The organism is Peptoniphilus indolicus, assembly GCF_900454665.1.
Classification (GTDB): Bacteria; Bacillota; Clostridia; order Tissierellales; family Peptoniphilaceae; genus Peptoniphilus; species Peptoniphilus indolicus.
Window position 1 is genome coordinate 862,427 of the sequence record NZ_UGTH01000001.1, and the last position, 57,671, is coordinate 920,097.

Here is a 57,671-nt window from a genome sequence, read left to right on the forward strand (position 1 = left end):
CTACTATAAGCGAAAAAAATACAGGAATTTTGACAAGACAAAGTCCTGCTAGTACTATTACGGATAGCACAACCGGGTTTAATAAAATCATCTTCTTTCTTTTCCCCTTTTTCTATATTTCGATTTACCAAGATAAATTATTAATATGATATATCTTATATTAATTATATTTATATAATACCCTTCACTTTTTAATATGACGCTAATATTATGTTTGTTTTTTATATAATTGTTCTTTTACTGTTCTAATGTTTATATGGTATTATATTCCAAGGTGATTTTTTGAAAACTATAATTTACTTATTAACTGAAAAAATGCCTAAAGAATTAGCCGTATTCCTTATATCAATGCTACCCTTTATTGAAGTCAGAGGTTCTATACCGATAGGAGTTGGACTTGGAATTCATCCTATTGAAGTCCTTATAATTACTTTTTGTGGCTCAATAATACCCATACCTTTTTTGATAAAATTTATACGTCCTATTTTTACATGGTTGAAAAGAAAAAATTTATTTTTAAATTATATAGATAGATTAGAAAAAAGAGCTGATTATAAATGGGGCAAAATAAAAAGATATGAATTATTTGCTCTGTTTATATTTACAGCTATTCCATTGCCTGGGACAGGTGTATGGTCTGCAAGTTTAATTGCATCTTTAATGGACTTGCGTCTTAAAACTGCAATTCCTACTATTATTTTAGGAAATAGTCTAGCAACAGTTTTTATTGCAATTTTAAGTCATCTTATTATAAATTGATGTAAAAAAAATCATAACTATCACTTATACAGTGTGTTATGACTTTTTATATTATTATTTAATTTTTATTTATTAAAATTAGCTTTGCATTCTTTTAGATTCTCTATGAACTGCTTCAGATAACTTTCTTTCATCAATTCCTAAGATTTCGCCCTTATCTACTACCAATTTTCCATTTATTACAGTATAGTCTGCAGCCCCTTTTAGTCCAACTGTTCCCAGCATATTTTTAACATCGAAAGTTGCTCCTGCCAATTCTATTCGATTTTTATCTATTGCAAAGAAATCTGCTGCCATTCCAGTTTCTAAATATCCTATATCTTCTCTACCAAGTAGTTGAGCGCTTCCTTTAGTCGCCATTTTTAAAATGTCATATCCAGTAGGCGCTTTTTCATGATAAGTCAATCTGTGCAATAGATAAGCCACTCTCATCTCTTCCAACATACTTGACCCATCGTTACTCGAACTTCCATCAACTGCCAATCCAACTGGAACTCCAAGCTTTAACATTTCAGGAATTCGTGCTACTCCTGAAGATAATTTCATATTAGAACAAGGACAATGTGCTACTCCCGTTTTAGTCTTAGCTAAAATTTCAAGCTCTTCATCATTAAAATGAATTCCGTGAGCAAACCACACGTCATCTCCTATCCAACCAAGTTGGTCCATATACTCTAAAGGTCTAACCCCTTTTTTCTGTAATGTAAATCTTTCCTCATCTTTTGTTTCTGCAAGATGAGTATGTAGTCTAACGCCTAATTGCCTTGCTAACTTTGCCGACTCTATCATCAAATCAGCTGTTACACTAAATGGAGAACATGGAGCTAAAACAACTTGTCTCATAGAATACTTATTCTTATCATTAAACTTATTTACTATTCTCTCAGAGTCTTTAAGTATTGAATCTATATCCTGAACGACCGAATCAGGTGGTAGTCCGCCATCTTTCTTACTAAGGTCCATACTACCTCTCGAAACTACCATACGAACCCCTAATTTTTCTGCCGCTTCAAATTGTCTTTCTATAAAATCAAAACTATTTTCAGGAAATACATAATGATGGTCAAAAACTGTCGTACATCCATATTTTGCAAGTTCTGCCAATCCTGTAAGCGAGCTGTAATATATCGAATCTCCTGTTAAATTCTTCCATATTTCATAAAGAACTTTCAGCCAATCAAACAGCTCTAAACTTTGTACCTGTGGTAGATTTCTAGTCAATATTTGGTATAGATGATGGTGGGTATTTATTAACCCAGGATAAATTATCAAATCACTTGCATCTATAGTTTCATCTGCTTTCAACTCACTGTTTTTCTCGATAGCTTTAATAACTTCATCTGCTACAACAATATCAAAATTTTCTAAGACCTCATCTCTATCATTACACGTAACTATTTTATTTACATTTTTAAATAACAAAGACTTTCCCATAAATAACTCCTCCTATCTTCTATATATTTAATATTATATCTTTTTTACTTAAATACAACAAAAAAAGGATACAACACTAAGTATTGTATCCTTTGGTGCCCAGAGCCGGAATCGAACCAGCGACACGAGGATTTTCAGTCCTCTGCTCTACCGACTGAGCTATCTGGGCAAATGGTTTGGGTTATTATATTTAAAAAATATAATGGTGGGCCTTCGGGGACTCGAACCCAGGACCTACCGGTTATGAGCCGGGCGCTCTAACCAACTGAGCTAAAGGCCCAAACCATTGGCGGAGAAGGAGGGATTTGAACCCTCGCGGCCCTTTCGAACCCTACTCCCTTAGCAGGGGAGCCTCTTCAGCCACTTGAGTACTTCTCCAATCCATCTTAACGACGAATTACTTTAACTATTATAATAAACACTTATCATCTTGTCAACACTTTTTGAAAATTTTTTAAAATTAATCTTTTATCCTAAATTGCAATATCAAATTGAACTATTTCTCCCAAAATATCAACTAACCCTAATTTATTAAGTTCTTCTACAAAAACTTCTATAGGCGTTCGGTAATTTAGGATTTTTCTTGGTAAATTATTCATCCAGTTCATTATTTTTAAATAGTGGTCTTCATCGTAGTTTAATAAGGATTTTCCTTTTGGAAGGAATCTTCTTATTAGGCTATTATGTTTTTCGTTACTTCCTCTTTCTTGTAGGTTATTTTGATGGCAATAGTATATATCTCTAACTAAGCTATTTTCTAGTTTTGTTAAGTTAGCAAATTCTAATCCATTATCACTTGTTATGCTTTTGAATATTGCTGTGGAGTTTTCTAGTTTTGATAGTAATTTTTCTAATTTTTCATTAACTGATGATGAATTTTTTGTTGCAATTTTTAGTATTATTTCCATCCTTGTTTTTCTTTCTGTTATAGTAATTAAAGCCAGTTCTTCTTTATTTTTCTTTGAAACAATTGTATCTATTTCCCAATTGCCAAAGCTTGACCTTTCTTCTATTTCTAAAGGTCTTTCTTCTATTCTTTTTCCGAGGTTTCTTTTACTTTTTATAGTTCTTTTTCTTTATCATTTTTAATTTGGCGGACTTTTCCTCGTTTTAATTCATTTCTGATTGTATTTGAAGATCTATTGAGTTCTTTAGCTATCTTGTACGCAGAATAGCCTTTATTGTGTAAAAGCTGAATTTGTCTTCTTTCTAAATCATTTTAATGTTTATTTTTTCTTGAATTTGTTATAGTATTATTATATTCCATAGTCATCACCTTTTGGTTTTTTGTTTTTGGTGAATCAATTATACCAAATGTGATTTACTATGGATTTTTTTAGTTCAATTTCATTTTACAATTAACCAATTAATCTTTTATTATTGTACCTTCCCCATCAGGGTTATTTGTATTTAAAATTCTTATAGTTATATTCTTATTCTTTACAGGTTCTATAGCATCTCTTTGATACACTTGAGCTCCTGAGTCAATTATATCTGTAAGTTCTTTATAATTCATACTTTTAATTACCTTAGCATCTGCATTCACCCTTGGGTCGTCAGTCATTATACCATTCACATCAGTCCAATTTTCATATATTTCTGAATCTAATGCACTAGCTATGATGGAGCCAGTATAATCCGAGCCACCTCTTTTAAATGTCCTTATATTTCCCAGCTCATCACTTCCATAAAACCCTGGTACAACAACTTTAGATTTAGAGTTAATTATATTTGATATTCTTTCATAACTCTTTTCAAAATTTACATTATATTTTTCATCAAATATAATAATATCTTTTGCATCTATAAACTCATAATTCAAATAATTAGCCATTATTTTTGCATTTAAGTATTCTCCTCTACTTACTATAAAATCTTTTGATGTAGAGCCTTCTATGGCTTTAAATACAACATCAATTTCAGGAGTACATTTCTCTTCTATGCCTAAGTCTTTTGAAATTTCATAAAAACGAGTTTTCAACTCAGATAAGTTTTCATTTAAATCATCATTCTTTTTTAATAACTCAATTTCCAATTTCTTAATTAGCTTTTCAATATCCTTTGTTTCTGTATTTAACTCAGCAACATTTATTAATCTATCAGTAACTTTTACATCTTCGTTATATCTTTTGCCTGGCGCTGAAACCACAACAACATCGCTTTCACTTTTTGATGTAATTATGTTTTTAACTTTTGAAAATTGTTTTGCATTACTTAATGATGAACCACCAAATTTAGCAACTTTTTTATTTTTAATTTCTTCAATATTGTAAGGAGTTTCTTGGTATACACAATAATTTAACCAATTTGAAAAAAATAAATTTCCAGCCGACCTCCAAGTTACTTTTATTCCCTTTGATATATCATTTTCTTTATAATAATTTACAGGCATATCAATTTTTATATTTTTATCTAAATCTCTTCTATATTCATTATTTAAAGTATCTTTGTCATATTCCCAATGTCCAAAATTGAATACAAACCTATAATCTTCGCTCGTTATAAGTCCTACTCCAGTATCTTCTCTTTCAGCTAAAATATTCAGCTCATCTATATCTTTTAATTGCTCAGATTTTACATAAGTATATCTTGAAGTTGGAACGCTAAATTCATCATCAAATCCTTTTAATATCTTATCGTCTTTTTTCTTTTCAAACTCAAACACTCCAAAAATCTTATTTTCTGACAAATTGTGTTCCACGTTGTAATAATGGTATAGCGCAGCTTGTGCTGACCAACATATAAACATAGTTGAAAATACATTTTCTTTGGCGTAGTCTAAAATTTCTTTTAATTCATCCCAATATATAATCTTTTCATATTCTAACTTTTCAACAGGTGCTCCTGTTATAATCATTGCGTCGTATTTTTCATGTTTTATTTCATTAAATGTCTTATAAAACTTATTCAAATGCTCAGCTTCTATATTTTTAGGCTCATAAGACCCCATTCTTATTAAATTTATATTGATTTGTAAAGATGTGTTAGAAAGCATTTTTATGAGTTGTAACTCAGTTTCTTTTTTCTTAGGCATAAGATTTACAATCGCCACTTTCAACGGTCTTATGTCTTGACTGGACGCTCTTTGTTCGTCCATTGTAAATATTCTTTCTCTTTTTAACGTTTCTTCTCCAATTAAATCTTTAGGTATTATTAATGGCATCTTATCCTCCAAAACTTATCATCTATAGTCTATTTTATTTTTTATTATCTTTTAAATTTAAAACAATAAAAAAGAGCCTTCACATAAGGACGAAAGCTCGTGTTACCACCTTAATTTTTCATTAGCTTGCACTAATAAACTCAATAGGTATCTATCAATACCCTCTGCTGTAACGGGCAATCCCGTACTCACCTAACAATAAGCTTAGCAAGTCCATAAAAAGGCCATGTTCCCAATTTCAAAATCTACTTCTTTCACCACAACGAAGCTCTCTGTAATCTTTTTAGAAAGGTACTCTTCTTTTTGTACGTTTATTTAAAAATCATTTTAATGTATGTTAGCATTTTATTTTTTTTGAGTCAATGCTTTGAACAATGGTTTTTATGTGTTGCCAGTCATAGCTAAAATGAATATATTTAACCACTAATAATAGATCATAAAATAAAAAAGATTTGAAGTATTTATACTTCAAATCTCTAATGGCGGAGAAGGTGGGATTCGAACCCACGTGGGCTTGCACCCTAACGGTTTTCAAGACCGCCCCGTTATGACCACTTCGGTACCTCTCCAAATTGGTGACCCATGCGCGATTCGAACGCGCGACACCTTGATTAAAAGTCAAGTGCTCTACCGGCTGAGCTAATGGGTCATAATATTTAGTTTTAAATTGGCTGGGGCGGCAGGACTCGAACCTACGCATGTCAGAGTCAAAGTCTGATGCCTTACCGACTTGGCTACGCCCCAATAAAATTGTGGTGCACCCAGGAGGATTCGAACCCCCGGCACACGGATTAGAAGTCCGTTGCTCTATCCAACTGAGCTATGGGTGCCAATAATGGAGCGGGTGAAGGGAATCGAACCCTCGCAACCAGCTTGGAAGGCTGGGGCTCTACCACTGAGCTACACCCGCGAATCAATTGTTCTTTTTGTCTGTTGGAGCTGGTGAGAGGACTTGAACCCCCAACCTACTGATTACAAGTCAGTTGCTCTACCAATTGAGCTACACCAGCAAGATATTAAATTGGTGGAGGAGAGTGGATTTGAACCACTGAAAGCGAAGCTAACGGATTTACAGTCCGTCCCCTTTGGCCACTCGGGAACTCCTCCATAATATTGGCGACCTGGATCGGGCTCGAACCGACGACCTCCAGCGTGACAGGCTGGCATTCTAACCAACTGAACTACCAGGCCAATTTATTTAGCCTTTTTAATATGGTGGGCACAATAGGGCTCGAACCTATGACCCCCTGCTTGTAAGGCAGATGCTCTCCCAACTGAGCTATGCGCCCATATCTTTGGTGACCCTGCCGGGAATCGAACCCGGGATACCACCGTGAAAGGGTGGTGTCTTAACCGCTTGACCACAGGGCCTTATTAATTTTTTTTGGTAGCGGCGAACAGATTTGAACTGCTGACACTGCGGGTATGAACCACATGCTCTAGCCAACTGAGCTACGCCGCCATAATTATTGTTTTGAGTTTATGGTAGCGGGAGCAGGATTTGAACCTACGACCTTCGGGTTATGAGCCCGACGAGCTACCGGACTGCTCCATCCCGCGTCATTTTTTTTGGTGCCGAGGACCGGAATCGAACCGGTACGGTGTTTTACCACCGCAGGATTTTAAGTCCTGTGCGTCTGCCAGTTCCGCCACCCCGGCATTTCTGGCTCTCAGGGTGGGACTCGAACCCACAACCTACCGGTTAACAGCCGGTTGCTCCACCTTTGAGCTACCTAAGATTATTTATTTCTAAATCCGGCAAAACCTACTCTCCCAGGCCGTCTCCAGCCAAGTACCATCGGCGTATTAAAGCTTAACTTCTGTGTTCGGTATGGGTACAGGTGTGTCCTTCATACTATTGATACCGGATAAACTAACAATCATATCTTCTTTGATCAAGTCTTCGACCTATTAGTACTCATTAGCTTAAAGTATTACTACTCTTACACCTTGAGCCTATCAACCTCGTTTTCTTCAAGGGGTCTTATCTAATGGGGAAATCTCATCTTGAGGGGGGCTTCGTGCTTAGATGCCTTCAGCTCTTATCCCGTCCAAACTTAGCTACTCAGCTGTGCCTTTGGCAAGACAACTGATGCACCAGAGGTTTGTCCATCCCGGTCCTCTCGTACTAAGGATAGCTCCTCTCAAATTTCCTACGCCCACGACGGATAGGGACCGAACTGTCTCACGACGTTCTGAACCCAGCTCGCGTGCCTCTTTAATGGGCGAACAGCCCAACCCTTGGGACCTACTTCAGCCCCAGGATGAGACGAGCCGACATCGAGGTGCCAAACCTCCCCGTCGATGTGGACTCTTGGGGGAGATAAGCCTGTTATCCCCGGGGTAGCTTTTATCCGTTGAGCGATGGCCCTTCCACTCGGTACCACCGGATCACTAAGTCCTAGTTTCCTATCTGCTCGACTTGTTGGTCTCGCAGTTAAGCTCCCTTTTGCCTTTGCACTCTTCGCACGATTTCCGTCCGTGCTGAGGGAACCTTTGAACGCCTCCGTTACTCTTTCGGAGGCGACCGCCCCAGTCAAACTGCCCGACTGACAGTGTCCCTTCCCCTGATTCAAGGGGTTAGGTTAGAATCCTAAGTTTAAAAGGGTGGTATCCAAAGGTCGACTCCACTAATGCTGGCGCACTTGCTTCTTAGTCTCCCACCTATCCTGTACATTTAAACTCAAAATCCAATGTCAACCTACAGTAAAGCTCCACGGGGTCTTTCCGTCCTGTCGTGGGTAAGCGGCATCTTTACCGCTACTACAATTTCACCGGATCCTTTGTTGAGACAGTGCCCAAATCGTTACACCTTTCGTGCGGGTCGGAACTTACCCGACAAGGAATTTCGCTACCTTAGGACCGTTATAGTTACGGCCGCCGTTTACTGGGGCTTCGGTTCTAAGCTTCGCCTTTCGACTAACTCTTCCCCTTAACCTTCCAGCACCGGGCAGGTGTCAGCTCCTATACTTCGTCTTTCGACTTTGCAGAAACTTGTGTTTTTGGTAAACAGTCGCTTGGGCCTTTTCACTGCGGCCCCCTATTCAGGGGCTCCCCTTCTCGCTAACTTACGGGGTCATTTTGCCGAGTTCCTTAACAAAGGTTCTTCCGCTCGTCTTAGGATTCTCTCCTCACCTACCTGTGTCGGTTTACGGTACGGGCGATATCTTACTTGATAGTGGCTTTTCTTGGCAGTGTGGAGTTACATCCTTCTCTACTTGTTTTTCGATCCGCTTCACACTTCAACCTTCTCAAGAGCGGGATTTGCCTCACTCTTAGCCTTTGTGCTTGCACGCCTCACCAACTGGGCGCTTCTGCTATCCTCCTGCGTCCCCACTTACTTTTTAACGCTTGATATCGGTACAGGAATTTCCACCTGTTTTCCATCGACTACGCTTTTCAGCCTCGCCTTAGGTCCCGACTTACCCTGAGTGGACGAGCCTTGCTCAGGAAACCTTGGGTTTTCGACGGGTGAGATTCTCACTCACCTCTCGCTACTCATGCCAGCATTCTCTCTTCTCTAAAATCCACATCGGCTTACGCCTTATGCTTCGTCTCTTAGACATTGCTCCTCTACCACTATATTTACATATAGTCCACAGCTTCGGTATATAGTTTAGCCCCGGTTATCTTCGGCGCAGAATCACTTGACCAGTGAGCTATTACGCACTCTTTAAATGTATGGCTGCTTCTAAGCCAACATCCTGGTTGTCTGAGTAATTCCACATCCTTTCCCACTTAACTATTATTTTGGGACCTTAGCTGGTGGTCTGGGCTGTTTCCCTTTCGACTATGAAGCTCATCCCACATAGTCTGACTCCTTAGTGCTTGATTTGGTATTCGGAGTTTGATAGGTCTCGGTAAGCTCAATGCCCCCTTAACTATTCAGTGCTCTACCCCCTCATCATTGTTCACTAAAGGCTAGCCCTAAAGCTATTTCGAGGAGAACCAGCTATCTCCGTGTTCGTTTGGCTTTTCACCCCTATCCACAGGTCATCCGATAGCTTTTAAACGCTACCCGGTTCGAGCCTCCATCAGATTTTACTCCGACTTCACTCTGCCCATGGATAGATCACACGGTTTCGGGTCTATGGCAACAAACTTTCGCCCTATTAAGACTCGGTTTCCCTACGGCTCCGAAGCTTAACTTCTTAACCTTGCTTATTACCATAACTCGCTGGCCCGTTCTACAAAAAGTACACGATCCTGGTCTATAACCAGTTTCGCTGCTTGTAAACATTAGGTTTCAGTTTCTATTTCACTCCCCTCTCGGGGTTCTTTTCACCTTTCCCTCACGGTACTTGTTCACTATCGGTCACCAAGTAGTATTTAGCCTTAGGGGGTGGTCCCCCTATATTCCCACCGGGTTTCTCGTGTCCGGTGGTACTCTCTTGTGCCAACTATTTTCGTTTTCGCTTACGAGACTGTTACTCTCTTTGGTACTCCTTCCCAGAAGTTTCTGCTAACTATTTTCGTCTTTTGCACGGTCGGGCTCTATCCATTTCGCTCGCCGCTACTTTGGATATCGAGTTTTCTTTCTTTTCCTCGGGTTACTTAGATGTTTCAGTTCACCCGGTTCGCTTCTATAAGCTATGTATTCACTTATAGATACCTCTTTTGAGGTGGGTTGCCCCATTCGGATACCTGTGGTTTGGCGGATATTTGCTCCTACCCACAGCTTTTCGCAGCTTGTCGCGTCCTTCTTCGCCTCTTGGTGCCTAGGCATTCACCTAATGCTCTTTTTTACTTGACCTTTGCTAATCAATTCTCATTGACTGCTTTCTTTTCCAGTGAAAAAGTGTCTTCTTTATTACTTCGTATTAAATTTGACTCTTCTTCTTTCTTGATATGATTGTTTAGTTTTCATGGTTCATCCCCTACAATTTAGTAGAGTTTAAAAAGACCAATTTAATGGTCTATGGTGGAGATGAGGAGATTCGAACTCCTGACCCCCTGCTTGCAAGGCAGGTGCTCTCCCAACTGAGCTACACCCCCGCGGTGTTTGATATATATAATTAAAACAGTGTAGAAAAGTCTATAAGACTTTTTATTTAATCCACTTTCCTTTTACAGTCTGTGAATTTATTTCCTTAGAAAGGAGGTGATCCAGCCGCACCTTCCGATACGGCTACCTTGTTACGACTTCACCCCAGTCATTAACCCTACCTTCGGCGTCTGCTTCCTTGCGGTTAGCTCGACGACTTCGGGTATTGCCAACTCCCATGGTGTGACGGGCGGTGTGTACAAGACCCGGGAACGCATTCACCGCAGCATTCTGATCTGCGATTACTAGCAACTCCGACTTCATGTTCTCGAGTTGCAGAGAACAATCCGAACTGAGATCGGCTTTTTGAGATTCGCTTGCTATCGCTAGCTTGCCCGCTCTTTGTTCCGACCATTGTAGCACGTGTGTAGCCCAGGACATAAAGGGCATGATGATTTGACGTCATCCCCACCTTCCTCCGATTTATCATCGGCAGTCCCTTTAGAGTTCCCATCTTTACATGCTGGCAACTAAAGGTAAGGGTTGCGCTCGTTGCGGGACTTAACCCAACATCTCACGACACGAGCTGACGACAACCATGCACCACCTGTAATACTGTCCCCGAAGGGAAACCTCTATCTCTAGAGGGGTCAATATTATGTCAAGCCCTGGTAAGGTTCTTCGCGTTGCTTCGAATTAAACCACATGCTCCGCTGCTTGTGCGGGTCCCCGTCAATTCCTTTGAGTTTCATGCTTGCGCACGTACTCCCCAGGCGGAGTGCTTATTGTGTTAACTGCGGCACCGAAATCCTCCGACACCTAGCACTCATCGTTTACGGCGTGGACTACCAGGGTATCTAATCCTGTTTGCTACCCACGCTTTCGTTCCTCAGCGTCAGTTTGTGACCAGTAAGTCGCCTTCGCCACCGGTATTCCTCCTAATATCTACGCATTTCACCGCTACACTAGGAATTCCACTTACCTCTTCACTACTCAAGTTTAGAAGTTTCAAATGCTTACGAGGGTTGAGCCCTCGCCTTTCACATCTGACTTTCTAAACCGCCTGCGAACCCTTTACGCCCAGTGATTCCGGACAACGCTCGCCCCCTACGTATTACCGCGGCTGCTGGCACGTAGTTAGCCGGGGCTTCCTCCTATGGTACCGTCATTATCTTCCCATAGGACAGAGCTTTACGAATCGAAATCCTTCTTCGCTCACGCGGCGTCGCTGCATCAGGGTTTCCCCCATTGTGCAATATTCCCCACTGCTGCCTCCCGTAGGAGTTTGGACCGTTTCTCAGTTCCAATGTGGCCGTTCACCCTCTCAGGCCGGCTACTGATCGCTATCTTGGTGAGCCGTTACCTCACCAACTAATTAATCAGACGCGAGTCCATCTTTGACCGCTAATTCACTTTGATCGTTATGACATGTGTCACTACGATTTCATCGGGTATTAATCACCGTTTCCGGTGGCTATCCCCGTGTCAAAGGCAGGTTACTCACGTGTTACTCACCCGTCCGCCGCTAATCCAACTCAACTTCTTCCCGAAGGCGTCGGTTATGTCTTCATCGCTCGACTTGCATGTGTTAGGCGCGCCGCCAGCGTTCGTCCTGAGCCAGGATCAAACTCTCGATTATAATATCTTATTTGATCTTAGCTACTCAGTTTTTCACTGACTTTCCGCTAAGCTTTTTTGCTTTGCTTATAGTTTTATTCTTTTCTACACTATTTAATTATCATTGTTCTGCGCTATCTTTTTTTAACGAGACAGCTTATTCATTGTACCTCTTTCAGATTTCTTTGTCAAGAACTTTTTTTTAATTCTTTTTAAGTTTTTTTCTTCAAGAGTGTTGCTCTTGCGAGACAACTTGTATATTATACAACAACTCATTTTCCATTGTCAAGAACTTTTTTTTATTTTTTAAGTCCTTTTTTATGAAGTTTTTAGCTGTTTTCAACTTGTTCAGTTGACTTTTATTATATTACCATCTCATCTATTTTCTGTCAATAAAAATTTACATTTTTTTATAATTTCTCGTCTGTTTTTTACATTCAACTTTTTATATAACTCTGTAAGATTATTTTTTACAGTTTTCTCGCTTAAGTATAGAGCTTTTCCTATCTCTCTATTGCTCATTCCTTCTATAATTTTAGATATTAAGATATTCTCTCTTGCATTTAACATTCCCATTTCCACCTTAGTTTGGTTAAATTCTATAAAAGAATCCTCTAATGCCTTTTGAATGTATTTTCCACCTATATTAGCTTCTCTTATCGCTTTTATGAGTTCACCAACGGTTACATTTCTACACAGCTTAACTGTTGCAGTTGAGAGAAATGCTTGCCTATAGTCCTCAAATATTGTAACTTGCTTTTTATGGTCTATAATTTTATCTGATATGAGTATGGCATCTTCAGTCAATGTTTCTACTATTTCAAAGCTATTTTCTATACATGTTTGTTCTATACCTTTTTTTAAAAGTTCTTCTTTTATTTGGACATATACTTTCATTATTTTATATTTTTGATAGAATCTCTTTCAACTATACGAACTGGTAAAACTATAGTTTCGTCTTGTGTTGAATCTGTCTTTTCAATTGACTTTAAAATTCTTCTTATAGCTACTGCTCCTATGTCATAGTAAGAAAGTTGAACTGTTGTCAACTTAGGTCTATATATTGAAGATATTTCTGTTCCTCCAAATCCTGTAACTGAAATATCTTCCGGAACTTTATATCCGCTGTCAACTAAATAGTTTATAGCGTGTATAGCTATTTCATCTTGCGAACAGAAAAATGCTGTGTAGCCATTTTTAACTGCTTTTTCTATTTTATTTGCAACCTCTAAAACATCTTCTTCAGCAAGTCCCATTGTATAGATTACTTCTTCTTCTAACCCAAATTCTTTGACTGCTCTTTCATATCCTTTTAATTTTTTCTTTTCTTGCGTTCTATCTATGTCTTTTTGTATTACTATTGCCGCAACTTTTTTATGTCCATTATTAGCAATTAGTTTTACCATTTCATAGCTTATTTCTTCGTAATTTATTTGAACTTCAAGTTGGTCATTTGAACCATAATATTTATTCAAATTTATAAATGGTATTCTTGATTCTTCCAGTTTATAAGTAAGTTTTTGGTTTAAAGCTGTAGATATTACAATTATCCCTTCAACTTGTTTTTGAGCTAAAAGCTTAACAAATTTAAGTTCTGCTTCTAAATCTCCAAAAGAACTTGAAATCAACAAATCATAGTTGTACATTCTTCCAACTTCTTCTACACCTCTTAGTACTTTACTTACATAAGAGCTACCAATATCATCAACTATTACTCCGATGACATTTGATTTTTTGGTTACTAGGCTTCGAGCAATTTCATTAGGCCTATAATCCAATACTTCTATCGCATGTAATACTCTTCTTCTAGCCTCTGGGCTAACCGGTTTTGAATCGTTTATTACTCTTGATACTGTTGAAATTGATACATCAGCCATTTTTGCAACGTCTTTTATTGTAGATGTCATAACTTCCTCCTATTTTATTATTAATTTTATAGCTTTCTCTAAAATATTGAATGTAAGAGGTAATTTTTGTGCTCTTTCACCGTCTACATCGACAATCACATCTGCATCTGTAGATAGTGTTACCTCTTTAGTTTGAAAATATATCACTTTTTCATGTTCTATGTGTTTTCCCTTAGTAAAGTTTCCAATTAGTGTTGGAAGTTCAGATAGATCCAAATCTTTTACTATCATAACATCAATATACCCATCATCTACTGCGGCTTTTGGAGCGAGTTCAAATCCACCTACTGAGACTGAGTTTGCACATACAAAAGCTAATACATCTTCCTCTGCACTGTATTCTTCACTTTCTACTTTTAGTTTAAAATAAGTTTTCTTTTTCTTATCCCCTAATTTCACAACTTCTTTGAGTGCTTCTACATAATAAGCCGCTCTACCAAAAATAGTCTTTTTTTCTTCCGAAACACTGTATGCTATATCTGTCATCATACCACCGGCGGCTACATTTATAAACTTCCTATTTCCAGCTACTCCAACATCAATATTCTTAGTTTTTTCTGCTTTAAGCATGTTACAAAACTCTTCAACTTCTGTAGGTATTTCCATAGCTGTTACAAAGTCGTTCACAGTTCCGCCGCTTAAAATTGCCAAAGGTATTTCTTTTCCAGAATCTATCATTCCATTTACAACTTCATTAAGAGTGCCATCTCCTCCTATTGAAACTATAACCTCTTCTCCATCATCCTCTTTGGCAAATTCTGCAGCATCTCCGGACTTCCCAGTTAATCTCAAATCTATTTTACAGCCATTTTCAGACATGATTTCTACTATCTGTGCAATTTTATCAATCGCTGTTTCATTTCCCGATTTTGGATTTGCAATAATCTTATATTTTTTCATTCTTATACCTCATGATAGGAATCACTTTAATCCTATTTTAAAAATTAGATATACTTTTATTTATAGTATACGTTCTTCATATGTAATTTTACAAGTAATAGCTTTATTTATATCAAATATTTTTGTACTAAAAAGGGCGAAATTCTATTTAAGAACTTCGCCCAATAATCAGTTTCTTAGAAATACATCTTTTAATGCTTCAACCACTTCTTTTAAAATATAGAAATAGTCTACTACATTGTTTGCATTCAACGATATTGTCTTAGCTGTATCTGAAATTGTATCAGAAACACTTGAAACTGTGTTTGTAAGCTTCAATGTTGTGTGGTCTACTGATCTTGAAATATCGTCAACAGTATTTGTAATTGATCCAACTGTACCCACTAATCTTTCAACTTCCGGTCTTGCTATTACAACAAGTTCTGACGCTTCTCCGCTTATTAGATTTACATTAGATGCAATTTCAACGGCATTATCAGTAAGTTTTGGAACTTTTCTCAAAGTATCGTCTATTATCTCTTGATTGTTTTCTATTGTTAGATTTATTTTCTTTACTATACCCAGTACATTTTTCAAGACTAAAATTAGGTAAACTAAAACTCCTGCACCAGCTAAATAAAGCACTATAGTCAATAAATCTTGAACATTTATAGTCGCCTGCATTCTAGCCTCCTACTTATTTGTTGTCTTCAATCTTCTTTTTTGTTTTTTCTACTTCTTTTTTTATTTCTTTGGATGCTTCTTTTGCACCTTCAGATACTTCAGATGCTCCTTCTTTAACTTCTTCTTTGATGTTTTCTGCGCCTTCTTTTAGTGTTTGTGCAGTAGAATCTACATCCTTTTTCAAGTCTTTCATGTCTTCTTTTACTACTTCGCCTACTGCTTTAGCTTTAGCTCTAGCAATTTCTATATCATCTTTAATTTCAGATTTCTTTTGTTCAGCTTTTTCTTTTAAATCTTCATAAGTTTTCTTAACTTGCTCAGATGCTTGATATGCTTTGAATTGAATACTATCTGCAGCATCTCTTGTAGCACTTTCAAGATAGTCCTTAGTTTCTTGAGCTTTATCACTTATATCTTTTCTTGTCTTCTCTCCAGATTGTGGGGCAAAAAGTAATCCCAAAAGAGCTCCTAATGATGCACCAGCCACAACTTTCCCAGCGTCTCTCATTTGTCTTTTTACTCTTGCTTCTCTTTTTTTAGCTTCTAAATAATCAAATAAACTCATAATATCTTCTCCTTAATTAAATCTCAAGTTTTTGTCTATCTCTGATAGACTAATAATACCCTTCAATATATTATAATAATCAGAAATAGCAAAATTATAAAATATTTATTTTAAATTAATTGTTATTTTTAGACAAAAAATGCTCCACAATGGCGTGTCCCCATTAATTCAGACCCGCCCCATCATTAGGTGGGTAACCTAGCCTAAATTTCTAACTTCCTGTCAAGCAGGCTTGTTATCCATTCAGATTGTGGCTTCCCGGATCTTTTTTGTCGGTTGAATTAAATGAAGAATATTCGCTCACCGTAGAGTATCTATATTATATATTAATTTGTCATCTTTTTCAATTTGTTAGAATATTCAACTTTTGAATAACTAAGTACTTGACATCACTTCTATACTACATTTAAAATTTATCACTTTCTTAAAAGTTGTTTCATATCATCAGGCAGTTTAGCCGTTAACTCAACACGCCCTTCTCTTGGAGAATTAAAAATAACTTTAAAAGAATGTAGGGCTTGTCTTTCGAGTGTAGTGTCGTCAGAGTATAAGCTGTCCCCTAGAAGAGGATATCCTATGTGTTTCATATGAACTCTAATTTGATGAGTTCTTCCTGTGTAGAGTCTGAGTCTCACAAGAGAATACTCCCTAAAACTCTTTAGTAACTTTACAGACGTCTTAGAATACTTGCCATCTTCTCTAACTTCTCTTAAAATTCCATCTTCTCCCCTTGCAATAGGCGCTTCTATAATCATGTCCTTTGGAGTCCCCTTTACCATTGCCAAATATTCTTTTACAACTCCATTTTGGAACTGCTCAGAAATCATCGCATGAGCAAAACTATTCTTCGCAGCTATCACAAGCCCCGAAGTGTCTCTGTCCAATCTATTTACAAACCTAACTTTTCGCTTTAAACCTATCTCTTCAAAATATCCAAGTGTATAATTTAGAAGAGTATTTGACATATCTCCTCTTGAAGTGTGAGTTACCATATTAGGCGGTTTGTTTATTACTAAAATATCTCTATCTTCATATACTATATCTAAATCCATGTGTTGAACTTCTCCGTTAGGATTTTCATCCGGGAAATCAACTCTTATTATATCTCCCTTTTTTAAACTAGTATCTCTAATAGATAGCACATCATTTTTAAAAATATTATTATACTTTATACTAGATTTTATAAATCTACTTGAGAGCTTATCTCTCATAAACTCCTTTTGCGATGTAGGTTCTTCTACCACATAAATTAAACTGTCATTTATTTTCATTGTATTCTCTTTTCACTTTAATTTTTATGATTTTTATTATATCATATTACCAATACTTTAATCTGGAGGATAATGTGAGCGATAAAATTATAAATATAATATCCAACTCCAATTATGATTCTCGAAAGACAACCTCGAGACTTATACAAATTCTAATAGACAATGGATATACTCCAACAACTACATTTAACCCAAGTGCAGAGCTTACTATTTGTGTTGGCGGAGATGGTTCTTTTCTAAAAGCTGTTCATAAAAACAGCTTTTCTACAATTCCACTTGTCGGAGTAAATACAGGCCACTTGGGTTTTTTTCAAGAAATAAGTCCTGAAAATTTAGAAGAATTTGTTGAAGAATATAAAAACGGAAACTATATTATTGAAGAAGTAAAGCTTATAGGAGCAGAAATTTTCACTCGCACCAAGTCAATAATTTTAACTGCTATCAATGAAATAGTTGTTAAAGCACAAGCTTCAAAGATTATACATTTAAATGCCTACGTAAACCGTAATCATCTTGAAAAATTTTCCGGCGATGGAATTTTAATTAGCACTCCATCAGGTTCAACAGCTTATAATTTTTCAAATGGCGGAGCAATTTTGCACCCTTCGTTAAATGTATACGAGCTAACTCCTATCGCTCCTGTCAACAGCGTAGCTTATAGGTCTCTTTCAAGCTCTATAGTAATACCCGGAAATTATGTTGTTTCGATAGTCCCTGAAAAAAGATATTCATCATCTAATTTAATACTTGTTGATGGTCAAGAATATTCTTTTAAAGGACTTAAAAAAATCAACTTTAGAATGTCTAATAAGACCATTAAAAAGTTGACTTTCGAAAACGAATCATATTGGGAAAACTTAAAAAGTAAATTTTTATAAATCCGATTTTTTATCGGGTTTATTTTATTTGTCTAAAAACTCACAAATTTTCTTTCTATTTGTATCGCAAATCACTATGCTCCTCTTTTTTCTGGAAATTAAACCTTTTTCTTCCCAAGAGTTTAAATATCTGTATAGCGTTCTCTCGCTTATCCTAAACATATCAGCCACAAATGCATTTTTTAAATTTATAATTCCAAGCTCACTACCTTTAGATATTTTTAGATAGTATTTTAAAATTGCCTTCTCTACTTCATACTCTTCATACTCAATAGAGTTCTTGATTATGTTATACGAAAACTTTGATAGATATTCCAAAGCTATGTCTCTTAGTTCCCCACCTCTAAGTTTATTTAAAAATTCATCTTTTTGCACTTTAAGTATCGCAACTTTGTTAAGAGCAAAAACTCCACTCATAACTTCATCTTCGCCATTTAAAACTTCTATTAAAGATAAAATTTGAGGCGCTTCTAAATTATTTGCTATAACTCTTTTGCCATCTTTTAAATTTCTACTTATGTATATATTTCCCTCTATCAAAAAATCTATAGTTTTTATTTTTGAACCCTCTTCTAAAACTACTTCTCCTTCAGAGAATTCAACTCTCTTTATATCTTCAAAAGATTCTAAAAATTTATCCAAAGTCTTCCTCTTTTCTGACATCTGTCATATTATTCTATCTATTGTATATTGTATAATTTACACAAACATCGGTAAAGTTTTAAGGAGGAAATTATGGAAAGATTTTTTGATATAGAAAGCTTTAGAAAAGAAGTATTAAATACTATACAAGATACTTCACTTACTTACGAACAGCAAACTTCTCGTCTTGCAAAACTGGCAGAAAATTCTCTTGAGTATCCTGTAGATGGAAATGATTTTTATGATTTATATGAAACATTAGAAATTTGCGACTTAGATGAAGGACACGCACCTTATGCACCAAGATATATTTTGCCTGACTATGAAAAACTACTTAAAGAAGGTTCTAAGTTCTTGAGACTTGCACCTGCAAAAACTTTGGACGAAGCACTTACCAATCTATTGATTTTCTACCATCATGTACCATCTATAACCAGATTTCCTGTTTACATCGGTTCTTTAGATACTCTTTTAGAACCATTTGTACAAGACTCTGACAGCTTAGATGATATACGAAAAAAAATAAGATTATTTTTGATCCAATTAGACAGAACAATTGATGACTCTTTTTGCCATGCAAATATAGGCCCTAAAGAAACGACTGTGGGAAATATAATATTAGATGAACTTGCCGATTTGAACAATGCAACACCTAACTTAACTCTACTTTACGAAGAAGGAATTACCCCGGATGCATTTGCCGAAAAAGCTATTGTAGCTTCTATAGATTCAGCAAACCCGGCTTTTGCAAACCATCGTTACTACCAAAATGATTTTGGCAAAAACCAATATGGTATAGCATCTTGCTACAACGCACTACCTCAAGTTGGCGGCGCTTTTACTCTATCAAGAATTAGATTAAATAAAATCGCTGAACAATCCACTTCCGTCAAAGACTTCTTCGAAAATAGATTGCCTTATGTAGTAGAAACAATGCTCTCTCTGATGGAATCTAAAATTAAATTCTTAGTAAATGAAACTTCTTTTTTCAAATCAAGCTTCCTAGTTAAAGAAGGATTTGTAAAACAAGAAAACTTCGTCGGACTTTTTGGAGTTGTCGGGCTTTTTGAATGTGTTGAAAAACTTACTTCTTTCTCGGGCGAACCACTTGCCCTTGGAAATTCAGATTTAGCTGATGAAATGGGAATTCGTGTAATGGATGCCGTTCAAGCAAAATTAGATTCATTTAAGAGCGAATACTCAAATATCTGGGACCACAAGTTCATGCTTCACGCACAAGTTGGTGCTGCAAATGATATCGGAACAACTCCCGGTGCAAGAATACAAATCGGTCATGAACCTGATATGTATGAACATATAGCAAACGCAGCTAAGTTCCATAAATATTTCCCATCAGGAATTGGTGACCACTTCCCATTTGAAGAAACAGCAAAGAAAAATCCAGCCGCAGTATTAGATATATTCAAAGCTGCATTTAGGCTTGGAATGAGATATATTTCTTCTTACGGAGCAGATGCCGACTTGATTCGTGTTACCGGGTATCTAGTTAAGAAAAGCGATGCAGAAAAATTTAGAAATGGTGAGCAAGTTTCTTATGATACGGTTCAATATGCTCAAGATGCACTTTTCCAAAATGGAGTTTTAGAACGTAAGGTACAACATGCTAACAGCTAATGTAAATAAAATAATACCACTTAGTATGGTCGACGGTCCTGGAAATAGATGTTCAATCTTTTTTCAGGGCTGTAATTTTAATTGTAAGTATTGTCACAACCCTGAAACTATAAATATGTGTAACAGTTGCGGATTATGCATTCCACACTGCGAATACGGGGCTATAAAAAAAAAGAACGGCAAAGTCATTTACAATAAAGAACTATGCGTGAACTGCGATTCATGTATTAAAGCTTGCCCTCGAAACTCCTCTCCAAAAATTGTCAAATATTCAGTCGATGAACTATTTAATGAAATAAAAAAATATTCTCCATTTATAACAGGAATTACTACAAGCGGTGGAGAATGTAGTTTAAGATATGAATTTATTGCAGAATTATTTAGAAAAGCTAAAACATTAAATTTAAACTGTCTTGCAGATACAAACGGCGGCCTTGATTTTTCAAATCCCATCTTTTCAAATTTCATTTCTCAAACAGATGGATTTATGCTCGATGTAAAAGCTTTTAATAATTCAACTCATGTTGATATAACCGGACAAGACGGCGAAATTGTCTTTAAAAATTTAAAATATCTTGCCGAAATCGGAAAGCTTGACGAAGTTAGAACAGTTCTTCTCGATTCTGTAGACAATGAAAAAATCATAAGAGAAATAGGAAAAATTCTATCTCTTTATTTAAAAGAAAAATCTATAAGATATAAACTTATATCATACAGACCTTTTGGTGTCAGAGATGAATATCTATATTTGCGAGGCATAAGTGAACAAGAAAAAATAAGACTTCAAAAAATTGCACAAAGCTATGGTTTTACAGAAGTTATACTCATATAAATTTATTAATGCTCCACGTGGAGCATTTTTTATACGCTAATTCACTTTACTAAAAATTTTTTTAAAACTATAATCAAAGTAACGGAGGTGCATATGGAAAATATATTAATCGGTCGTGGTGAAAAAGACTGTGTAATGTTATCAAACAAACTCAACCAACATGGTTTAATTGCAGGAGCTACCGGAACAGGTAAAACAATCACTTTAAAAGTTATGGCTGAAAACTTTTCAAAACTAGGAATCCCGGTAATCTTAGCAGATGTAAAAGGGGATTTATCAAATATCTCAAAAGCCGGCGAAAATAGCGAAAATATTTCTAAAAGACTTTCAAAGCTAAATTTAGAAAATTTTGAATTTTCAGGATTCCCAACTCGTCTATGGGATGTATTTGGAGAAAGAGGTTTGCCTCTTAAAGTTTCCATAAGCGAAATGGGTCCTATACTGCTCTCAAGAGTAATGGACTTAAACGATACTCAGTCCGGAGTTTTAAACATTGCATTTAGAATTGCCGATGAGAATGGACTTCTTCTACTCGATATAAAAGATTTAAAATCCATTTTAAAATTACTCCAAAGTCACTCAAAAGAATTTAGCGAAAAATACGGAAACATCGCTCCCCAAACTATTAGCGCACTTCAACGCCGTCTTTTCGTTTTAGAAGATAATGGAGCGGACATATTCTTTGGCGAGCCATCTATCTCAATATCAGATTTATTGCAAACTGACTCAAAAGGATATGGATTTGTTAACATAATAAATTCAGAAAAACTTATAAATAATCCTACAGTCTACTCTATGTTTTTATTGTACTTGCTATCTGAGCTCTTTGAAAATCTACCTGAGGTTGGAAACCCGGATAAGCCTAAATTAGTCTTCTTTTTCGATGAAGCTCACTTGTTATTTGATAGCTTACCTAAAGTTTTGGAAGATAAAATTGAGCAAGTTGTCAGACTTATACGCTCAAAAGGCGTTGGAGTATTCTTTGTGACTCAAAACCCACTCGATATTCCTGACAAGATAAGTTCGCAACTTGGAAATAGAGTGCTGCATCAATTACGAGCTTTTAGTCCATCTGAATTAAAAGTTATAGACAGTGTATCAAAAACCTTTAGGCAAAATGAAAATTTAAATTTAAAAGATGAAATCACTAATTTAAAAACCGGCGAGGCTTTAATTTCATTTTTAAACGAAGATGGAAGTCCTGAAATAGTTGAAAAAGCAATGATACTTCCTCCTCATTCAAGCTTCACTCCGCTAACTCCAATGGAAACTTTAAATTTAGTTGATAATGACATGCTCTATTCAAAATATAGCGAAATAATCGATAGAGAATCTGCGTACGAAGTGCTTGAAGAAAAAATGAAAAACTCTCCTCCAAAACAAGAGAATAAATCAACTTCAAGAAGAACTTCTTCGCCAGTAGACCAAATTTTAAATTCATTTATGCGTAGCGTTACAAGGCAAATTGGTTCAAGCCTTGCTCGCGGTCTTATTGGCTCTCTAAAAAAATTATAAAATAATAAAAACCTATATGTTAAAGTAATTTTTTGACATATAGGTTTTATTTTAATTTGTATTCTATTTTAACCCCGGAAAACCAAGTTGTCTAAGCGCTTCATATGCCACTATGTTTGCTGAGTTTGCTAAATTCAAACTTCTCTTTATCGAAGTAATCATTGGAATTTTTACACAATGTTCTAAATCGTTGAAAAGTATATCTTCAGGTATACCTCTTGTCTCTGGTCCAAACATTATAAAGTCTTCATCTTTATACTCTACATCTGTATACAACTGTTCTGTTTTTGTAGTTCCATAATATACAGTTGCGCTTGGATTTTTTTCTAAAAACTCATCATAATTTTTATATACTGTTATGTCTACTAACGGCCAATAATCAAGTCCAGCTCTCTTTACCATCTTATCACTTATATCAAACGCCAATGGCTCAATTAAATGTAACCTTGTATTTGTAAGTGCACAAGTTCTTGCAATTGCACCCGTATTATGCGGTATTTCCGGCTCATATAAAACTATATTTAACATTAATTTCCTCCCAAAATATTTTCAGCAGCTTTTATCCCATCTATCGCCGATGAAACTATTCCGCCTGAATATCCACTGCCTTCTCCTATCACGTATAAATTGTCAAAACCTATCGATTTTAAATTTTCATCCCTAAGCATTCTCACAGGAGAAGAGCTTCTCGTTTCAGCAGCAGATAAAATTGCATCTTCAGTATCAAAACCTTTTAATCTCTTGCCCATATACTTTGTAGCATTGATTATCATCTCTTCTATTTCCCCCGGATATACCCCTCGTAAATTAGCTTTGACATATTTCGCCGTACTCGGTGTAATAGCTCCAAATTCTTCTGTAACTCTGTTCTCAATAAAATCTCCAAGTCTTTGAACTGGTATGTTCCCTTTCCCCAATTCATAAGTTTTAGATTCTATTTCTCTCTGAAAATTCATGCCGGCTAGTACATCTTCCCCAAAAGTATTTTTATCTATTGTAACTATCAAAGCAGAATTTGAATTCTCTCCATCTCTGCTATGGTAACTCATGCCATTCACGCAAGTTTTTCCAAGTTCACTTGAGCCATCTACTACATATCCTCCCGGACACATACAAAATGTATACGCACTCTTTCCAACTTCTTTATCATTATAACTCAATTGATAACTTGCCGACGGCAGTTCTTTTTTGACTTTATATTGAGCAAAATCTATATCTGCTCTCTTATGCTCAATTCTAAACCCTACAGCAAACGGTTTATTTTCCATTTCTATCTTCTTGGATAAAAATTCAAAAGCTTCTCTTGACGAGTTGCCCAACGCCAAGACATATCTATCAGCAAAAACTTTAGAATTATTTATTATAATACTATTTATATTTTCGCCAACCTCCATATCTTGAAACTTATGGGAAAAGTGGTATTCTCCGCCATTTTCTTTTATCTTCTCTCTCATAGAGATTATTACATTTTGTAAAATATCTGTTCCTATATGGGGTTTAGAGTCATACATTATCTCTCTTGGCGCACCATGTTCTCTAAAAATCTTTAGTACTTCTCTAACTCTCTTATCTTTAGACCTTGCTGTAAGTTTTCCATCAGAAAATGTACCCGCTCCTCCTTCTCCAAATTGAATATTTGAATTTACATTTAGTTCCCCGGTCTCTAAATATTTTTCAATAGCTTTAATTCTATCTTCAACGGATTCACCTTGCTCATAGACATTTACCTTTACTCCATAGCTGCTCAAAATATACGCACAAAATAAACCAGCCGGTCCGCTCCCTACTATAGCAACTTCCTTAGGAGGATTTTTTACTTGTATAGCAAAATTTTCCTCGCTATATCGTTCAGCACCTTTTATTTTTCCAAGCTCTCCATCAGAAATCTCAACATCAACCAAAACTTGAAAATTATAACTTATGCCTTTTCTTGCATCAATTGACTTACGATAAATTTCCCAATTGAAATTATCTCTTTTCAAAATCTTTTTAAGCTTTTGATACAATTTCCCCGAGTCATCACTCTGTAAACTTATATTTTTTATAATAATCATAAAATCTCCAAAAAAATAGTAGCTTTCGCTACTACTTTATAATCTAATACTAATTCTTTTAAATACATTTTATAGTGATTTCTTGTAAATCTCAAGCACATCTTCAACATTTAACTGTTGAAATCCGTCTATAGGGCCGCCAACATGCTTAATTGTATTCTCTGCCATTTCTTTTAAGTGTTCATCATCTATCCCAACTTCTCTCAAAGTCATTGGAATTCCAAGTCCAACAAAGAAATCATGTAAAGCTGTTATACCTTTTTTAGCAACTTCCATTTCATCTTCTCCATCTATTGCAAAAACTTCTTTGGCAAATCTTGCCACTTTTGATTTTGTATTTTCATTTAAAACATGTTCAAGCCATCTTGGAGTTAAAATTGCAAGTCCCACACCGTGAGTTATGTCATAATAAGCTGATAATTCATGTTCCATAGCGTGAACACTCCAGTCAGTGTCTTTTCCTGACTCCAATAAACCATTAATTGCCCAAGTGTTTGACCACATTAAATTAGCTCTTGCCTCATAATTTTGAGGGTCTTCTATGGCATCTTTAGCATACTTAACACAAGTTTTTAAAATCCCTTCAGCAAAACTATCTTGTAAATAACAATCATCATATGTTGTAAAATAATTTTCCATTGTATGACTCATGATGTCCGCAACTCCAGCGGCAGTATGCCATTTATTTACAGAATATGTGTGTTCAGGATTTAAAATTGAAAACTTGGGTCTTACTAACGCACTTCCCCAATCAAGCTTTTCTCTAGTTTCAAGATTTGTTATAACAGACCCTGCATCCATTTCAGAACCCGTTGCAGAAAGTGTCAAAACAACGCCCAGTGGTAATGCCTCCCTTACTTTGTGCTTTTTAATCACTATGTCCCACGCATCAGCATCAGTCTTAGCAGCTGCAACTATTAACTTAGAACAATCTACTACAGAACCGCCGCCAACTGCAAGCACAAAATCTATGCCGTTTTCTTTTATTATTTTAGCTCCTTCTCTTGCAGAATCAACTCTTGGATTTGGCTCAATCCCTGATAACTCGAAAAATTCTATATCCTCTTCTCTAAGAACTCTTACCACATTGTCATAGATTCCGTTTTTCTTGATACTTCCTCCACCATAAGCAAGTAGAACTTTTGAACCATACTTTTTTATTTCTTTAGCTAAATTATTTAATTGCTCTCTACCAAACAATATTTTTGTTGGATTATAAAATATAAAATCTTCCATAACGAACTCCTTTTTGATTTAATATATTGGTATAATTATGCCCTTAAATCTACATTTTAAATCGTAGCTCTAAGGGCATGTCTTTATTTATTTAATTTCTCCAATGCTTCCCATATTCCATTTAAATAGGTAACACCTAAAGCCCTGTCATATAATCCATAACCAGCTCTACCTTTTTCTCCCCAAATCATTCTTCCATGGTCTGGTCTTATATACCCATCAAAATCTATATCATGAAAAGCTTTCATTATTTCAAACATGTCAAAGCTCCCAGCTGAACTCAAATGCGCTGACTCATAAAAATTTCTATCCCCCAAGAACTTTATATTTCTAACATGCGCACATCCTATTTTATCTCTTTGCCCAAATTCTCTTATGATTTCAGGTAAGTTATTATTCGGATTCGAGCCTAGTGAACCTGTACATATACATAGCGTATTTGATGGAGAATCTACCAAATTAACAATTTTTTCTAACTGTTCTGGCGTATGTGTTATTCTAGGAATTCCAAACACCGGCCAAGCAGGGTCATCTGGATGCACAGCCATTTTAATTCCATATTTTTCACAAGTTGGTATTATAGCTTCTAAAAAATATTTATAATTTTCTAAAAGCTTTGATTCATCAATATCTTTATAAATTTCTAAAACTCGATTTAACTCTTGTAACCTTTCCGGTTCCCAACCCGGAAGTGAAAATCCATTTGCATTTTTTAAAGTATTTTCTACTAATTGCTGAGGAGTTAAGCCTTCAAGGTCTTTTTCGTCATATGATAGTGTGTTAGAACCGTCAAATAAAACTTTTCCCAAGTCAGTTTTTAACCAATCGAATACCGGCATAAAGTTATATACTATTACTTTAACTCCGCACTCAGCAACATTTTTGATAGATTTTTTGTAGTTTTCTACATACTTATCTCTAGTATCAAGACCCATCTTTATGTCTTCATGTACATTAATACTTTCTATAACTTCGACTTCTAATCCTACACTATTAACTTTTTCAACTAAAGATTTAAAAACATCTTTATCCCAAACTTCCCCCGCCTCAAAATTGTCCATCATAACCATTATTCCTGAACAACCAGGAATTTGTTTTATATATTCTAAAGGTATAGGATCTGAATCTCCATACCATCTAAAAGTCATCTTCATTTTTTCACCTACAAATATTTTTTAAGAGTCTCTCTGACTGCGCCTTTTTCAACTAACATTTCTTCTAAGTACTTTAAAATTATAGTATCCATATTTAAGTCTACCAAATCCACTCCAAAAATCATTTTATCTTTAAGCAAATTTATTAATTTATCAGTCTTTTCAAATTTACCTATACATAAATCTTCTATAGATTCCTTTAAAACTTTCATCATAGGATCAGGGGAAAGTTCAAATTCATTTCCATTGTCATCTTGTCCTATCAAATATCTAAGCCATCCCGCAATAGCCAATGGAATATATTTTAAATCAGCTACAGACTTGGTAGTATCTTCTACATATTTTTTAATTGTTTCTCCAAATCTGATTGAAATTTTTTGTGATGTGTCGGTTGCTATTCTTTGTGGTGTATCCGGAATATATTTATTTGGAAACCTTTCATTTATTACTTCGTCAATAAATGCTTTTGGATCTAATATTTTTGGATCTACTACAACCGGAAGAGCTTCTTCATATCCTATTTTTTCTATTAGTTTTCTAAGTTGCTCATCTTTCATCTCATCCGATATACTTGTGTATCCTAATATACAACCGTAGACAGCTAGTGTTGTATGAAGTGGATTTAAACAAGTAGTAACTTTCATCGTTTCAACCTTGTTTACAGTTTCTCTATCACTCATATAAACACCTACTTTTTCAAATGAAGGTCTTCCATTTTTAAAGTCATCTTCAATCACTAAATACTCAGATTCTTCAGAATTTACAAACGGCGCTATATATGTTTTCTTAGAAGTTACTACTATATCCATATTCTCAAAACTTTTACTTTGCAAATATTTCTCTATCTCTTCAGCCGGTCTTGGAGTTATTTTATCTATCATACTCCATGGATATGAGACTTTATCTTCTATATACGTTATAAACTCATCTTCTACTTTGCCACGTTTATTCCATTCTTTAGCGATAGAACTTACAGCAACTTTCAGCTTATCTCCATTTTTTGAACAATTGTCTAAACTAAGTAAAGTTATAGGACTATTTGAATCCTTATATCTCAAATACAAAAGATAAGTTACATAGCTCATAAGATGTTTTGATTCTTCAATGTCATTTTCTATGTCATTTTTGACTGAATCTATAAAATCACCATCCGATTTATTAATCACATATCCCTTTTCAGTTATAGTAAATGATATAATCTGCAAATTTTTATTTAATGCTATCTCTTCTATTCTTTGCTTATCATTTTGAAGTACAATTGCCTCAACCAAGTTTGCTATCAAATCTTCTTTAAAATTTCCGTCCTTATCCAATGTCACAGATATTGCCAAATTATTAAATGGTTTATATATTTTTTCTATTATCTCATCATCAAAACTTTCAACTACAGATATTCCTCTATCGTATATTCCATCATTTAACATATCTTGATTTATTCTGGCAATATATCCTCTAAAAATATTTCCTGAACCAAATGCCAACCACTTAGGGTCAACCAAAGAATCTTTTCTTAACTTTTCTATATCATAGTTGACATTAGTAAAATACTTCTCTAAATTTTTTAATTCTTGTATTTTAAGCTTCATTTTAAATCCTCACACAAATTTAAACTTCATTTTCCAAAACTACACATATTTATCAAGTTATATTAATCAAATGTCAACACTACTTTTATTGCATCTGTATCCGGATCCATAAATGTTTCAAATGCTTCTTTATAATTTTCAGCAGGAAATATATGCGTTACATACTTATCAATTAAATCTGTTTTCTCATGAAGATATGAAACTACATTATCAAATTTTTCATATTGTAGCCTTGTCCCTAAAACACCTATTTCTTTTTTATTTAGAGTTTTATAATTCAATGGAATATCTTTATCTCCAAATGCAAGAGGTACAAATCTAGCTGCCGGTGAAAGATACCCAATTCCTTCCTCTATAACAGACTGCACTCCTGTGCCATCAAAAAACACATTTATTCCTTCTCCATGTGTCAGTTCATCTATAACTTCTCCTAAATTATCTGTTGATGGATTAACTATATTTTCAATTCCCATTTCTCTTGCTGCTTTTACTCTCTTTGGGTTTATCTCTGAGACTATTACATTAGCACCTCTCATCTTAGCAACTTCATGTGCTAATATCCCCATAGGCCCCGCTCCTGTTATCAGAACCCAATCTCCTTCTTGAACGTTGGCTCTACTATTACATTGCTCTCCTATAGTGAAAGGTTCTGCTACAGCAGCTTGAGCAAAAGTTAAAGAATCATCAACTTTATGCCACTTTGACTGATCTGTTACCATGTATTCACAAAATCCACCATCTCTGTGTACTCCATAAACCTCTAAACTCTTGCATACATTGTGTCTGCCGTGAGTACAAGCATAACATTCTCCACAAAATTCAATTGGTTCAAGCACTACCTTATCCCCAACTTTTAAAGAATCAACTTTTTCTCCTATCTCTATTATTTCGCCACTAACTTCATGTCCAATAATTCTCGGGTATGTTGCAAATGGATTAGCTCCTTTGTAAATTCCAACATCAGAACCGCAAATTCCAAAAGCTCTAACTTTAACTAAAACCTGCTCCGGCTTAGTAATTTTAGGTGTTTCTAGTTCTATCATTTCTATTTCATATGGTTTTTTTATTTGTATAGCTTTCATTTTTTCTCCTTAAATTATTTCATTAAACTTGGTAGTAGAGTTGTTATGCTAGGTACATAAGACACTAACAACAAAACAATCCCTAAAACTATTAAAAATGGTGTATTGGCTTTAATTGCTTTCCCGGTTGGAATCTTTCCTATTTGCGCAGCCGTTGTCAAACACAACCCTACCGGAGGTGTTACTAAACCTATCATCAAATTCAAAATAGCCATTATTGAAAAATGGATAGGATCCATTCCAACTTGAGTTGCAACAGGTAAAAGTACCGGAATCATTATTATTATGGCAGCTATTGACTCCATAAACATGCCAGTAAACAATAATACAATGTTCATAATTAATATTACCATTATTTTGTTATCAGTAATTCCAAGAATACCTGAAGCTATTGTTTGAGGAACTCTTTGGCTGGTTAAAATCCAAGCGAATAAATTTGCTATTCCAACCAATATAATTACAGAACCTGAAGCAATAATAGTTTCTTTAAATATATTTTTAATATCTTTAATTTTGATTTCTCTATACACAAAAATCCCAACTATAAATGCATATAGTACAGTTACTATAGAAGCCTCTGTTGGAGTGAAAATACCGCTAAGTATTCCAACCATTAATATAACCGGCATCAACAACGCCCAAATAACGTCTTTTATTATAGCTATTTTCTTAGCAAAATCTATTTTTTGATGCTTTGGATAATTTCTTCTTTTTGAAATTATATAAGTTGGAAGTATAAAACCTATCCCCAATAATATCCCCGGTAAAATTCCACCAACAAACAACTTAGCTATTGATAAGTTAGTTAGAGTTCCCGCTATAACCATTGGCACTGACGGAGGTATTATGGGTCCTACAACAGATGTAGATGCTGTTATAGCTACTGCAAAGTCAGTATCATATCCCTCATCTTCCATTGCCGGAATTAACATTGAACCAAGTGAAGCGACATCAGCTAAAGCTGTTCCCGATATACCTGCAAACAAAACCGATGCTAGTATATTTATATATGCTAACGCGCCTCTTATATGTCCTACAAATACATTACAAAAAGCTACTATTCTCTTTGTAATTCCTCCCGTATTCATCAAATTCCCAGCTAATATAAACGACGGAATACACACCATTGTAAAAGAATCCATTCCGGCATACATCTTTTCAGCAACTATATTAAAAGGTATACCTTCAAGGACTAAATAAACCAGTGCCGACACGCCTAATGAAAATGCTATCGGAACTTTTATAAATAATAAAAATATAAAAACTGCAAACATTATTAAAATACTATCCATATTACTTCACTTCCTTCACATCTTCACTCTTTTCTGATTTAGTAAATGTCTTGATAAAATTAAAAACACTATAAAATATAGTCCCTATCGCAAACAATATTATTGTTGAATGGTGAATATACATAGGCCATTGTAGCGCTGGAGAAACTGATCTTTTACCTATCAGCATAAATCTCCAACCGCTTATTAAAACAACAACCGTAAAAATAAACACACAGATATTTCCTGTTATATCCATTACATTTTTAGTTTTTTCATTAAATTTGTCGTAAATTAAATCTACATCTGCATAAGATTTGTATTTATATGATAAAGGGGCTCCAAAACTAATTATAAAAACAAAGAAAAATCTTGATAGCTCTTCCGTCCAACTCAAAGTTAAGGAAGGCATATATCTAGCTGCAATTTGCATCAATACAACTATAATTAGACAAAAATAGCAAATAGTGCTACTTACAGACAATAATAAATCAATATATTTGTCTATTTTTTTCATTTTATTTCCTCCTAAAATACTAAAGAAAACAGCAATGCTGTTTTCCCTAATACACCTATTTACATGGATTCTCCTAATTTAACAATTTCTTGATAAACTTCATATGCAGTAGGATCCAAGTATCCTTTTATTGCTGGTTCCATTGCTTTTCTAAATTCTTCTTTATTTACATTTTCATTTATTTCCATACCAGCTTCGATTAATTTTTGTTTATATTCATCTTTAGTTGCGAAATAAAGTTCGTTTATAAATTCTTGAGCTTCTGCTGCAGCTTCTGTAACTTGAGCTTGCATATCTTCCGGTAGGTCGTTGAATTGTTTAGTACCTACAGCAAAGAATAAGTAGCCTACAACGTGTTCAGTTTCATTTGCATATTTTTGAACTTCATAAAAACTTGAGTTGTAAATCATATCATAAGGGTTTTCTTGAGCTTCAATAACACCTTGGTTTAAAGCTGTAAACACTTCGTTTAGAGCCATAACATTTACGTTAGCTCCTACAGCTTCCCAACATTTAATTGCAAGAGGTGTGTTAGATAATCTTAGTTTGATTCCTCTTGCTTCTTCCGGGGTTGTAATTGGCTTGTTAGAAGTTAAGTTACGAGGTGATCTTAGTTGATACATTAAAGGTTTGAATCCGGCTTCTTCAATTTGAGTTTTAATTTTTTGTCCGCTTTCAGATTCTAAAACCTTTTGAATGTGAGCTTCATTCTTATATGCGTATGGAGCTGCCATTAAGTCTGCTAGAGGAGCCCAATTTGACATTGATTCTCCAGTAATTGTCATATCGACAGTACCTGATAAAATTCCATTTAAAGCTTCCATTTCAGAACCTAATTCTGAGTTTGGATAGATGTCGATAACTAATCTTCCGCCAGTTTTTTCTTCAACTAATTTCTTGAATTCTTTAGCTCCCACATTCCAGTTGTGATCTTCTGTTACGATATCACTCAATTTCCAAACTATAGGTTTTTCAGCTGTTACTTCCGCTTTCCCTGCACTGTCTTTTTCTTTTGCACATGCTACTAATGACATTACCATTAATAAACTCATTAGTAATAAACCGATTTTTTTCATTTTTACGCCTCCTATGATTGCTTTTTATTTATAATTTTCATTTTTCTAAAAATGTAAAATTATCAAATTGATTTTTGTTCTCTTATCTTTGAACCCTTCCTGAAGCATCTCCTCCAACAAGAGTTTCAACTTCTTCTCTTGACATCATGTTAAAGTCACCCTTTATAGTGTGTTTAAGCGCTGATGCTGCAACAGCAAATTCTAATGCTTCCTTAGTTGATTTTCCATCCAATAAGCCTGTTATAAGTCCTGCTGCGAATGAATCTCCTCCACCTACTCTGTCTACAATTCTCACGTCGTATTTTCTTGAGTGGTAGAATTCTTTTCCATCATATATTGCCGCACTCCATCCATTGTCTGATGCTGAATAAGATTCTCTCAAAGAACTAACTACATACTTAAAACCAAACTCTTCCATCATTTCTTTGAATATAGTTTCGTATGCTGACACATCCAATTTGCCACTGTTTACATCCAATCCCTTTGGAGTGAATCCTAAGCATAGAGATGCATCTTCTTCATTTCCTATACATACATCTACATATTCCATAAGCTCTCTCATTACTGATTGAGCTTGTTTAGGAGTCCACAGCTTCTTTCTATAGTTTAAGTCTATACTCAGGGTTGCTCCGGCTGCTTTAGCCGCTTTCATAGCTGCTTTTGTTATCTCTGCTCCATTTTTAGATATAGCCGGTGTTATACCTGATGTATGAAACCATTTACAATCTTTAAATATTTCTTCAAAGTCAAAATCTTCTACTTTGGCTTCTGCTATGGCACTCTTAGCTCTATCATAAATTACTTTTGAAGGTCTCGCTGATGCACCTGTTTCTGAATAGTAAATTCCTACTCTATCTCCGCCTCTAACTATATAGTCAGTGTTAACTCCATATCTTCTTAGAGCATTCACTGCAGATTGTCCAATTTCATGCTTTGGTAATTTTGAAACAAAGTGTGTATCAAATCCATAATTCGCAAGTGAAACTGCTACGTTTGCTTCTCCTCCACCATATATAGCGTCAAAGCTCTCTGCTTGCACAAATCTTTCAAATCCCGGTGTTGAAAGTCTTAGCATTATTTCTCCAAGTGTCACTACTTTAATCATTTTCTCACCTCTTGTATTTTTGCTATATACTGTTTAGATTTTTCAGTAATTTCTTCTCTACTTCCCTTTACAAGTGCTGAACCAACTCCAACTGCGAAAACTCCAGCCTTGAACCAGTCTTGTACATTGTCTATATCTACTCCCCCTGTAGGCATTAGGTTTACATACGGCATTGGTCCGTGTATAGCTTTTATGTAGCTATGTCCTGTCAATGAGCCTGGGAATACTTTTATAACATCCACACCAATTTCAAGCGCTGTAACTATTTCAGTTGGAGTTACACACCCCGGAATGTAAGGTATTTGATATCGATTGCATAAAACTGCAACATCCTTGTCAAACGCTGGAGAAACTATGAATTTCGCTCCATTCATTATTGCAAGTCTTGCTGTTGTAATATCTAATACAGTCCCTGCTCCAAGAATAACTTCTTCAGGTAACTCTTCCCTTAATTCTCTAAACACTTCTAATGCATTTGGTATTGTAAATGTTATCTCTATAGCATTTACTCCACCATCTATACAACCCTTAGAAAATTCTATAGCTTCTTTGGCATCTTTCGCTCTAACTACAGCTACAATACCAATTTCTTTTATTCTACTTAAAGTTTCTAATTTTGACATTTTACCTTCCCTTTCATTCCGTATTATGAAACACTATACTGTTTTATGAAACTAAATATAGTTTAAATGAAAATGTTTTTACTGTCAACGGAATTAATATATTTTTTTAATTTTGATTTAATTATTCCTTAGTGTTAGAATAAAATAGGTGATTATTATGGAAGAAAAAATACAATCTATTGAACGTGCTTTTAAAATTCTTGAAAGTTTCCCTAGATATCCCAATGGAATAGGGCTAACTGAGCTTGCACATGAAGTTGGGTTACATAAATCTACAGTGCACAGATTTCTAAACACTCTCTTGGCATTGGGATATATTGAACAATATGAAAATAATAAATACAATCTTACTTATAAAATGTATAATGTCGGTTCATCTAAATTACAACACTTAGATTTATTACATGTTTCACAAAATGAAATAGAATTTCTCAGTAAGAAAGTTAATGAAGTTGTACATTTAGTAATACAAGATGGAATTTACGTTGTCTATATAAATAAAATCGAAGCTGACAACCCTATAACCATGGGTTCTAAAATCGGTCGCCGCGGTCCACTTGTCAATACATCTGTTGGTAAGGCAATACTTTCAAATATGACTAATGAAGAAATCTACTCAATATTTAATAACTCTATAAAATCTAATTTGATACCAAAAGATAGTAGCTTCGATAAATTCATAGCTGAAATAGAAGAAACCAGAAAGACAAAGATTGCCTTGGACGATGAAGAAAATGAAGATGGCATTTGCTGTGTCGGTACTACTATATATGGCTTAAACGGAAAAATTGAAGGTGCTATATCTGTAACAGGACCTACAGAACGTATGAAAGATAAGATGAAATACGGATTGAAAAACGATCTCTTGCGTTCAGCTGAGATAATATCTGCCCAAATGGGATTTGTATTTAATTAATAAAAGGTGTCTAGTCAAATTAAATTATAATGACTAAACACCTTTTTCCTTTTTGTAAATATTTAATTTTTATTTTTCACTCGCTCTCTAAAGTCACTTGGATTTGTATGATAATATTTTTTAAAATTTCTATTATATGTCCTGCTATTGTCATATCCAACTTCTTCAGATATTTCTGTAACAGATTTATCAGTATCGATTAACATTTGCACTGATTTGTTTACTCTTACATAATTCAAAAAACAATTAAAGTTCTTCTCCACCAAAAACTTTAAATGGTAGTTTATTTCCAATGCACTTATGCCAAATTTATCAGCCACATCTTTTATATTCAAATCTAAATCGTAATTGTTATATATATAATCAACAATTTTATATGAAACAGGACTTTCCTTTATCTTGCAAATTGTATTCACCTTTTTATAAGTTTTCTTATATTCACTTATATTTATATCTGTTTTTGAATTAAATACTTTTGATACATAGGATGAATCTGCATACCTTAAAAAAGTTGAAATTTCATCTAAGGTCATATCCGTATACAACAAAAAATTTTGTATTCTTGCAATCTTCATTTGAAAAACTAAATCTGAATAATTATATCCCGTCATCTTCATTATATAGTTGCTTATACTCGAAGGACTCATAAAAAATATTTTAGAAAGCTCTTTTAAAGTTATATTTTGCCTTAAATTCATGTAGATATATTGGATTATGTGACTATAATTTTCTTCACTTTCTAACTCTTTTTTTGTCTTTTGCATAGTCTGCCTTAAAAAGAAAGATATTAATTCTAAAATTTGTGAACTAACATATACTCCTGTAAAATTATTTTTAGGTTTAACCTGAAAGTTTAATGACTCTGTACCCAACTCATCTTTTAATTTTTCAAAAATATTAACTACTTGCTCAAATTTTTTATCATCACAATTCACAATATTGCTAACTGATATCAGTTTAATCAAATTTATGTCTTCATTGTAAAAATTCATATGTATTTTTATAAGTTCATTGAACAATTCAAAATTGAAAACAACCAAGCTATACACTAATGGTTTCTCTACTTTTATTATTTTTGTGTATTGATATGGCAAAATAAAAACAAGAGAGTTTTTCTCAACGTCATATATTCTGCCCTGTATATTGATTTCCGCCTTACCATCAAGTATTATCCAAAACCTTGATTGCTGATGTAAAATGGCATCTGTAGGTTCTGAAACAAGCTCCACATTACAAGAGCATATTGAAGTCACATCATAAGGGGAACATTGATTTGTTTGTAATGAAAATTTTTCATCAAAAGACTTACTCATTTTATCACACCCTAGGATAGCAAATTACAGATTTATATAATAATCTTATATTTTATTTAATAAAATACAAGACAATTTATACTCACAATTATGTAAAATTCACATAAGAATTTAATTCTATTGATATTAATTATACATTTTGTTATTCTCAATTTAAAGATTAAGCTTAGTCAAACACAAAAATTAAAATATTGAGAGGAGAGATTTAATTGAAGATTAAAACTAAATATATAGACTTAGAAACTATGTCCAACTACATAAAGGAAGTTGGGGTTGAATCTATTATGGAAAAACTTATTCCATATTTAGAAGAAGACTATGGCAATTGGGAAGATTTTGCAAAAATTCCTAGACCTACACACCATTCTCCTGTTGGCGTAAATGAATTAATGCCTGTAGGTAATCAGGAAACGTTTACTTGCAAATATGTAAATGGTCATCCGGACAATCCTAAAGATAATCTACTTACTGTTGTAGCTATAGGCTTATTGGCTGAAGTTTCAAGTGGATATCCTCTTCTTTTGTGTGAAATGACTTTGCTTACAGCTATAAGAACTGCAACTAACTCAGTTATGGCTGCAAAATATTTAGCAAAAGAAAATCCTAAAAAAATGGCTCTTATAGGTAATGGATGTCAAAGTGACTTCCAAGCTATAGCTTTCCACAAATTACTAGGTATAGAAGAAATAAATTGTTATGATGTTGATGAAGCTGCAACTGATAGACTTATATCTAATCTTTCTAAATACAAAAATTTGAAAGTAGTTAAATGCAACAGTACAAAAGAAGCTTGTAAGGGTGTTGATATAATAACAACCGTTACAGCAGACAAGAAATTCTCAATCATACTTACAAAAGATATGATAGAACCGGGAATGCATATAAACTGTGTTGGTGGAGATTGCCCAGGAAAGACAGAATTAGAATCTGATATTCTATTCATGGGAGATGTTTATGTAGAATTTGAACCTCAAAGCAGAATAGAAGGTGAAATTCAACACATGGCAGATGACTTTAAAGTAACTGAAATTGCTGAAGTTATAAAATCTCAAAAACGTATTGATAGAAAAGAAGATGATATTACAATCTTCGATTCAGTTGGATTTGCTCTTGAAGATTTCTCAATACTAAGATTGATTTATCAATTAGCTAAAGACAACAATATTGGTACTGAAGAAGTTTTAGTCCCACTTATTGATAATCCTAAAGACTTATATAGCTTAATTAAATAATTATATTAATGTTGCTAATGCATAAATTTGCTTACTATTTGCTAATTTAAGTAATAGCTGTAAATTTACTTTTCTGTAGAAATAGCTTAAAGGTAGTATCTCAGCCTATTTTCACTGAGACACTACCTTTATTTTTATTATAATTTTAATCTTCTATTGTTGCTACAAGTTGTCCACTTATAACACTTTCGCCTTCTTTTACTAAAATCTCGCCTATCTTTCCATTTTTAGTTGCAATTATGTTAGTTTCCATCTTCATAGCTTCCACAACCATCAACGGTTGAGATTCTTTTACTACTTCGCCTTCCTTTACTAAGACTTTAACTATTGTCCCTGGAATTGATGAACCAACTTCAGATTTATTTTCGTCGCTTGCCATTCTAACTTCTTCTGCTTTTAAGCTTGTATTAGACCTTTTAGTCTTATCTTCTATTTCTATAGAACGACGTAGACCATTTATTTCAAAAGTTAAACTGCGTTTGCCGTCTTCTTTTATCTTTCCAATTTCTACTAGTGTTACTATTAAATTCTTTCCTTCATCAACTGATATCTCTGCTGTTTCGCCCTCCATCAAGCCATGGAAGAAAACATCTGAACCCATTCTCCAAAGTTGTTTATATTCTTCAAAATGCTTTGCATATTCTTCAAAAACTTTTGGATATAGAGAATAAGATATTAAATCTTCTTCTGTAGGTTCTCTTTTCAATATTTTTTCTAATTTAACTTTATCACTTTCATAATCTTCATCATCTAGAAGTAATCCAGGTCTTACGGTTATAGGCTCTTCTCCTTTTAAAACCATCTTTTGTAACTTTTCAGGAAAGCCGCCATAAGGTTGTCCCATCATACCTTTAAAATATGTGACTACAGAATCAGGATAGTCTAAATTAGCTCCCTTTTCATAAATATTTTCAGGAGTTAGATTATTTTGAACCATAAAAATTGACATATCTCCCACCATTTTTGAAGAAGGTGTAACTTTTATAATGTCTCCTACCATTTGATTTACATTTCTATACATTTCTTTAACTTCATTAAACTTATGCCCTAATCCAAAGCTTTCAACTTGTGGTTTTAAGTTTGAATATTGTCCACCAGGTATTTCATATTTGTAAATTTCAGTAGTGCCACTTTTTAACTCAGACTCAAAATTTGCATACACAGGCCTTACTGCTGACCAATAGTTAGAAATTTCATTAACTCTATCTAAGCTTATTCCAGTATCTCTATTTGTATTTTCAAGTGCTGCCACAACAGAATTTAACGCCGGTTGAGAAGTTAGCCCACTCATTGAATCAATAGCCGTATCTACTATATCAACTCCTGTTTCAGCTGCCATTAGTATTGTTGCTACTCCGTTGCCAGTTGTATCATGAGTGTGTAAATGTATTGGAATAGAAATTTCATCTTTTAAAGCTTTTATAAGTTTTCTCGCCGCATAAGGTTTTAAAAGTCCGCTCATATCCTTGATTCCCAAGATGTGACATCCTGTTTTTTCAAGTTCTTTAGCTAAATCTACATAGTATTTCAACGAATATTTATCACGAGTTTCATCTAAAATATCTCCAGTGTAACACATTGTACCTTCGGCGATTTTCCCAGTTGTTAAAGTCTCATCTATCGCAAGTCTCATTCCATCTAGCCAATTCAATGAATCGAATATACGGAACACATCTATCCCTTTATCAGCTGATGCTCTTATAAACTTTTTAACTACATTGTCCGGATAATTTTTATATCCTACCGTATTATTGCCACGAATTAACATTTGCATCAATAAATTAGGCATTTTTTCACGAATGAGTTCCAATCTCTTCCAAGGGTCTTCGTGTAAAAATCTATAAGCTACATCAAAAGTTGCTCCGCCCCACATTTCAACGCTGAATAATTCTTTCATATTATAATTTGTGGCTTCAGCAATCTTTAACATATCTTTTGTTCTCATTTTAGTTGCCATAAGAGATTGATGTGCGTCTCTCATTGTCGTATCTGTAAGTAACAACCTATCTTGTTTTAAAATCCAATCAGATAAACCTTTAGCTCCGAGCTTATCAAGCAATTGCTTTGTACCTTCTAAATTTTTTCTTTCAAATTTAGGAACAACAGGCACATCAAATGTATTTTTATCCAATGTATTTTTATCATTTACTACAATATTTCCAATGTAATTCATTAGATGTAATTCTGAGTCCGACTTTGGTTTAATATCAAACAACTCTGGATGGTCTGAAATAAATCCTGTATCACAACTTCCGTCTCTAAATTCTTCTGTGTTCAGTACATTTAATAAAAATCCAATATTTGTCTTTACTCCACCAACTTTAAGTTCTCTTATTGAACGTACTGCTTTATTTACAGTATCACTCCAACTTCTTCCGTGAGTAATTACTTTTACCAACAAAGAGTCATAATACGGACTTATAACTGCTCCTTGGAATCCATTCCCACCATCAAGTCTTACGCCAAATCCTGAACTTGACCTATATAAAGTTATCTGTCCTGTATCTGGAGCAAAATTATTTAGCGGGTCCTCTGTTGTAACACGACATTGAATTGCATATCCATTTGAATTTATATAGTCTTGACCTTGTATGTCTATCGCTTCACTACCTAGCTCATAACCTTGTGCTATTAAAATTTGGGCCTGTATGATATCAATCCCCGTAACCATTTCTGTTACAGTGTGTTCAACCTGTATCCTTGGATTTACTTCTATAAAGTAATGTTTGTGATTGTTATCTACCAAAAATTCTACAGTTCCCGCTGACCTATATCCCAAACTCCTAGTAATCTTTAATGCATCTTCACATATTCTATCTCTAAGCTCTTTAGGCAATGAAAAAGCCGGTGTATACTCTATAACTTTTTGATGTCTTCTTTGTATAGAACAATCTCTTTCATATAGATGAACTATATTTCCATATAAATCACCTAAAACTTGAACTTCTATATGTTTTGGTCTTTCTAAATACTTTTCTATAAACATAGAGTCATTGCCAAAAGCTTTTTTTGCCTCACTCTTTGCAGCATGGAAATTATTCAAAAGCTCTTCTTCATTGTTTACTACACGCATTCCTCTTCCACCACCGCCGGCAGCTGCTTTAATCATAACAGGATAACCTGCTTTTTTAGCAAACTCTAACGCTTCAGAATCAGATTTTATAGGTGAGTCAACTCCTGGAATAGTTTCCACTCCAGCTTCATGAGCAACTATCTTAGAAGATATCTTATCCCCCAACTTTTGCATAATTTCAGGAGTAGGCCCTATAAATGTAATCCCTGCTTCTTCACATTTTTGTGCAAACTCAGGATTTTCAGATAAAAATCCATAACCCGGATGGATTGCGTCAACTCCCTTATTAAGAGCAAGTTTTATTATCTCATCTATATCCAAATATGCATCGACAGGAGATTTATTTTTCCCTATTAAGTATGCTTCATCTGCCTTAGTCCTAAACAATGAAAGACTATCCTCTTGCGAATAAATTGCAACCGAACGAATCCCAAGTTCTCTACAAGCTCTAAAAACACGTATGGCAATTTCTCCACGATTAGCTACAAGTATACGCTTGAACTTCTTAATTTCCATTTTCTCTCCCCCTAAACTATATCAATTAATCTATCTTTATTATATTTTAAAACCTATTATATATCTTTTGGGGGTTTATTAAAAGTCTTATTAATAAAAAAATAAACTTCTATTTTTAAAATAAAAGTTTATTTTTATTAAGCACATAGCTAAACTATTATGATTTAACCTATATCTGTATACTAGATTTCAAAATTATTCTCTAACTTCAATAAGTCCATATGGTAACATTTTTTCTTCATCAACATAAAACCCATTTCTAATGTTCTCATTATCTTTAACTTCTTTTAAACAGCCAAGTATTCCTTTATATCCTCCAAGATAAATATAATTTCTATCTGATTTTAGCAAATCATCTATAGAAGATTTAATTTTATTTAAAATTTCTAAAACACCTTTTACATCGGTTTGCTTTATTTTTAAATTATTTATATATTCAATCCTTGTATCTATTTCTTTAGAATATCTCATCAGTTTTTCTTTTGTTACTATAAAAGTTTCATTCAAGCTTTCTTTTAATTGATTTTTTAAGTCACTTTTTTTAATTAGAATATTCACTGATATATTAGTGTCTGATTTTAACATTTCAATTCCTATTGCCGGGAAAAATTCACCATACTTTGGAATTTTATTTACTTTAGTTGTATCCTCTGAATTTTGATACAGATATTGAAATTTCATTAAATTTTTTAACACTACTTGTTCTTTGTCTATTAATACATCACTAAAAATTATACTTCTTCTAAATAAATTTTCGACATTTTTCTTAGCCAACAAACTCCCCTTCAATGATGATGCTGGAATATAATATGAATTTGCTTTTTTAAAATCTTCATTTGTTTTACCAATTCTATTTTCATAACTAAAGAAAGGATAAATTATACTAAATTTATCAAAACAAGTTTTTTTATAATCTATGCCTTCATAAAGTGCCGAATGGTTTCTTCCTGATAAAATTACAGATGATACTGTCCTAAATTTAAGCTCCACATTATACCTCCATTTTTTCAAGATAAGAATTTCCAAATATAATAGCGTTCTTATACAATAAATTATATTTATTATGTATACTCTTAGCTAATTCAAATTCATCTTTTACTTCATTATTTTTGGAAATGATACTCCCTGGTCTTATAAAGCATATTACTTTCTCTACATTATTTTCTATATCATAAGGTTTTCTGTCTGATACGTGAATATTTATAAATGAGTTTTCAGTATCTATTTTATTAAACTCTGGCAGTAACATACCTAGGTTTATATAAGTTTTAGATTTACTTGTTTTATTACTATTTTCTATATTTTCAATATCATATACTTTAAATGTATTTAATCCTGAACTCGCCTTACCACCTAAATACGTGATATTTTCTCCATTTTCTATAGTTTTTTCCATTTTTTCTATGGCTTCTTTAAGTAAACTATTTTCTTCTACTTTTACAAAGAAACTAAAGTCTTCTTGCTCTTTTCCTATGCATACTAAAGTTATTGTATCTAAAGAATATGATACATTTGGAAGACCTGGTAGATTTTTAATCTGACTTTCTATTCTAAATTTTTGAATAAATTCATGTTTAATTTCTAAGTAGTCTATTTTCTCCATACTTCCTTTACTTAATTTCATATTATTCTTTAATAAATTCAATAATGCTTCTTTTCTTATGAAATCAATACTTTTCAGTATTTTATATGTACTTTTTTCAATCTCATAGTTATCCATTATATATTCTATTGGAAACGGATAATATCCATCTGGCATTAAACTTGACACCATGCATTTCTGTTTTTTATTTAAAATATCCAGTGTATAGTTACTTATCTCTCCATCATCATAATATCTTTTTATTGTATTCATTAAAAATCCAAATATACGTTGAGAATCTGGAATAGTTGTTATCTTACCTTCTTTTTTTAGCTTGAATTTATATACAATCATTATAAACTCCTTAGTGTAAAATAGATATCTCTATATGCCCGTAACCTCTTGATTTCGAATTTCCAATTCCATAAAATCCATTATTAAATTTTTCTATCATAGATTCCAACTCTTCTTTTACTTCTTCTAAATCTATGTTTTTAGGATTATAATAGCTGTTTTTAAAATGAACTATACCTTCGAAATCCACCCCGGGCCTAATCACTCTATATGTCCTTGGTCTACTTAAAATTTCCCCTTCTTTTTCTTCTAAAGAGGTTTTTGTATCTATCGAAAAATAATCTTCGATTTGCTTATCTTTACTTAAAACAAAATCTGTGCAAAATATTCTTGGAATTCCATTTAGCCCTTGAATACCAAAAATATACTCAGCTTTTGGATTACTGGCATATTCTTCTATTTGCATTTTAATTTTTTCAAGTTTTTCTATTTTCCCTTCAAAATCAATTTGATTATATTTATCTATTAATTCCTTTAAAATTTCTTTGATATACTCTTTTGTCTTTGGCATTTCACTGTCATTTTCCCTTATAATATTTCTCAAAGCCCCTTTAAAAGATGAACCATGTATTATCGGTTTACCGGCATTATCAATGCTTGTTGACTGGTCTACACCCCCAACAGAAAAGCTTTCAGTTTGGTTACCTATCAAACAATTAGATTTTGTTGTTAACTTTATTTTTATCTCAAACATGATTTCCTCCATATTTACTCTTAAATCACCTATTTTTTGTTGGCTTTTTTATCCCATATTTTTCTTATATGTTTTATAAATAATCCTTTGTTTGTTATATTCAAACAAAACAATTAATCTATCAATCCATATATCATTGTACGGTCCTATATTAGGGTCATATTTTTTTAATTTTCTTTCAAATTCATCTATATCAAAATTAATCTCATGAATATTATTTGTTCTATTCTCATTTTTTACTCTAATTATATTCTCATAGTAGTTCTTAAATAGTACAATTAATTGTTCTTTTTTATTTTTCTCTAAAAGCTCTTTTGCCCTAAAAAATATGGAAGGTTCAAATCTTGCTGTTTTGTACAATATTTTCTCACCCTTTTTACACTTCACAATAAATAGCTTTTCTATTCCATCTTTTCCAGCTTCTTCTAAAAGAAAATTTATTGGCTTATTTAATATTATCGAACATACATTACCTTTATCCAAAACTTTAGTATCCTTAGCCCTTTCAAATTTATTTAATTCTCTAGAATATATCCCGTTGCACGATTTACTATAATTTTTATTTTGTTTACCTTGTTTAAGGTTGTTTTTACTCTTCTTTAAAAGTAATAGGATTAATTTTAATTTAGGTATTAAAATAGTTCCAATTTTATTTTTATCAAAAAATCTTTCTTCATTCCCTTTTGGCTCTTCAATTAACTGAGAAAGAATATATTTTTTAAAATAAACTTCTTCATCAAATCCTTTATTTGCTACTAATTTAGGCCTACAGTAATATAAAACATATAGCATCTTCTTTTCTAAACTTTTTTCATTTTCTAAATTGATTAATAGATTATGCAAAGATGTACTTGTAAAAATATTTTTACTAAACATCATATTTAATTCTTTAATTTCGGAACATAATCTATTAAAACCATCATTTTTCCCTCTCCCACATTTATTTTTATACCAGTTCAATTTGCATCCTGATATACTCAAGCCAACAATAGATAAGTTTTCTTTATCTGATTTCATCATGTGTTTTGCAGCACTTAGTTCTTTCTCTACCAGTTGTCTATAATAACGTATAGGCTGATGATTATTTACAAAAGTTACTCCAACAGCAATAGATACGCTTTTATACTCTTTACCATTACTTTCTTCATTTATTAAAACAGCTTTGATTCTATTATTTATTTGTGAAATAATACTTTTTAAAATCTTAATAGAATCAAATAAGTAATCTATATTCACCGAATAAAAAATATCGTCTCCAGCTATATAAAACGGCAATATTTTATTTCCTATCTTTGAATTATACTCAATAATACTCTTAGCAAAATGCTCTATAGATATATACTCTTCTAAGATTTTACTTATATTTTTAAATTTATCATAACTATCTAATTTCTGCAGTGTATCACCAAGATCATTTATATCAGCTTTTACTATTGCTATTTTACCATCTGTACTACTTGTATCTTTGTCTACTATATCTATCAAATCATCCATATTATTTAGAAAAACTTCTGAATAATTTACTTCGCCATTAATATTTAATTTTTTACCTTCTATTTCAGGCTCAAATTTTTTTGTTGTAAATTCTTGGAATTTAAATAATAAATCCTGATTTTCTTGGATTACTCTAACCTTAGTACTATTGCTTTTAAAGTCAATATTGGCTTTTCCAATAATTTCTATTTCTGACAAATTATTTCTTTCAAAGGTAGAATAATTTAAGAATACGTTACCATTGTATTCCATGTATACTTCTCGATATAGACCTACAAGTTTCTCTTTAATTTTTCCCTCCGATAAATCAGATACAAAAATTACTTTTCCTGATATCCAAAGTAATTTACACTCTTCCTTTACATTAAACTCTTTTTGTATCTTATTTAAAATATTATTAGCAATATTATTAGAAGCTACAATTATATTTTTTAATGATTTTTCATCACTTTGATTTTGATCAATATACTTATAAATATACTTTTGAATTTTTTCTACAGAAATTGCAACTATATTTTGCATTATACTCCTCCGTCTATTTATATTTATTAAACATATTTACATATGCAATATGTGGGAAAAACATTGGATTATTTATCATCATTAGCATTTGATTGAATTGGAATATGAATGAAAGTAATGAGTAATTCTCATCTTCTGTGTCTTTTATTTCATAATTTTTAAGCTCTTTATTTTTAAGATTACCAAATATTTCTTTAAAATTTGTATTTTGGGTTTCTTCCATCTCACGGATATCACTATCTTCTTTATCTGCTAAATTATATTTAATCAAAACTTCAAATAAATCTTTATCCTCAAATTTAATATTAAGTTTCTTTCCAACTATACTAATATTTTCATTTTCATCTTTAGTTATTTTTTGATCAGCTTTAATTACTATATCAAATAGATCTCTACCACTAGTACTCTCTACTTTAGATTCTTCGTCTTTATTTAAATAACATAAAATTTTAATCGGTTTAGTAGCTGTCTGAATCGACATATTATCTTTACTATCTCCAAAATGTACTCTATTCACTATTCTTACTATAGATTCTTTTGAAGTATTTAAAGAGTCTATAGATTTAACCCATGGTTGTAAATCTTCCTTTTTAATACTGTAACTTTTACATTGCACTACAGCTGATACAGCTTCTATTGGAATAAATTTTATTAATCCATAATTAAATATATAGGGGGTGTATTGTTCATCATAAATAGCTAGATCAACTTCCTTAGATACATTTCCATTTGAATCAATTATAAAAACCGATCTAGCAATATTAAATTTTTTTGGAATAATTCTTTTAAAAAACGATTTCCATATCTCTTCTCTATTTCCTCCTGCAGTTCCATGATGATTATTTATCTCATAATTGAGTTGAGTTACAAATTCTTCTTCCATTCGTCTATAATTTTCTTTAATATCTCTAATATGTTTAAACTTATCTTTGTTATCTTCCATAATATTCCTCCTTTAAATTTAAAAACACAACAAGCATTTATAAGCTTAATGTGTCTTACAATTCAATGTTATACCTTTGTTTAAATTTGTGCAATAGTTATCCACTAATACGACTTGCTACAGCCAACTTTATATGCTATTTTATAATGATTTTATATATAAACTAAGAAATTATCTTTAATTATTTTTGTATAAACAAAAGTTTTATAATTTATTTATTTTTATTGGACTTTTCATTTTGATTCTATTAATACGTAAATCAATTGTAGTTATAAATCAATCTGAAAATTTATTTATATTTCATTTTGATTCTATTAATACAAAATAACATTAGAAACTACTCTAGCTGAAAAGTTTTTATTTACATTTCATTTTGATTCTATTAATACTTGCTACAACTCTAAGTATTCTAATTAAAAAAATAAATTTACATTTCATTTTGATTCTATTAATACTAATAAAAAAATGGATGAGTTTAAAAAGTCTGAATTTATTTACATTTCATTTTGATTCTATTAATACAAGGACACAGGATCGGGATAAGTGGAAGAATTCAAAATTTACATTTCATTTTGATTCTATTAATACTTCACTCGAAACAGCTTTTATTTTCGCAGCTATCTCATTTACATTTCATTTTGATTCTATTAATACATGGCGAAAATGACTATCAGGATGTTTGGCATATTCAAATTTACATTTCATTTTGATTCTATTAATACAGTTTCCATTTACCACTGTGTGCTCTCTTTGCCACCCAGATTTACATTTCATTTTGATTCTATTAATACTGGACAAGCAGGTCAAATACTAAGAAAGACAAGAACATTTACATTTCATTTTGATTCTATTAATACCCATCTGATGAAAAAGTTTTTACAATTCCAGCTAAAAATTTACATTTCATTTTGATTCTATTAATACCTCATAAGTATCTATTACATTCAGCAATCCTTGTTTTAGATTTACATTTCATTTTGATTCTATTAATACTGAGCTTGAAAGAATCAAATTAACCCCTGGACCACAATTTACATTTCATTTTGATTCTATTAATACTTTATGTAGCAAGACAGCTGACAATTGCAGAGTTAATTTACATTTCATTTTGATTCTATTAATACGAGTTGGCGCATTAGTTGCTATGGGAGCCGATAAAATATTTACATTTCATTTTGATTCTATTAATACTTGTCTATCATAACTCCAATAGAGTCATGACAATCATCATTTACATTTCATTTTGATTCTATTAATACGATAAAAAGTTAGCTAAAGATGTTGAGGAAATAAAAGATTTACATTTCATTTTGATTCTATTAATACATCTAATAGCCATCTAAATTTTGTAGTAATATACATATTTACATTTCATTTTGATTCTATTAATACGTCTAAAAATCTACCACAAAAAATTTTAAAACAAATTTACATTTCATTTTGATTCTATTAATACTAGAAATAATAGACAGAATGCGGCTCTTTTTACGGTATTTACATTTCATTTTGATTCTATTAATACTAAATAAAAAAACTTTTTGAAAGAAATAAAAGTAACATTTACATTTCATTTTGATTCTATTAATACTTGTACAGTGTGTGCAAACTTTACTCACTACTGTAAAATTTACATTTCATTTTGATTCTATTAATACGCGTTAGAGGTTGCACAATTCATTGATAGCTTAGATTTACATTTCATTTTGATTCTATTAATACTGAGTCTGAAACAGACTTTGTAGCTGTAGATGAAGAATTTACATTTCATTTTGATTCTATTAATACTCACAAGTTTAGTAATAAAAACAAAGTAAACGAACACATTTACATTTCATTTTGATTCTATTAATACTTGTTTCGACTAATACATAGTCGTTAAATTTTAAATTATTTACATTTCATTTTGATTCTATTAATACTTTAATGAAAAAACAACAAATATTTTTGGTGATAAATTTACATTTCATTTTGATTCTATTAATACTCGATGTTATCTCCTACAATGCTGGATACAATTGTATTTACATTTCATTTTGATTCTATTAATACACTGAATTTGCTAAATTAATGAACTATCCTGAAACAAATTTACATTTCATTTTGATTCTATTAATACTGCAATGATGCTGATTTTGAAGAAAGTGAAGAAACATTATTTACATTTCATTTTGATTCTATTAATACAAGTCGACCCACGAATTTAAATAAGGAGTTTAATTTAATTTACATTTCATTTTGATTCTATTAATACTACGAAAAAGTATTATCATTTGATTATAAAGAAAAATTTACATTTCATTTTGATTCTATTAATACATGTATAATTATTTTATTAATGCAGATGATAAATTTAATTTACATTTCATTTTGATTCTATTAATACTAATGCTAAGCAAGATAGTAATCAAGAGTTGATGAAAAATTTACATTTCATTTTGATTCTATTAATACTTTTCTCACGTGATACACTCTTTAATTTAAAGTCAATTTACATTTCATTTTGATTCTATTAATACTTGCTCTACGCTTGCTACAAGATGTTAGGTTTTGTTATTTACATTTCATTTTGATTCTATTAATACACTTTGTTGCCTATAGTTTGCCTTTTTCTCTCGTATATTTACATTTCATTTTGATTCTATTAATACCTCTACGCTTGCTACAAGATGTTAGGTTTTGTTTCATTTACATTTCATTTTGATTCTATTAATACGACACTTAGGGCATACATAACCATCAGAATACCTTACATTTACATTTCATTTTGATTCTATTAATACTTAAATCCCTATATGAAATGTATATAAAAGATATATTTACATTTCATTTTGATTCTATTAATACTAGAGCAAGAGGTATACCTAACGCACACAATACGTTATTTACATTTCATTTTGATTCTATTAATACTTTACAATAAAAGTTTAAAGGATAAACAAGAATTACATTTACATTTCATTTTGATTCTATTAATACTTTCTTCATAAAAAACCTCCTTAAATTCTATTTAAAAATTTACATTTCATTTTGATTCTATTAATACATGGTGCGATGGCGACACACCCACAAGTTCTAATGAAATTTACATTTCATTTTGATTCTATTAATACTACAAAAAATATGGTATCTTTTGTTTAATAATATTAATTTACATTTCATTTTGATTCTATTAATACGAATTGCCTCTTGATGATTATAACATACAAGAAATACATTTACATTTCATTTTGATTCTATTAATACTAGAAAAGCACGATTGTAAAACTGATAAAATTTTGGATTTACATTTCATTTTGATTCTATTAATACTTACTCCCCGTATGAAATTAGTATCTTCTATTAAATATTTACATTTCATTTTGATTCTATTAATACACTCTTTCTGCTATGTTGTAATACATCTTTCCATCATTTACATTTCATTTTGATTCTATTAATACCAAGAAATGTATAAATATCTTGAGCTAATTGCTATAATTTACATTTCATTTTGATTCTATTAATACCCGCAATGGAACTTCATAATCCCAATTTTAATTATTATTTACATTTCATTTTGATTCTATTAATACAAAACATTACTGATCGTACAGGAGATATAGAAGATATTTACATTTCATTTTGATTCTATTAATACTAGAAATCATCTTCGTCATCTTCATCATATACCATTATATTTACATTTCATTTTGATTCTATTAATACTTATTTGTTGTTCTGTTAAGTCATCTGCTACTATACAATTTACATTTCATTTTGATTCTATTAATACCTGATGTATTATTGACAGATCCGCCTTATAATACATTTACATTTCATTTTGATTCTATTAATACTAAATCCGTTTTTATACTTGTTACTACAACCAAACCCTATTTACATTTCATTTTGATTCTATTAATACGTTCCAAATTTGCTAGCACTTGGTTTGCGTTTTGCTATATTTACATTTCATTTTGATTCTATTAATACTCCATAACTTATTATGTATGTTATAATTATACTATATAATTTACATTTCATTTTGATTCTATTAATACAAATGTTTTGGCTGGATTGTGCAAATGTGCTTATTGATTTACATTTCATTTTGATTCTATTAATACCAATTAGAACATTAATCTTGTCTACAAATTCTTTTAAATTTACATTTCATTTTGATTCTATTAATACTCCACCTTGAGCCGCCCTTTCGTACTCAATAGACCTATTTACATTTCATTTTGATTCTATTAATACTCCAAATCTTTAGCGTGTTCAAAGTCAAATAATGTAATTTACATTTCATTTTGATTCTATTAATACTACTCCAGCACTAAAAACCATAACATTTAAATACTCATTTACATTTCATTTTGATTCTATTAATACAGCTTGGAGTATCTCTTGCAAATGAGTTGATGTTAAAATTTACATTTCATTTTGATTCTATTAATACAGTATTGAATCAATAAGAAAGGTGGTGGATTTATTAAAATTTACATTTCATTTTGATTCTATTAATACCCTTATAGGCGAAATGATAGAGTTTGTCCAAGAGTAATTTACATTTCATTTTGATTCTATTAATACACAAACAAAAACAGGCTTATAACTATAGTAAATTGGATTTACATTTCATTTTGATTCTATTAATACAGGTCTAATTTCAGGCCTCATACCAAGCTAGATTGAGCCCAATATTTTGTCTATGAATTAATTTATAAAAAAATCATTTCACTTATATCTAATATAATTTCAATCTGCAATTATAATCTAGCAAATAAGCCGTTTCAATCTAAATGTCGGTGCAACGTTATTATAACATAATTTCACATCGACATACTAAATAAAGTTAGAAGTCGCATCGTCTATAAGCCCTAAGAAATCTTTCTTTAACCATTTTGAATTATTGCTGTGAAAAACTATTATAGAGTCTCTATCTTTCCTTACATATTTTGAAATTTCTCTCTGTAACTTAGCATATTGTAACTCACTTAACTCTCCTTCAAATACAGACTTTTGAATATGTGTGAGATACTTTTTGCATATTTTAAAAACATTCCTAGATACTTTGGCTCCATCTTCATCTAATGTAATGTCATAAACTAAAATCATATACATACTACCACCATATTTTAAATCCTTTATATTCTTTTTCTCCAGTGAAATGTTTGATGAGTTTATAAGCTTCTAATCTCATTAAATATCTATAAGATACACTTTTATTCAAATCTTTATGTTTTATCGTCTTTTTAAGTCGTTCGTCATACTCTTTGACAATTTTTAATCTAGCATTTTCTTTTAAATATAAAAAATTTGATTCTTCTGCAAAGTCACTCTCTGTAATAATATTCTTATTTAGCAAATAAAAAATCATTCTATCCGCAATAAGAGGTTTAAAAATTTCAGATATATCGAGTGAAAGAGAGTATCTTTTTTCTCCTGGGACATGTAAATAACTTATCGTTGGATTAAGCTGTGTCTTGTATATTTCTGATAACACACTCGTATACACCAAGGTATTTATAAAAGATATTAAAGAATTAATCATATTGTCTGGTGGGCGTTTAACTCTTTTTTCAAAGTTAATTTCTTGTTTTATAATTTTATTCCATGATTCATAATAATTTTTACGAATGTTTCCTTCTACTCCCATCAACTCTTCTACAGTTTTAACTACACCTATTTTGGCACGTAAAAACTTAATTTCAGAAATTTCATCATCTAAATCAATTCCTCTTTGTCTATAGTATCTTAAATTTCTATAAATATTATATGTTCCCGCTTCTATAAATTCTTGAGCAAGTTTTAACCTACAATCTGGATTGATAAAATGTTCAACTTGCCTTACCAGTGTATATCCACTCACATTTTTATTTCTCGGTACAAATGATCCTGAGTAAAATCCATAATAATTAAAAAAGTGAATTGCAATATTATAGTTTGAAGCATGGTTTAGAAATCTTGTATTAAGAGTTTCTTCTCCAAATATGTATAAATTGGATATTACCTCAATAGGTATGTCTTTCTTTACATTTTCTTCAGTTATTATTGTAATAGTATTATCTTTTCTCTTTATTTCACCATTTTGAAAAATATAATAATCACTTTGCATCTTATCACCTCATATATAGCAATACTCATAATATGAACATTTTTTACATATCTTTTTCTCAACTAAATTAGGTACTTCCTTACAGTTAATTATACTGCTTATTTTTTCAATTACTTCTCTTAAATATATTATGTCTTCTTCTCTTAGCTCTACTATCTCTCTACTTCTTAATAATGGAAAATCAATGATCCCCTTTTCAACCTCTAACCCATTATCTTTTAAAATCATCATATAGTATTTTGTCTGCCAAATTGAAGCTTCCTCTACTATTTTTGACTTTTTTACTTCATGTACGATTTTCCAATCTTGTATGAAATCTATGTTTATAGATTCATCTATCAATATATGCTTCGTTTCCCTGCTATATGATGTTTCATCAAGTAATTTCCCCATCCCAACAATTTCACTGTTATGCTCCATATTTAAATCATGAGCAAAATACCATAGCTTTCTTTCACAAACATGATAATAATACACCATCAAACCCGTGACTTTTTTCATTAAAAACACCTCTAAAAGAAATTATCATATAAATTTTCGCTCTTTTCTTTTTCTTTTCTTCTAAACCCCAATTCATAATCATAATCGCATTCCACTACTTTAAGTTTTTGATACTTGCTTATTTCAATCTCACAATAGTCCATGTTAATCAAAGCTCTTGATTCTATATCTAACGTATATCCCATAAGTTTTTCCCTTTCTCTTAACTTATCATATTGAGTATATTCGTTTGATTTAATTATATTTAATATTTCATTGATATCTCTCAAATTATTTTCATAGACTGGTCTAGGCATTATAGTTTCTGACATAATATTTCTAAATAGTTTTTGCGCTTCTTCTTTAGAAAACTCTGCATGAAACAAATTTTTTGTGTATTCAATTGTCTTTTCAATCTCTTTATAGTACTTTGTTTCTTTAACATTTTCCGATGAAAGAGTTTCTTCAACTAATTTCATCTTATCTAATTCTCTCAATTCACTTGAATTATTATCAAAAAATTCTCTAATATATTTTTTTGATAAATCAAATAAATCTCTATCAATAATACTTACTATACCTGAAGTAGCTCTATCGCCTCCATCATATACATAACAATTGTACCCTTCTCCTATCCATTCTCTATTTCTATAACACCTGCCAAATCTTTGTAAAAGACTTGATATTTCGGATAATTCAGTAAGTAATACATCAAAATCTATATCTAATGATGCTTCTGCAATTGAAGATGTTATCCATATTCCCTTCTTCTTGTTTGGATTCCCTTCATCGTCAAAAAGTTTGCCAAAGTCAATTATTTCTTTAGACTTCTTTTCTTTATGCATTTTAATGTACTTTCCATGCAGCATATTCAATTTAATACCTAATTCATTTTCTTCTATAAGTTTTTGCAAATCTTGGTACATCTCTTGACATTTTTTTACAGTGTTGCAGATTACCAAAACTCTATTGTCTGTATATTTTTCAATAACATCATTGGCAGTTAACTGCTCTCTTACCACAGATACGCTATGTCTTATTCTGTCATTTACAAAAGCTTTATCTGGCATATCAAATTTGAGTCCTTCTCTTTTCATTAGTTTCTTTAAAAACCCAGGAAATGTAGCTGTAAGTATTGCATATTTTCCACCAACATCTTGAATCATCTTTAAACCACGTATTAAATAACCAACTAAGTCAGCACTGTACATTTGAATTTCATCAATGATAATTTTTGAATAAGATAGCGTTGCCAACTTAGATTCAAAATTCCTATGTAAAAATACAAAAGTAAACAGTTGGTCCAATGTACAAATTGTTAGCGGTAATGAAAGTTGCTTTGTGCTTGAAAAATATTCATCTAAATTATTTATTTTACCACTATCTAATTCCTCTAAATATATACTCTTTGTCCCAGAATGTAGTACTCCTACTTTTTCGTCAAAATTTTCACCATCCAATAAATCATCTTTTATACGATTATATATTGCATTTATAGCTGTTCTAATTGGCAATGTGAAGAACCCTTTATTATTACCTAACCACCAAAGTCCTGCTTCAGTTTTTCCCATTCCCGTTTGAGCTATTATAACCAAATTTTTATCTTGATTATTCATCATATATCTTTGAAGTTCATTCCAGTCGGGAGCATCTTTACCTATTTTCTTCAACTTAACAGATAATTTATTCATAAAATTTGATAGTGCTATTTCAAGAAAGTCATTTTTTCTATCTACATCTAAATATCTTTGTGATGAATCTATGTATGCACTAGCTGCGTAGTCAATTTTATTTAACAATCCTTTTAGAAGTATATATTCATAATATAGCTCTTCTTTTTCAGTTATTTTAGACAGCTGTATATAATTGCTATTTAAAACTATTTTTTGTGGAAATTTAAATTTATCATATACAAAATCATCTCTGTATTCTTCCAAAAGGCTACAAGCTTTTTGTATACTCTCTTTTTCTATTTTCTTAATAGTATTTCTATGATGGTGAAAATAAATAGCAGAATATAAGATACATATTTTTTCTTTGACATTATCGTAATGAGAATATTTTTGTTTTAATTCCTCAACATCTAAAAAACATGCACTCAAAATTCCATGAGGAATTTCATTATCTATATTTTTAAATTTACTATTTTTATTTATCTTGCTTTGAAAGGAACTATTCATTTTACCTAAGTCATGATAAATGCATGCAATCTCCAGCAAAGTCCAATCTACATTTATATTGGGATATATCTCTTTTAACTTCGCTAACTGTATTAATAAATTATCCGTATGCTCTTGAATCGTTTCTATTGGATTAGACTTTGCCAAAAATTGCTTTTTCATAATTTACTCCTTAAGCTAAAAATACAAATTGTCCAGTACTATCTTCGCATTTACTACCTTCGCTTGTCGCTATAATTTTTGAAGTATAGATAACTTCAACTTTATTCCACAATCTAATATTTTTTATATTCTTACTATTTCCATAATTTTCTAAAAAATAATCTTTGTTAATCAACATTTTAGTTCCACTCTGAAAAGTACTAAAAGCTGAATCCTCAATTAATATATTGTCAAGAAAAGTATATGCACTCTCTTCGTAATTTTCACCATTGAAATGTATATACTTAAGGGGCACATAAGCGTAATAATTCTCGCCTAAATATTCTTCTCTTTCTAACTTTCTCTCTACTATATCCACTATCTCAACAGATTTGATATTTAATAAATCTTCTCTCCTACCTAAAGAAGGATATTCCCACGGAGTTTTTAATGAACTATAAATTTCTTGTACTCTTTCTTGATCTTCCGGCACTATATGAATAATTAGCTCCATTTGAGATAAAAGTTCAACTGTAGAAATCCCTTGTGCTACACCGTACCCATCAACATTAATATGGTGTCTTCCTTTCTCAAATTTGGTCCCATTGTTAAATTCATATCTTGTATATAAATCATTTGTCTTAGATACATATTTCCCTTGAACACTTACTTTCATTGGAATATACGATTCATATTTACACAAGTTATGGACCATTCCTATAATTGTAGAATAAGGTGGCAAAGGATAACTTTCTTTAATTTGGAAACTCATTGGTTTTCTATAGTTCACCAGATCTTGAAGAGCCACCATCTTAATGGCTCTCATAATAATCCTTCACCTCTTCTTTTATAGCTGAGAAAAATTCAGGCATCTTAACAGCATTTAACTTTTCAATGACTTCATTTTCATTTATAAATTTCCCTTTAACAATCGCGCAATGTGTTTGGTCTTTTATATTTCCATAAAGTAAATCTGTTATAGCCTCTACTTCAATCTTCCCATCATTCACTTCTACAACACTGCTGAAAAATGGATTTTTAATATCATAAACACCACCTATAACAAATAAAGGTTTTAAATCTTCTCTTCTACCTCTTATATCTCTATATAATAAAGCAACTGTGTCTAGTAACTTACCAACTCTTCTTGCTTTTTCAGTATTTTCTATCTCAATGTTATAAACTTCATCTATGCCTATTTGGTCTAAATCAGCTGTTATAGTGTATCTATACAATGACTTGTGTATTTCCGCTTGAGCAATATTCATATTTTCAGATAGTCTATCTGCCAGCCCCTTATTAGTTAAAAAATCTAAATCTCCCTTAAATGTCTCTAATGAAATTGCATTTGATAATCTAACTTTCGCTGATCTCTTCTTTCCACTTGATTTGGCTTCTGTTTTCAAATAGCCGAAGAAATCTATTTCTGGATATTTATCTATAGTAGCATCTTTAGAAAATTGAATAACTTTCTTGTCTCCCTTTCCTTCTGCATTAACCTCGGCTAATGGTTCGGACAATTGTTCTACAATATTGTATCTAAGCGCTTGTCTTGAAATATAAGTAAACTGCTCACCTTTATTTCTTGCTACTTTTTTAAGTGAAGCCACATTACCTACAGATTCGCCATAATTCGCACTTTCAGCTTCAAAAATTATAGTTAAA

The 57,671-nt window shown here is 32.3% G+C and carries 42 protein-coding genes, 18 tRNA genes, 3 rRNA genes, 1 other RNA gene, 1 pseudogene and 1 CRISPR repeat array (2 of these 66 running past the window's edge); of the genes and pseudogenes, 7 read left to right on the top strand and 58 right to left on the bottom strand.

Annotation, left to right across the window (positions count from 1 at the left end; translation table 11 throughout):
• Positions 1-91 carry the start of a GntT/GntP/DsdX family permease gene (locus DYE58_RS04105; protein ID WP_004820585.1) on the bottom strand. The gene continues 1,217 nt to the left of window position 1, outside the view, so only the first 91 of its 1,308 coding nucleotides appear in the window; the start codon lies at positions 89-91; the stop codon falls past the left edge of the window.
• A 191-nt stretch (positions 92-282) separates the two neighbouring features.
• Here DYE58_RS04105 and DYE58_RS04110 point away from each other — a divergent pair, with 191 nt between their 5' ends.
• A complete protein-coding gene (locus tag DYE58_RS04110) occupies positions 283-759 on the top strand; it encodes a COG2426 family protein (RefSeq protein WP_115312045.1) in 477 nt (158 codons plus the stop codon).
• Between the two features lie 78 nt (positions 760-837).
• Here DYE58_RS04110 and DYE58_RS04115 read toward each other — a convergent pair whose 3' ends face one another.
• From DYE58_RS04115 to DYE58_RS04265, 32 genes and pseudogenes are all read right to left on the bottom strand, one after another.
• Positions 838-2,193 (bottom strand): 8-oxoguanine deaminase, encoded by a 1,356-nt coding sequence (locus tag DYE58_RS04115; protein ID WP_004823394.1) that lies wholly within the window; start codon positions 2,191-2,193, stop codon positions 838-840.
• A 93-nt stretch (positions 2,194-2,286) separates the two neighbouring features.
• A tRNA-Phe gene (locus tag DYE58_RS04120) sits at positions 2,287-2,362 on the bottom strand.
• Positions 2,363-2,396: 34 nt separating this feature from the next.
• Positions 2,397-2,473: transfer RNA gene (locus DYE58_RS04125), tRNA-Ile, on the bottom strand.
• A gap of 7 nt (positions 2,474-2,480) precedes the next feature.
• Positions 2,481-2,571: transfer RNA gene (locus DYE58_RS04130), tRNA-Ser, on the bottom strand.
• Positions 2,572-2,666: 95 nt separating this feature from the next.
• On the bottom strand, positions 2,667-3,257 hold the full coding sequence (locus tag DYE58_RS04135; RefSeq protein ID WP_218563714.1) for an IS30 family transposase: 591 nt from the start codon (positions 3,255-3,257) through the stop codon (positions 2,667-2,669).
• Positions 3,254-3,394, bottom strand: a pseudogene (locus DYE58_RS11665) (helix-turn-helix domain-containing protein); the annotation flags it as partial. The gene DYE58_RS04135 and the pseudogene DYE58_RS11665, both read right to left, overlap by 4 nt.
• Before the next feature lie 165 nt (positions 3,395-3,559).
• Positions 3,560-5,356 carry a homoserine O-acetyltransferase/O-succinyltransferase family protein gene (locus tag DYE58_RS04140; protein WP_004820580.1) on the bottom strand — a complete coding sequence of 599 codons (1,797 nt, stop codon included), beginning with the start codon at positions 5,354-5,356 and terminating at the stop codon, positions 3,560-3,562.
• Between the two features lie 480 nt (positions 5,357-5,836).
• Positions 5,837-5,925, bottom strand: a tRNA-Ser gene (locus DYE58_RS04145).
• A 4-nt stretch (positions 5,926-5,929) separates the two neighbouring features.
• A tRNA-Lys gene (locus tag DYE58_RS04150) sits at positions 5,930-6,005 on the bottom strand.
• Between the two features lie 19 nt (positions 6,006-6,024).
• Positions 6,025-6,100: transfer RNA gene (locus DYE58_RS04155), tRNA-Gln, on the bottom strand.
• Positions 6,101-6,109: 9 nt separating this feature from the next.
• Positions 6,110-6,186, bottom strand: a tRNA-Arg gene (locus DYE58_RS04160).
• Between the two features lie 6 nt (positions 6,187-6,192).
• Positions 6,193-6,266: transfer RNA gene (locus DYE58_RS04165), tRNA-Gly, on the bottom strand.
• Between the two features lie 24 nt (positions 6,267-6,290).
• Positions 6,291-6,366: transfer RNA gene (locus DYE58_RS04170), tRNA-Thr, on the bottom strand.
• A gap of 12 nt (positions 6,367-6,378) precedes the next feature.
• Positions 6,379-6,463 (bottom strand) — tRNA-Tyr (locus DYE58_RS04175).
• A gap of 7 nt (positions 6,464-6,470) precedes the next feature.
• Positions 6,471-6,547 (bottom strand) — tRNA-Asp (locus DYE58_RS04180).
• A gap of 22 nt (positions 6,548-6,569) precedes the next feature.
• Positions 6,570-6,645, bottom strand: a tRNA-Val gene (locus DYE58_RS04185).
• 7 nt (positions 6,646-6,652) lie between these two features.
• A tRNA-Glu gene (locus DYE58_RS04190) sits at positions 6,653-6,727 on the bottom strand.
• Positions 6,728-6,741: 14 nt separating this feature from the next.
• Positions 6,742-6,818 (bottom strand) — tRNA-Met (locus DYE58_RS04195).
• A 21-nt stretch (positions 6,819-6,839) separates the two neighbouring features.
• A tRNA-Met gene (locus DYE58_RS04200) sits at positions 6,840-6,916 on the bottom strand.
• 10 nt (positions 6,917-6,926) lie between these two features.
• Positions 6,927-7,015 (bottom strand) — tRNA-Leu (locus DYE58_RS04205).
• 5 nt (positions 7,016-7,020) lie between these two features.
• A tRNA-Asn gene (locus DYE58_RS04210) sits at positions 7,021-7,095 on the bottom strand.
• Between the two features lie 14 nt (positions 7,096-7,109).
• Positions 7,110-7,225, bottom strand: a 5S ribosomal RNA gene (rrf, locus tag DYE58_RS04215).
• A 22-nt stretch (positions 7,226-7,247) separates the two neighbouring features.
• Positions 7,248-10,109 (bottom strand): 23S ribosomal RNA (locus DYE58_RS04220).
• A 166-nt stretch (positions 10,110-10,275) separates the two neighbouring features.
• A tRNA-Ala gene (locus DYE58_RS04225) sits at positions 10,276-10,351 on the bottom strand.
• A gap of 99 nt (positions 10,352-10,450) precedes the next feature.
• A 16S ribosomal RNA gene (locus tag DYE58_RS04230) occupies positions 10,451-11,979 on the bottom strand.
• The 16S, 23S and 5S rRNA genes sit together here with 15 tRNA genes alongside, the layout of an rRNA operon.
• Before the next feature lie 353 nt (positions 11,980-12,332).
• On the bottom strand, positions 12,333-12,854 hold the full coding sequence (locus tag DYE58_RS04235) for a LuxR C-terminal-related transcriptional regulator (protein WP_004820578.1): 522 nt from the start codon (positions 12,852-12,854) through the stop codon (positions 12,333-12,335).
• Positions 12,854-13,864, bottom strand: a complete 1,011-nt coding sequence (locus DYE58_RS04240; RefSeq protein ID WP_004820576.1) for a LacI family DNA-binding transcriptional regulator — start codon at positions 13,862-13,864, stop codon at positions 12,854-12,856. Before DYE58_RS04240 ends, DYE58_RS04235 begins: the two co-directional genes overlap by 1 nt.
• Positions 13,865-13,873: 9 nt before the next feature.
• Positions 13,874-14,764, bottom strand: a complete 891-nt coding sequence (locus DYE58_RS04245) for a diacylglycerol/lipid kinase family protein (protein WP_004820575.1) — start codon at positions 14,762-14,764, stop codon at positions 13,874-13,876.
• Positions 14,765-14,932: 168 nt separating this feature from the next.
• The gene (locus tag DYE58_RS04250; protein ID WP_004820573.1) at positions 14,933-15,427 is read right to left on the bottom strand and encodes a hypothetical protein; all 495 of its coding nucleotides are present in this window, start codon (positions 15,425-15,427) and stop codon (positions 14,933-14,935) included.
• Positions 15,428-15,440: 13 nt separating this feature from the next.
• Positions 15,441-15,992, bottom strand: a complete 552-nt coding sequence (locus DYE58_RS04255) for a YtxH domain-containing protein (RefSeq protein WP_004820571.1) — start codon at positions 15,990-15,992, stop codon at positions 15,441-15,443.
• A 137-nt stretch (positions 15,993-16,129) separates the two neighbouring features.
• A non-coding RNA gene (gene ssrS / locus DYE58_RS04260) (6S RNA) lies at positions 16,130-16,307 on the bottom strand.
• A gap of 101 nt (positions 16,308-16,408) precedes the next feature.
• Complete coding sequence (locus DYE58_RS04265) at positions 16,409-17,263, bottom strand: RluA family pseudouridine synthase (protein ID WP_004820569.1); 855 nt, start codon at positions 17,261-17,263, stop codon at positions 16,409-16,411.
• 26 nt (positions 17,264-17,289) lie between these two features.
• Between DYE58_RS04265 and DYE58_RS04270 the strand changes: the two genes are divergently transcribed.
• Positions 17,290-18,141: an NAD(+)/NADH kinase gene (locus DYE58_RS04270; RefSeq protein ID WP_004820568.1), complete on the top strand. Its 852-nt coding sequence runs from the start codon at positions 17,290-17,292 to the stop codon at positions 18,139-18,141.
• 24 nt (positions 18,142-18,165) lie between these two features.
• Here the strand turns inward: DYE58_RS04270 and DYE58_RS04275 are convergent, their stop codons facing one another.
• Positions 18,166-18,783 (bottom strand): Crp/Fnr family transcriptional regulator, encoded by a 618-nt coding sequence (locus DYE58_RS04275; RefSeq protein WP_040552285.1) that lies wholly within the window; start codon positions 18,781-18,783, stop codon positions 18,166-18,168.
• A 93-nt stretch (positions 18,784-18,876) separates the two neighbouring features.
• On the opposite strand from DYE58_RS04275, the gene DYE58_RS04280 reads away from it, so the two are divergent.
• From DYE58_RS04280 to DYE58_RS04290, 3 genes are all read left to right on the top strand, one after another.
• The gene (locus DYE58_RS04280; protein ID WP_115312046.1) at positions 18,877-20,418 is read left to right on the top strand and encodes a YjjI family glycine radical enzyme; all 1,542 of its coding nucleotides are present in this window, start codon (positions 18,877-18,879) and stop codon (positions 20,416-20,418) included.
• Positions 20,405-21,250, top strand: a complete 846-nt coding sequence (locus tag DYE58_RS04285) for a YjjW family glycine radical enzyme activase (RefSeq protein WP_004820559.1) — start codon at positions 20,405-20,407, stop codon at positions 21,248-21,250. The genes DYE58_RS04280 and DYE58_RS04285 overlap by 14 nt, the downstream gene beginning before the upstream one ends.
• 93 nt (positions 21,251-21,343) lie before the next feature.
• Entirely contained in the window at positions 21,344-22,765 is a 1,422-nt protein-coding gene (locus DYE58_RS04290) for a helicase HerA-like domain-containing protein (RefSeq protein ID WP_115312047.1), read from the top strand.
• A 63-nt stretch (positions 22,766-22,828) separates the two neighbouring features.
• On the opposite strand, the gene DYE58_RS04295 is transcribed toward DYE58_RS04290, so the two are convergent.
• The 11 genes from DYE58_RS04295 to DYE58_RS04345 form a co-directional block, all read right to left on the bottom strand.
• Positions 22,829-23,293 carry a tRNA (cytidine(34)-2'-O)-methyltransferase gene (locus tag DYE58_RS04295; RefSeq protein WP_004820555.1) on the bottom strand — a complete coding sequence of 155 codons (465 nt, stop codon included), beginning with the start codon at positions 23,291-23,293 and terminating at the stop codon, positions 22,829-22,831.
• Positions 23,293-24,819, bottom strand: a complete 1,527-nt coding sequence (locus DYE58_RS04300) for an NAD(P)/FAD-dependent oxidoreductase (RefSeq protein WP_004820554.1) — start codon at positions 24,817-24,819, stop codon at positions 23,293-23,295. The genes DYE58_RS04295 and DYE58_RS04300 overlap by 1 nt, the downstream gene beginning before the upstream one ends.
• A gap of 69 nt (positions 24,820-24,888) precedes the next feature.
• A complete protein-coding gene (locus DYE58_RS04305) occupies positions 24,889-26,055 on the bottom strand; it encodes an iron-containing alcohol dehydrogenase (protein ID WP_004820552.1) in 1,167 nt (388 codons plus the stop codon).
• Positions 26,056-26,138: 83 nt separating this feature from the next.
• The gene (uxuA, locus tag DYE58_RS04310; RefSeq protein ID WP_004820550.1) at positions 26,139-27,209 is read right to left on the bottom strand and encodes a mannonate dehydratase; all 1,071 of its coding nucleotides are present in this window, start codon (positions 27,207-27,209) and stop codon (positions 26,139-26,141) included.
• Between the two features lie 8 nt (positions 27,210-27,217).
• Positions 27,218-28,795 carry a mannitol dehydrogenase family protein gene (locus tag DYE58_RS04315; protein WP_004820549.1) on the bottom strand — a complete coding sequence of 526 codons (1,578 nt, stop codon included), beginning with the start codon at positions 28,793-28,795 and terminating at the stop codon, positions 27,218-27,220.
• 62 nt (positions 28,796-28,857) lie between these two features.
• The gene (locus DYE58_RS04320) at positions 28,858-29,877 is read right to left on the bottom strand and encodes a zinc-binding alcohol dehydrogenase family protein (RefSeq protein WP_004820547.1); all 1,020 of its coding nucleotides are present in this window, start codon (positions 29,875-29,877) and stop codon (positions 28,858-28,860) included.
• Between the two features lie 14 nt (positions 29,878-29,891).
• The gene (locus tag DYE58_RS04325) at positions 29,892-31,169 is read right to left on the bottom strand and encodes a TRAP transporter large permease (RefSeq protein ID WP_004820545.1); all 1,278 of its coding nucleotides are present in this window, start codon (positions 31,167-31,169) and stop codon (positions 29,892-29,894) included.
• A gap of 1 nt (position 31,170) precedes the next feature.
• Positions 31,171-31,665 carry a TRAP transporter small permease gene (locus DYE58_RS04330; protein ID WP_004820544.1) on the bottom strand — a complete coding sequence of 165 codons (495 nt, stop codon included), beginning with the start codon at positions 31,663-31,665 and terminating at the stop codon, positions 31,171-31,173.
• 59 nt (positions 31,666-31,724) lie between these two features.
• Positions 31,725-32,741: a TRAP transporter substrate-binding protein gene (locus DYE58_RS04335; RefSeq protein WP_004820542.1), complete on the bottom strand. Its 1,017-nt coding sequence runs from the start codon at positions 32,739-32,741 to the stop codon at positions 31,725-31,727.
• A gap of 82 nt (positions 32,742-32,823) precedes the next feature.
• The gene (locus DYE58_RS04340) at positions 32,824-33,846 is read right to left on the bottom strand and encodes a sugar kinase (RefSeq protein ID WP_004820540.1); all 1,023 of its coding nucleotides are present in this window, start codon (positions 33,844-33,846) and stop codon (positions 32,824-32,826) included.
• Positions 33,843-34,469: a bifunctional 2-keto-4-hydroxyglutarate aldolase/2-keto-3-deoxy-6-phosphogluconate aldolase gene (locus DYE58_RS04345; protein ID WP_004820538.1), complete on the bottom strand. Its 627-nt coding sequence runs from the start codon at positions 34,467-34,469 to the stop codon at positions 33,843-33,845. Before DYE58_RS04345 ends, DYE58_RS04340 begins: the two co-directional genes overlap by 4 nt.
• A gap of 157 nt (positions 34,470-34,626) precedes the next feature.
• Here DYE58_RS04345 and DYE58_RS04350 point away from each other — a divergent pair, with 157 nt between their 5' ends.
• A complete protein-coding gene (locus DYE58_RS04350; RefSeq protein WP_004820536.1) occupies positions 34,627-35,385 on the top strand; it encodes an IclR family transcriptional regulator in 759 nt (252 codons plus the stop codon).
• A gap of 62 nt (positions 35,386-35,447) precedes the next feature.
• Here DYE58_RS04350 and DYE58_RS04355 read toward each other — a convergent pair whose 3' ends face one another.
• On the bottom strand, positions 35,448-36,698 hold the full coding sequence (locus DYE58_RS04355; protein ID WP_115312048.1) for a helix-turn-helix transcriptional regulator: 1,251 nt from the start codon (positions 36,696-36,698) through the stop codon (positions 35,448-35,450).
• Positions 36,699-36,907: 209 nt separating this feature from the next.
• On the opposite strand from DYE58_RS04355, the gene DYE58_RS04360 reads away from it, so the two are divergent.
• A complete protein-coding gene (locus tag DYE58_RS04360; RefSeq protein WP_004820531.1) occupies positions 36,908-37,930 on the top strand; it encodes an ornithine cyclodeaminase in 1,023 nt (340 codons plus the stop codon).
• Positions 37,931-38,075: 145 nt separating this feature from the next.
• On the opposite strand, the gene DYE58_RS04365 is transcribed toward DYE58_RS04360, so the two are convergent.
• The 12 genes from DYE58_RS04365 to cas7i all read right to left on the bottom strand — a co-directional run.
• Positions 38,076-41,513, bottom strand: a complete 3,438-nt coding sequence (locus DYE58_RS04365) for a pyruvate carboxylase (RefSeq protein WP_115312337.1) — start codon at positions 41,511-41,513, stop codon at positions 38,076-38,078.
• Positions 41,514-41,714: 201 nt separating this feature from the next.
• Positions 41,715-42,509, bottom strand: a complete 795-nt coding sequence (locus tag DYE58_RS04370; protein ID WP_115312049.1) for a hypothetical protein — start codon at positions 42,507-42,509, stop codon at positions 41,715-41,717.
• A 1-nt stretch (position 42,510) separates the two neighbouring features.
• A complete protein-coding gene (gene csm4 / locus DYE58_RS11170; RefSeq protein WP_218563701.1) occupies positions 42,511-43,455 on the bottom strand; it encodes a type III-A CRISPR-associated RAMP protein Csm4 in 945 nt (314 codons plus the stop codon).
• A 10-nt stretch (positions 43,456-43,465) separates the two neighbouring features.
• Positions 43,466-44,149, bottom strand: coding sequence for an RAMP superfamily CRISPR-associated protein (locus tag DYE58_RS04380; RefSeq protein ID WP_040552282.1), 684 nt, complete (start codon positions 44,147-44,149; stop codon positions 43,466-43,468).
• Between the two features lie 48 nt (positions 44,150-44,197).
• Positions 44,198-46,165, bottom strand: a complete 1,968-nt coding sequence (locus DYE58_RS04385; protein WP_115312050.1) for a Cas10/Cmr2 second palm domain-containing protein — start codon at positions 46,163-46,165, stop codon at positions 44,198-44,200.
• Positions 46,166-46,178: 13 nt separating this feature from the next.
• The gene (locus DYE58_RS04390; RefSeq protein WP_115312051.1) at positions 46,179-47,108 is read right to left on the bottom strand and encodes a DUF6602 domain-containing protein; all 930 of its coding nucleotides are present in this window, start codon (positions 47,106-47,108) and stop codon (positions 46,179-46,181) included.
• Positions 47,109-47,332: 224 nt separating this feature from the next.
• Positions 47,333-51,746: a CRISPR direct-repeat array (repeat unit 30 nt; unit sequence ATTTACATTTCATTTTGATTCTATTAATAC).
• Between the two features lie 186 nt (positions 51,747-51,932).
• Entirely contained in the window at positions 51,933-52,211 is a 279-nt protein-coding gene (gene cas2, locus DYE58_RS04395; RefSeq protein WP_004820517.1) for a CRISPR-associated endonuclease Cas2, read from the bottom strand.
• 1 nt (position 52,212) lies between these two features.
• Entirely contained in the window at positions 52,213-53,205 is a 993-nt protein-coding gene (gene cas1b / locus DYE58_RS04400; RefSeq protein ID WP_172463317.1) for a type I-B CRISPR-associated endonuclease Cas1b, read from the bottom strand.
• 9 nt (positions 53,206-53,214) lie between these two features.
• Positions 53,215-53,706, bottom strand: a complete 492-nt coding sequence (gene cas4, locus DYE58_RS11040) for a CRISPR-associated protein Cas4 (protein ID WP_004820511.1) — start codon at positions 53,704-53,706, stop codon at positions 53,215-53,217.
• A gap of 11 nt (positions 53,707-53,717) precedes the next feature.
• Entirely contained in the window at positions 53,718-56,027 is a 2,310-nt protein-coding gene (gene cas3, locus DYE58_RS04405) for a CRISPR-associated helicase Cas3' (protein ID WP_245946051.1), read from the bottom strand.
• A 10-nt stretch (positions 56,028-56,037) separates the two neighbouring features.
• Positions 56,038-56,832 carry a CRISPR-associated protein Cas5 gene (gene cas5, locus DYE58_RS04410; protein ID WP_115312053.1) on the bottom strand — a complete coding sequence of 265 codons (795 nt, stop codon included), beginning with the start codon at positions 56,830-56,832 and terminating at the stop codon, positions 56,038-56,040.
• On the bottom strand, positions 56,819-57,671 hold the 3' portion of the coding sequence (cas7i, locus tag DYE58_RS04415; protein WP_004820503.1) for a type I-B CRISPR-associated protein Cas7/Cst2/DevR. Its footprint extends 32 nt past the window's final position; the window shows 853 of its 885 coding nt (coding positions 33-885); its start codon lies beyond the right edge, outside the window — the gene reads right to left on this strand; it ends in the stop codon at positions 56,819-56,821. The genes cas5 and cas7i overlap by 14 nt, the downstream gene beginning before the upstream one ends.

Excerpts from the sequence above, each read along its gene's own strand:
- DYE58_RS04115 (WP_004823394.1), bottom strand. The coding sequence starts at position 2,193 with ATGGGAAAGTCTTTGTTATTTAAAAATGTAAATAAAATAGTTACGTGT.
- DYE58_RS04140 (WP_004820580.1), bottom strand. The coding sequence starts at position 5,356 with ATGCCATTAATAATACCTAAAGATTTAATTGGAGAAGAAACGTTAAAA.
- DYE58_RS04235 (WP_004820578.1), bottom strand. The coding sequence starts at position 12,854 with ATGAAAGTATATGTCCAAATAAAAGAAGAACTTTTAAAAAAAGGTATA.
- DYE58_RS04240 (WP_004820576.1), bottom strand. The coding sequence starts at position 13,864 with ATGACATCTACAATAAAAGACGTTGCAAAAATGGCTGATGTATCAATT.
- DYE58_RS04245 (WP_004820575.1), bottom strand. The coding sequence starts at position 14,764 with ATGAAAAAATATAAGATTATTGCAAATCCAAAATCGGGAAATGAAACA.
- DYE58_RS04250 (WP_004820573.1), bottom strand. The coding sequence starts at position 15,427 with ATGCAGGCGACTATAAATGTTCAAGATTTATTGACTATAGTGCTTTAT.
- DYE58_RS04255 (WP_004820571.1), bottom strand. The coding sequence starts at position 15,992 with ATGAGTTTATTTGATTATTTAGAAGCTAAAAAAAGAGAAGCAAGAGTA.
- DYE58_RS04265 (WP_004820569.1), bottom strand. The coding sequence starts at position 17,263 with ATGAAAATAAATGACAGTTTAATTTATGTGGTAGAAGAACCTACATCG.
- DYE58_RS04270 (WP_004820568.1), top strand. The coding sequence starts at position 17,290 with ATGATTTTTATTATATCATATTACCAATACTTTAATCTGGAGGATAAT.
- DYE58_RS04280 (WP_115312046.1), top strand. The coding sequence starts at position 18,877 with ATGGAAAGATTTTTTGATATAGAAAGCTTTAGAAAAGAAGTATTAAAT.
- DYE58_RS04285 (WP_004820559.1), top strand. The coding sequence starts at position 20,405 with ATGCTAACAGCTAATGTAAATAAAATAATACCACTTAGTATGGTCGAC.
- DYE58_RS04290 (WP_115312047.1), top strand. The coding sequence starts at position 21,344 with ATGGAAAATATATTAATCGGTCGTGGTGAAAAAGACTGTGTAATGTTA.
- DYE58_RS04295 (WP_004820555.1), bottom strand. The coding sequence starts at position 23,293 with ATGTTAAATATAGTTTTATATGAGCCGGAAATACCGCATAATACGGGT.
- DYE58_RS04300 (WP_004820554.1), bottom strand. The coding sequence starts at position 24,819 with ATGATTATTATAAAAAATATAAGTTTACAGAGTGATGACTCGGGGAAA.
- DYE58_RS04305 (WP_004820552.1), bottom strand. The coding sequence starts at position 26,055 with ATGGAAGATTTTATATTTTATAATCCAACAAAAATATTGTTTGGTAGA.
- uxuA (WP_004820550.1), bottom strand. The coding sequence starts at position 27,209 with ATGAAGATGACTTTTAGATGGTATGGAGATTCAGATCCTATACCTTTA.
- DYE58_RS04315 (WP_004820549.1), bottom strand. The coding sequence starts at position 28,795 with ATGAAGCTTAAAATACAAGAATTAAAAAATTTAGAGAAGTATTTTACT.
- DYE58_RS04320 (WP_004820547.1), bottom strand. The coding sequence starts at position 29,877 with ATGAAAGCTATACAAATAAAAAAACCATATGAAATAGAAATGATAGAA.
- DYE58_RS04325 (WP_004820545.1), bottom strand. The coding sequence starts at position 31,169 with ATGGATAGTATTTTAATAATGTTTGCAGTTTTTATATTTTTATTATTT.
- DYE58_RS04330 (WP_004820544.1), bottom strand. The coding sequence starts at position 31,665 with ATGAAAAAAATAGACAAATATATTGATTTATTATTGTCTGTAAGTAGC.
- DYE58_RS04335 (WP_004820542.1), bottom strand. The coding sequence starts at position 32,741 with ATGAAAAAAATCGGTTTATTACTAATGAGTTTATTAATGGTAATGTCA.
- DYE58_RS04340 (WP_004820540.1), bottom strand. The coding sequence starts at position 33,846 with ATGATTAAAGTAGTGACACTTGGAGAAATAATGCTAAGACTTTCAACA.
- DYE58_RS04345 (WP_004820538.1), bottom strand. The coding sequence starts at position 34,469 with ATGTCAAAATTAGAAACTTTAAGTAGAATAAAAGAAATTGGTATTGTA.
- DYE58_RS04350 (WP_004820536.1), top strand. The coding sequence starts at position 34,627 with ATGGAAGAAAAAATACAATCTATTGAACGTGCTTTTAAAATTCTTGAA.
- DYE58_RS04355 (WP_115312048.1), bottom strand. The coding sequence starts at position 36,698 with ATGAGTAAGTCTTTTGATGAAAAATTTTCATTACAAACAAATCAATGT.
- csm4 (WP_218563701.1), bottom strand. The coding sequence starts at position 43,455 with ATGATTGTATATAAATTCAAGCTAAAAAAAGAAGGTAAGATAACAACT.
- DYE58_RS04380 (WP_040552282.1), bottom strand. The coding sequence starts at position 44,149 with ATGTTTGAGATAAAAATAAAGTTAACAACAAAATCTAATTGTTTGATA.
- DYE58_RS04385 (WP_115312050.1), bottom strand. The coding sequence starts at position 46,165 with ATGCAAAATATAGTTGCAATTTCTGTAGAAAAAATTCAAAAGTATATT.
- DYE58_RS04390 (WP_115312051.1), bottom strand. The coding sequence starts at position 47,108 with ATGGAAGATAACAAAGATAAGTTTAAACATATTAGAGATATTAAAGAA.
- cas2 (WP_004820517.1), bottom strand. The coding sequence starts at position 52,211 with ATGTATATGATTTTAGTTTATGACATTACATTAGATGAAGATGGAGCC.
- cas1b (WP_172463317.1), bottom strand. The coding sequence starts at position 53,205 with ATGCAAAGTGATTATTATATTTTTCAAAATGGTGAAATAAAGAGAAAA.
- cas4 (WP_004820511.1), bottom strand. The coding sequence starts at position 53,706 with ATGAAAAAAGTCACGGGTTTGATGGTGTATTATTATCATGTTTGTGAA.
- cas3 (WP_245946051.1), bottom strand. The coding sequence starts at position 56,027 with ATGAAAAAGCAATTTTTGGCAAAGTCTAATCCAATAGAAACGATTCAA.
- cas5 (WP_115312053.1), bottom strand. The coding sequence starts at position 56,832 with ATGAGAGCCATTAAGATGGTGGCTCTTCAAGATCTGGTGAACTATAGA.